The organism is Pseudomonas sp. Kh14 (assembly GCF_900291005.1).
Lineage (GTDB): Bacteria > Pseudomonadota > Gammaproteobacteria > Pseudomonadales > Pseudomonadaceae > Aquipseudomonas > Aquipseudomonas alloputida.
Genome location: NZ_OLKJ01000027.1, coordinates 1 through 52,363, shown reverse-complemented (window position 1 = coordinate 52,363; position 52,363 = coordinate 1). Strand labels below are relative to the sequence as shown.

54 protein-coding genes are annotated in these 52,363 nt (G+C 62.6%); 33 read left to right on the top strand and 21 right to left on the bottom strand.

Features of this window, described 5'->3' with window-relative positions; genetic code table 11:
• Positions 1 to 130 precede the first annotated feature (130 nt).
• Both cysS and FQ668_RS13670 read right to left on the bottom strand, forming a co-directional pair.
• Positions 131 to 1,513, bottom strand: coding sequence for a cysteine--tRNA ligase (gene cysS, locus FQ668_RS13675; RefSeq protein ID WP_014591235.1), 1,383 nt, complete (start codon positions 1,511 to 1,513; stop codon positions 131 to 133).
• Positions 1,514 to 1,522: 9 nt separating this feature from the next.
• Positions 1,523 to 3,226, bottom strand: coding sequence for a glutamine--tRNA ligase/YqeY domain fusion protein (locus FQ668_RS13670; RefSeq protein ID WP_003248073.1), 1,704 nt, complete (start codon positions 3,224 to 3,226; stop codon positions 1,523 to 1,525).
• 248 nt (positions 3,227 to 3,474) lie between these two features.
• Here FQ668_RS13670 and FQ668_RS13665 point away from each other — a divergent pair, with 248 nt between their 5' ends.
• Positions 3,475 to 3,975: a peptidylprolyl isomerase gene (locus tag FQ668_RS13665; RefSeq protein WP_010953805.1), complete on the top strand. Its 501-nt coding sequence runs from the start codon at positions 3,475 to 3,477 to the stop codon at positions 3,973 to 3,975.
• Positions 3,972 to 4,694, top strand: coding sequence for a UDP-2,3-diacylglucosamine diphosphatase (locus tag FQ668_RS13660; protein ID WP_014591237.1), 723 nt, complete (start codon positions 3,972 to 3,974; stop codon positions 4,692 to 4,694). The genes FQ668_RS13665 and FQ668_RS13660 overlap by 4 nt, the downstream gene beginning before the upstream one ends.
• An 81-nt stretch (positions 4,695 to 4,775) precedes the next feature.
• Here the strand turns inward: FQ668_RS13660 and FQ668_RS13655 are convergent, their stop codons facing one another.
• Complete coding sequence (locus tag FQ668_RS13655; protein WP_031307074.1) at positions 4,776 to 7,067, bottom strand: acylase; 2,292 nt, start codon at positions 7,065 to 7,067, stop codon at positions 4,776 to 4,778.
• Positions 7,068 to 7,284: 217 nt separating this feature from the next.
• Between FQ668_RS13655 and FQ668_RS13650 the strand changes: the two genes are divergently transcribed.
• The gene (locus tag FQ668_RS13650; RefSeq protein ID WP_019437140.1) at positions 7,285 to 7,659 is read left to right on the top strand and encodes a fe2+ zn2+ uptake regulation protein; all 375 of its coding nucleotides are present in this window, start codon (positions 7,285 to 7,287) and stop codon (positions 7,657 to 7,659) included.
• A 36-nt stretch (positions 7,660 to 7,695) separates the two neighbouring features.
• Here FQ668_RS13650 and FQ668_RS13645 read toward each other — a convergent pair whose 3' ends face one another.
• Complete coding sequence (locus FQ668_RS13645) at positions 7,696 to 7,884, bottom strand: hypothetical protein (protein WP_003248064.1); 189 nt, start codon at positions 7,882 to 7,884, stop codon at positions 7,696 to 7,698.
• A 151-nt stretch (positions 7,885 to 8,035) separates the two neighbouring features.
• Here FQ668_RS13645 and FQ668_RS13640 point away from each other — a divergent pair, with 151 nt between their 5' ends.
• The 4 genes from FQ668_RS13640 to FQ668_RS13625 all read left to right on the top strand — a co-directional run bounded on the left by FQ668_RS13640 (position 8,036) and on the right by FQ668_RS13625 (position 10,466).
• A complete protein-coding gene (locus tag FQ668_RS13640) occupies positions 8,036 to 8,494 on the top strand; it encodes a hypothetical protein (RefSeq protein WP_014591240.1) in 459 nt (152 codons plus the stop codon).
• Positions 8,495 to 8,745: 251 nt separating this feature from the next.
• Positions 8,746 to 9,126 (top strand): Mor transcription activator family protein, encoded by a 381-nt coding sequence (locus tag FQ668_RS13635; protein WP_003248057.1) that lies wholly within the window; start codon positions 8,746 to 8,748, stop codon positions 9,124 to 9,126.
• A gap of 66 nt (positions 9,127 to 9,192) precedes the next feature.
• Positions 9,193 to 9,852 carry a DUF2589 domain-containing protein gene (locus tag FQ668_RS13630; protein ID WP_019437141.1) on the top strand — a complete coding sequence of 220 codons (660 nt, stop codon included), beginning with the start codon at positions 9,193 to 9,195 and terminating at the stop codon, positions 9,850 to 9,852.
• A gap of 59 nt (positions 9,853 to 9,911) precedes the next feature.
• Entirely contained in the window at positions 9,912 to 10,466 is a 555-nt protein-coding gene (locus tag FQ668_RS13625) for a DUF2589 domain-containing protein (protein WP_019437142.1), read from the top strand.
• Positions 10,467 to 10,486: 20 nt separating this feature from the next.
• Here the strand turns inward: FQ668_RS13625 and FQ668_RS13620 are convergent, their stop codons facing one another.
• From FQ668_RS13620 to FQ668_RS13610, 3 genes are read right to left on the bottom strand one after another with little or no spacing between them, the layout of a single operon-like run.
• Positions 10,487 to 14,161 (bottom strand): translocation/assembly module TamB domain-containing protein, encoded by a 3,675-nt coding sequence (locus tag FQ668_RS13620; RefSeq protein WP_019437143.1) that lies wholly within the window; start codon positions 14,159 to 14,161, stop codon positions 10,487 to 10,489.
• A complete protein-coding gene (locus FQ668_RS13615) occupies positions 14,158 to 15,900 on the bottom strand; it encodes an autotransporter assembly complex family protein (protein ID WP_026031836.1) in 1,743 nt (580 codons plus the stop codon). Before FQ668_RS13615 ends, FQ668_RS13620 begins: the two co-directional genes overlap by 4 nt.
• 52 nt (positions 15,901 to 15,952) lie before the next feature.
• Positions 15,953 to 16,603, bottom strand: coding sequence for an N-acetyltransferase (locus FQ668_RS13610; protein ID WP_014591245.1), 651 nt, complete (start codon positions 16,601 to 16,603; stop codon positions 15,953 to 15,955).
• Positions 16,604 to 16,765: 162 nt separating this feature from the next.
• On the opposite strand from FQ668_RS13610, the gene xthA reads away from it, so the two are divergent.
• On the top strand, positions 16,766 to 17,578 hold the full coding sequence (gene xthA, locus FQ668_RS13605; RefSeq protein ID WP_014591246.1) for an exodeoxyribonuclease III: 813 nt from the start codon (positions 16,766 to 16,768) through the stop codon (positions 17,576 to 17,578).
• Positions 17,579 to 17,618: 40 nt separating this feature from the next.
• Here the strand turns inward: xthA and FQ668_RS13600 are convergent, their stop codons facing one another.
• On the bottom strand, positions 17,619 to 18,371 hold the full coding sequence (locus tag FQ668_RS13600; RefSeq protein ID WP_014591247.1) for an anti-sigma factor: 753 nt from the start codon (positions 18,369 to 18,371) through the stop codon (positions 17,619 to 17,621).
• Entirely contained in the window at positions 18,368 to 18,889 is a 522-nt protein-coding gene (locus FQ668_RS13595) for a sigma-70 family RNA polymerase sigma factor (RefSeq protein ID WP_019437145.1), read from the bottom strand. Before FQ668_RS13595 ends, FQ668_RS13600 begins: the two co-directional genes overlap by 4 nt.
• A 124-nt stretch (positions 18,890 to 19,013) precedes the next feature.
• On the opposite strand from FQ668_RS13595, the gene FQ668_RS13590 reads away from it, so the two are divergent.
• The 5 genes from FQ668_RS13590 to FQ668_RS13570 all read left to right on the top strand — a co-directional run bounded on the left by FQ668_RS13590 (position 19,014) and on the right by FQ668_RS13570 (position 22,812).
• On the top strand, positions 19,014 to 20,066 hold the full coding sequence (locus tag FQ668_RS13590) for a catalase family peroxidase (protein ID WP_019437146.1): 1,053 nt from the start codon (positions 19,014 to 19,016) through the stop codon (positions 20,064 to 20,066).
• A complete protein-coding gene (locus tag FQ668_RS13585; RefSeq protein ID WP_014591250.1) occupies positions 20,063 to 20,596 on the top strand; it encodes a cytochrome b in 534 nt (177 codons plus the stop codon). Before FQ668_RS13590 ends, FQ668_RS13585 begins: the two co-directional genes overlap by 4 nt.
• An 81-nt stretch (positions 20,597 to 20,677) precedes the next feature.
• On the top strand, positions 20,678 to 21,883 hold the full coding sequence (locus FQ668_RS13580; protein ID WP_019437147.1) for an MFS transporter: 1,206 nt from the start codon (positions 20,678 to 20,680) through the stop codon (positions 21,881 to 21,883).
• 81 nt (positions 21,884 to 21,964) lie between these two features.
• The gene (locus FQ668_RS13575; protein ID WP_003248033.1) at positions 21,965 to 22,510 is read left to right on the top strand and encodes a cupin domain-containing protein; all 546 of its coding nucleotides are present in this window, start codon (positions 21,965 to 21,967) and stop codon (positions 22,508 to 22,510) included.
• 2 nt (positions 22,511 to 22,512) lie between these two features.
• Entirely contained in the window at positions 22,513 to 22,812 is a 300-nt protein-coding gene (locus FQ668_RS13570) for a hypothetical protein (protein WP_023389254.1), read from the top strand.
• Here FQ668_RS13570 and FQ668_RS13565 read toward each other — a convergent pair.
• Entirely contained in the window at positions 22,785 to 23,399 is a 615-nt protein-coding gene (locus FQ668_RS13565; RefSeq protein WP_019437148.1) for a 2-hydroxychromene-2-carboxylate isomerase, read from the bottom strand. The genes FQ668_RS13570 and FQ668_RS13565 overlap by 28 nt on opposite strands.
• A 28-nt stretch (positions 23,400 to 23,427) precedes the next feature.
• Positions 23,428 to 24,159, bottom strand: a complete 732-nt coding sequence (locus FQ668_RS13560; RefSeq protein ID WP_014591254.1) for an SDR family oxidoreductase — start codon at positions 24,157 to 24,159, stop codon at positions 23,428 to 23,430.
• Between the two features lie 89 nt (positions 24,160 to 24,248).
• Between FQ668_RS13560 and FQ668_RS13555 the strand changes: the two genes are divergently transcribed.
• Positions 24,249 to 24,812, top strand: coding sequence for a TetR/AcrR family transcriptional regulator (locus tag FQ668_RS13555; RefSeq protein WP_014591255.1), 564 nt, complete (start codon positions 24,249 to 24,251; stop codon positions 24,810 to 24,812).
• The gene (locus FQ668_RS13550; RefSeq protein ID WP_019437149.1) at positions 24,799 to 25,392 is read left to right on the top strand and encodes a DUF4157 domain-containing protein; all 594 of its coding nucleotides are present in this window, start codon (positions 24,799 to 24,801) and stop codon (positions 25,390 to 25,392) included. The genes FQ668_RS13555 and FQ668_RS13550 overlap by 14 nt, the downstream gene beginning before the upstream one ends.
• A gap of 258 nt (positions 25,393 to 25,650) precedes the next feature.
• Here the strand turns inward: FQ668_RS13550 and FQ668_RS13540 are convergent, their stop codons facing one another.
• The gene (locus FQ668_RS13540; protein ID WP_019437150.1) at positions 25,651 to 26,652 is read right to left on the bottom strand and encodes a bile acid:sodium symporter family protein; all 1,002 of its coding nucleotides are present in this window, start codon (positions 26,650 to 26,652) and stop codon (positions 25,651 to 25,653) included.
• Positions 26,653 to 26,758: 106 nt separating this feature from the next.
• Here FQ668_RS13540 and ampC point away from each other — a divergent pair, with 106 nt between their 5' ends.
• Complete coding sequence (gene ampC, locus FQ668_RS13535; RefSeq protein ID WP_014591258.1) at positions 26,759 to 27,901, top strand: class C beta-lactamase; 1,143 nt, start codon at positions 26,759 to 26,761, stop codon at positions 27,899 to 27,901.
• A gap of 300 nt (positions 27,902 to 28,201) precedes the next feature.
• Entirely contained in the window at positions 28,202 to 28,534 is a 333-nt protein-coding gene (locus tag FQ668_RS13530) for a hypothetical protein (RefSeq protein WP_003253895.1), read from the top strand.
• 46 nt (positions 28,535 to 28,580) lie between these two features.
• On the opposite strand, the gene FQ668_RS13525 is transcribed toward FQ668_RS13530, so the two are convergent.
• The 6 genes from FQ668_RS13525 to FQ668_RS13500 all read right to left on the bottom strand — a co-directional run bounded on the left by FQ668_RS13525 (position 28,581) and on the right by FQ668_RS13500 (position 32,622).
• Positions 28,581 to 28,892 carry a hypothetical protein gene (locus FQ668_RS13525; protein WP_014591259.1) on the bottom strand — a complete coding sequence of 104 codons (312 nt, stop codon included), beginning with the start codon at positions 28,890 to 28,892 and terminating at the stop codon, positions 28,581 to 28,583.
• A 141-nt stretch (positions 28,893 to 29,033) separates the two neighbouring features.
• Positions 29,034 to 29,222 (bottom strand): hypothetical protein, encoded by a 189-nt coding sequence (locus tag FQ668_RS13520; RefSeq protein ID WP_014591260.1) that lies wholly within the window; start codon positions 29,220 to 29,222, stop codon positions 29,034 to 29,036.
• 138 nt (positions 29,223 to 29,360) lie between these two features.
• Positions 29,361 to 29,681, bottom strand: coding sequence for a YbjQ family protein (locus FQ668_RS13515; RefSeq protein ID WP_003258990.1), 321 nt, complete (start codon positions 29,679 to 29,681; stop codon positions 29,361 to 29,363).
• 71 nt (positions 29,682 to 29,752) lie between these two features.
• Positions 29,753 to 30,637: an EamA family transporter gene (locus tag FQ668_RS13510; RefSeq protein ID WP_003253899.1), complete on the bottom strand. Its 885-nt coding sequence runs from the start codon at positions 30,635 to 30,637 to the stop codon at positions 29,753 to 29,755.
• Between the two features lie 163 nt (positions 30,638 to 30,800).
• Positions 30,801 to 31,625, bottom strand: coding sequence for a class II aldolase/adducin family protein (locus FQ668_RS13505; protein WP_019437151.1), 825 nt, complete (start codon positions 31,623 to 31,625; stop codon positions 30,801 to 30,803).
• Positions 31,579 to 32,622, bottom strand: coding sequence for an ABC transporter substrate-binding protein (locus FQ668_RS13500; protein ID WP_019437152.1), 1,044 nt, complete (start codon positions 32,620 to 32,622; stop codon positions 31,579 to 31,581). The genes FQ668_RS13505 and FQ668_RS13500 overlap by 47 nt, the downstream gene beginning before the upstream one ends.
• Before the next feature lie 175 nt (positions 32,623 to 32,797).
• Between FQ668_RS13500 and FQ668_RS13495 the strand changes: the two genes are divergently transcribed.
• The 3 genes from FQ668_RS13495 (at position 32,798) to FQ668_RS13485 (ending at position 36,672) form a co-directional block, all read left to right on the top strand.
• The gene (locus tag FQ668_RS13495; protein WP_014591263.1) at positions 32,798 to 34,750 is read left to right on the top strand and encodes an FAD-dependent oxidoreductase; all 1,953 of its coding nucleotides are present in this window, start codon (positions 32,798 to 32,800) and stop codon (positions 34,748 to 34,750) included.
• 39 nt (positions 34,751 to 34,789) lie between these two features.
• Positions 34,790 to 35,389 (top strand): helix-turn-helix domain-containing protein, encoded by a 600-nt coding sequence (locus tag FQ668_RS13490; RefSeq protein ID WP_014591264.1) that lies wholly within the window; start codon positions 34,790 to 34,792, stop codon positions 35,387 to 35,389.
• A gap of 80 nt (positions 35,390 to 35,469) precedes the next feature.
• A complete protein-coding gene (locus FQ668_RS13485) occupies positions 35,470 to 36,672 on the top strand; it encodes an NAD(P)/FAD-dependent oxidoreductase (RefSeq protein WP_019437153.1) in 1,203 nt (400 codons plus the stop codon).
• Positions 36,673 to 36,740: 68 nt separating this feature from the next.
• Here FQ668_RS13485 and FQ668_RS13480 read toward each other — a convergent pair whose 3' ends face one another.
• Complete coding sequence (locus FQ668_RS13480; RefSeq protein ID WP_019437154.1) at positions 36,741 to 37,352, bottom strand: FMN-dependent NADH-azoreductase; 612 nt, start codon at positions 37,350 to 37,352, stop codon at positions 36,741 to 36,743.
• Between the two features lie 133 nt (positions 37,353 to 37,485).
• On the opposite strand from FQ668_RS13480, the gene FQ668_RS13475 reads away from it, so the two are divergent.
• Positions 37,486 to 38,388 carry a LysR substrate-binding domain-containing protein gene (locus FQ668_RS13475; protein WP_014591267.1) on the top strand — a complete coding sequence of 301 codons (903 nt, stop codon included), beginning with the start codon at positions 37,486 to 37,488 and terminating at the stop codon, positions 38,386 to 38,388.
• On the top strand, positions 38,381 to 38,740 hold the full coding sequence (locus FQ668_RS13470) for an MmcQ/YjbR family DNA-binding protein (protein ID WP_019437155.1): 360 nt from the start codon (positions 38,381 to 38,383) through the stop codon (positions 38,738 to 38,740). Before FQ668_RS13475 ends, FQ668_RS13470 begins: the two co-directional genes overlap by 8 nt.
• Before the next feature lie 58 nt (positions 38,741 to 38,798).
• On the opposite strand, the gene FQ668_RS13465 is transcribed toward FQ668_RS13470, so the two are convergent.
• Together FQ668_RS13465 and FQ668_RS13460 are read right to left on the bottom strand one after the other, a co-directional pair.
• Positions 38,799 to 39,212, bottom strand: a complete 414-nt coding sequence (locus FQ668_RS13465) for a DUF1294 domain-containing protein (protein ID WP_019437156.1) — start codon at positions 39,210 to 39,212, stop codon at positions 38,799 to 38,801.
• Positions 39,205 to 40,035 (bottom strand): undecaprenyl-diphosphate phosphatase, encoded by an 831-nt coding sequence (locus FQ668_RS13460; RefSeq protein WP_026031837.1) that lies wholly within the window; start codon positions 40,033 to 40,035, stop codon positions 39,205 to 39,207. Before FQ668_RS13460 ends, FQ668_RS13465 begins: the two co-directional genes overlap by 8 nt.
• A 299-nt stretch (positions 40,036 to 40,334) precedes the next feature.
• Between FQ668_RS13460 and mcpP the strand changes: the two genes are divergently transcribed.
• The 11 genes from mcpP to FQ668_RS13400 all read left to right on the top strand — a co-directional run bounded on the left by mcpP (position 40,335) and on the right by FQ668_RS13400 (position 52,125).
• The gene (mcpP, locus tag FQ668_RS13455; protein WP_019437158.1) at positions 40,335 to 41,969 is read left to right on the top strand and encodes a methyl-accepting chemotaxis protein McpP; all 1,635 of its coding nucleotides are present in this window, start codon (positions 40,335 to 40,337) and stop codon (positions 41,967 to 41,969) included.
• Positions 41,970 to 42,148: 179 nt separating this feature from the next.
• Positions 42,149 to 42,715 carry a nicotinamide riboside transporter PnuC gene (gene pnuC, locus FQ668_RS13445; protein WP_014591272.1) on the top strand — a complete coding sequence of 189 codons (567 nt, stop codon included), beginning with the start codon at positions 42,149 to 42,151 and terminating at the stop codon, positions 42,713 to 42,715.
• Positions 42,712 to 43,281, top strand: coding sequence for an AAA family ATPase (locus FQ668_RS13440; RefSeq protein ID WP_019437159.1), 570 nt, complete (start codon positions 42,712 to 42,714; stop codon positions 43,279 to 43,281). Before pnuC ends, FQ668_RS13440 begins: the two co-directional genes overlap by 4 nt.
• Before the next feature lie 298 nt (positions 43,282 to 43,579).
• Positions 43,580 to 44,017: a hypothetical protein gene (locus tag FQ668_RS13435; protein ID WP_014591274.1), complete on the top strand. Its 438-nt coding sequence runs from the start codon at positions 43,580 to 43,582 to the stop codon at positions 44,015 to 44,017.
• 1 nt (position 44,018) lies between these two features.
• Entirely contained in the window at positions 44,019 to 44,597 is a 579-nt protein-coding gene (locus FQ668_RS13430; protein WP_014591275.1) for a hypothetical protein, read from the top strand.
• Between the two features lie 49 nt (positions 44,598 to 44,646).
• Positions 44,647 to 46,098 (top strand): hypothetical protein, encoded by a 1,452-nt coding sequence (locus tag FQ668_RS13425; protein ID WP_019437160.1) that lies wholly within the window; start codon positions 44,647 to 44,649, stop codon positions 46,096 to 46,098.
• Positions 46,099 to 46,159: 61 nt separating this feature from the next.
• Entirely contained in the window at positions 46,160 to 46,840 is a 681-nt protein-coding gene (locus FQ668_RS13420; protein WP_019437161.1) for a C39 family peptidase, read from the top strand.
• A 45-nt stretch (positions 46,841 to 46,885) separates the two neighbouring features.
• A complete protein-coding gene (locus tag FQ668_RS13415; RefSeq protein WP_014591278.1) occupies positions 46,886 to 47,638 on the top strand; it encodes a hypothetical protein in 753 nt (250 codons plus the stop codon).
• A 46-nt stretch (positions 47,639 to 47,684) separates the two neighbouring features.
• Positions 47,685 to 48,965, top strand: a complete 1,281-nt coding sequence (locus tag FQ668_RS13410) for a hypothetical protein (protein ID WP_019437162.1) — start codon at positions 47,685 to 47,687, stop codon at positions 48,963 to 48,965.
• Positions 48,966 to 49,100: 135 nt separating this feature from the next.
• Positions 49,101 to 51,302, top strand: a complete 2,202-nt coding sequence (locus FQ668_RS13405) for an LTA synthase family protein (protein ID WP_019437163.1) — start codon at positions 49,101 to 49,103, stop codon at positions 51,300 to 51,302.
• Positions 51,303 to 51,396: 94 nt separating this feature from the next.
• Positions 51,397 to 52,125, top strand: coding sequence for a thioredoxin family protein (locus FQ668_RS13400; protein ID WP_019437164.1), 729 nt, complete (start codon positions 51,397 to 51,399; stop codon positions 52,123 to 52,125).
• Positions 52,126 to 52,363: the final 238 nt, after the last annotated feature.

Genomic DNA, 52,363 nt, shown 5'->3' with positions numbered 1-52,363 from the left:
ACTCAATGGCCTGAGCCCTGTGGAATACAGGGCTCAGGCTGCAGCTTAAAACTGTCCAACTTTTGGGGGGCAGTCCATCCCTGTGGGAGCGGGCGTGCCCGCGAAGGGCTGCACCGCAGCCCCAGTTACTTCAGTCAGCCAGACGCCAGGTAGTCGTGCCCTTGCTGTCTTCCAGCACCACCCCCATGGCAGTCAGCTGGTCGCGAATGCGGTCGGACTCGGCCCAGTTCTTGTCCGCACGCGCCTGCAGGCGTGCCTGGATCAAGCCCTCGACTTCAGCCGCATCGACCTTGCCTTCGGCACCGGCACGCAGGAAGTCATCGGCCTCCAGTTGCAGCACTCCCAGCACATCACCCAGCTCGCGCAGTCGACCGGCCAGGCCAGCAGCAGCCTCCACGTCGCTGTCGCGCAGGCGGTTGATCTCGCGCACCAGATCGAACAGAACGGCACAGGCTTCGGGGGTGCCGAAGTCGTCGTTCATCGCCACGCTGAAGCGCTCGACAAACGCTTCGCCACCCTTGGCCGCCACCCGTGGCAGGCCGCGCAGCGCGTGGTAGAAGCGCTCCAGCGCGCCCTTGGCGTCACGCAGGCTGTCTTCCGAGTAGTTGATCGCGCTGCGGTAGTGGCTGGCCACCAGCAGGTAGCGCACCACCTCCGGGTGGTACTTCTCGAGCACGTCGCGGATGGTGAAGAAGTTGTTCAACGACTTGGACATCTTCTCGCCGTTGATACGGATCATGCCGCAATGCATCCAGGCGTTGGCGTACTGCTTGCCAGTGGCCGCCTCGCTCTGGGCAATCTCGTTCTCGTGGTGCGGGAACTCCAGGTCGCTGCCGCCACCGTGAATGTCGAAGCTCTCGCCCAGGCAGCAGGTGGACATCACCGAGCACTCGATGTGCCAGCCCGGGCGACCCGGGCCCCATGGCGATTCCCAGCTCGGCTCGCCCGGCTTGACGCCCTTCCACAGTACGAAGTCGAGCGGGTCCTGCTTGGCTTCGTCGACCTCGATGCGTGCACCGATACGCAGGTCTTCAATCTTCTTGCGCGACAGCTTGCCGTAGCCGACGAACTTGCCGACCCGGTAGTACACGTCGCCATTGCCTGGCGCGTAGGCGTACCCTTTGTCGATCAGGGTCTGGATCATCGCGTGCATGCCAGCGATATGGTCGGTGGCACGCGGCTCCTGGTCCGGCGGCAGAATGTTCAGGCGGCGCTCGTCTTCGTGCATCGCGTCGATCATGCGGGCGGTCAGGGCGTCGAAACTTTCGCCGTTCTCGTTGGCCCGGTTGATGATCTTGTCATCGATGTCGGTGATGTTGCGCACGTAGGTCAGCTCATAGCCGCTCTTGCGCAGCCAGCGGGTGACCAGGTCGAAGGCCACCATGCTGCGGCCATGGCCCAGGTGGCAGTAGTCGTACACGGTCATGCCGCACACGTACATGCGCACCTTGTTGCCATCCAGCGGCTTGAAGACTTCCTTGGTTTTGCTCAGCGTGTTGTAGATGGTAAGCACGGCGGTTCCTCAGCTGCCCCAGGAGTCACGCAGGGTGACAGTGCGGTTGAACACCGGGCGGCCCGGCTGGCTGTCTTTCAGGTCAGCGCAGAAGTAGCCTTCGCGCTCGAACTGGAAGCGGTCTTCGGGCTGCGCCTGGGCCAGCGACGGCTCGGCACGGCAACCGCTGAGCACTTGCAGCGAAGCAGGGTTGATGTTGTCCAGGAAGCTGCCGCCCTCCTCGGTCTTTTCCGGGTTCGGCGAGCGGAACAGGCGGTCGTACAGGCGCACTTCGCACTCGACGCTGCCCTCGGCCGGCACCCAGTGGATCACGCCCTTGACCTTGCGGCCTTCAGGGTTCTTGCCCAGGGTGTCCGGGTCGTACGAGCAACGCAGTTCGACGATATTGCCATCGGCGTCCTTGATCGCTTCGTCAGCACGAATCACGTAGCTGCCGCGCAGGCGCACTTCACCGGCCGGTTCCAGGCGCTTGTAGCCCTTCGGCGGCTCTTCCATGAAGTCGTCGCGGTCGATGTACAGCTCGCGGGAGAACGGCAGCACACGCACGCCCATGTCTTCCTTCGGGTGACGTGGCAGCTCAAGCTGCTCGACCTGGCCTTCAGGGTAGTTGGTGATGACCACTTTCAGCGGGCGCAGCACGCACATCGCGCGTGGCGCGGTGCGGTCCAGGTCGTCACGGATGCTGAACTCGAGCATCGACATGTCGACCACACCGTCGGAACGGTTGGTGCCGATCATTTCGCAGAAGTTGCGGATCGAAGCCGGCGTGTAGCCACGGCGACGGAAGCCGGACAGGGTCGACATGCGTGGGTCGTCCCAGGCGTCGACGTGCTTCTCGTCCACAAGCTGCTTGAGCTTGCGCTTGGAGGTAATGGTGTAGTTCAGGTTCAGGCGGCTGAACTCGTACTGGCGCGGGTGTGCCGGCACCGGCAGGTTGTCGAGGAACCAGTCGTACAGCGGACGATGCCCTTCGAACTCCAGGGTGCAGATCGAGTGGGTAATGCCCTCGATGGCGTCCGACTGGCCGTGGGTGAAGTCGTAGTTGGGGTAGATGCACCACTTGTCGCCGGTCTGGTGGTGGTGGGCATGGCGAATGCGGTACAGGATAGGGTCGCGCAGGTTCATGTTTGGCGAGGCCATGTCGATCTTGGCCCGCAGCACACGCTCGCCGTCCTGGAATTCGCCAGCCTTCATGCGGGCGAACAGGTCGAGGTTTTCTTCCACGCTACGCTCGCGGAACGGGCTGTTCTTGCCCGGCTCCTTGAGGTTGCCGCGGTATTCCTTGGCTTGCTCAGGGGTGAGGTCGCAGACGTAGGCCTTGCCGCGCTTGATCAGCTCGACCGCCCAATCGTGCAACTGGTCGAAATAGTCGGAGGCATAGCGCACGTCGCCGGCCCAGTCGAAGCCCAGCCACTTCACATCGCTCTGGATGGCGTCGATGTACTCCTGGTCTTCCTTGGCCGGGTTGGTATCGTCGAAACGCAGGTGGCAGACGCCGCCGAATTCCTTGGCCAGGCCGAAGTTGACGCAGATCGACTTGGCGTGGCCGATGTGCAGATAACCATTGGGCTCCGGCGGGAAACGGGTGACGATGCTGCTGTGCTTGCCCGAGTCCAGGTCGGCCTGGATGATCGGCCGCAGGAAGTTCGCAGGGACAGCGGGGGCGCCTTTGGCAGCGGCGTTGGGCGCGTTGTCGGCAGTGGGCTTGCTCATAGGATCCTTGAATGCGTGTGTCCAGCCTGGGTAGGCCGATTGAATCAAAGGGCCTATCATAGCCGAAGCAGTCAAGCTGCTGACAGCCGCGCCCGGACAAACTGATGTGATTTATCACGGCTTTTTGCCGCAGCCTGGCAAAATGGCCAGTGCGCGCCATGTGTCGCGATCGCCTGATCCTGCGTCTGGTGATAACCCGCGCCCTGCGCACCCTAATTTCTGATTGCCTTGAAAGAGCGAGTTTCAGCATGTCCAAAGTCAAACTGAGCACCAACCACGGCGACATCGTCCTGCAACTGGACGCCGAGAAAGCGCCACTGACTACCGAAAACTTCGTTCAGTACGTCAAGGACGGCCACTACAATGGCACCGTGTTCCACCGTGTGATCAAAGGCTTCATGATCCAGGGCGGCGGCTTCGAGGCCGGCATGAGCCAGAAGAAAACCCGCGCAAGCATCCAGAACGAAGCCGACAACGGCCTGAAGAACAAGAAGTACAGCATTGCCATGGCCCGTACCATGGAGCCGCACTCCGCCTCGGCGCAGTTCTTCATCAACGCCTCCGACAACGACTTCCTCAACCACAGCGGCAAGAACGTGCAAGGCTGGGGTTATGCCGTATTCGGTGAAGTGATCGAAGGCCGTGAAGTGGTCGACGCCATCGAAAAAGTGGCTACCGGTTCCAAAGCTGGCCACCAGGACGTACCGAAGGACGACGTGATCATCGAGAAAGCCGAGATCATTGAGTGATTCTGCTGATCTCTGATCTGCACCTGCAAGAAGAACGCCCGGATATATCCCGGGCGTTTCTTGATCTGCTCGATGGCCGCGCCCGCCACGCCAAGGCCCTGTACATCCTTGGTGACTTCTTCGAAGCGTGGATTGGCGACGATGCCATGACGCCCTTCCAGCAGTCGATCTGCCAGGCCATGCGCCGGCTGAGCGACAGTGGCACGGCCATCTACCTGATGCATGGCAACCGTGACTTCCTGATTGGCCAGGCCTTCTGCGATGCCGCTGGCTGCACCTTGTTGAGCGACCCCAGCGTGATCGAGCTGGGCGGTGAACAGGTGCTGCTGATGCACGGCGACACCCTGTGCACCCGAGACCTGGGCTACATGAAGATGCGCCGCCTGCTGCGCAATCCGCTGAGCTTGTGGATCCTGCGCCACCTGCCGCTGTCGGCCCGCTACAAGCTGGCACGCAAGCTGCGCAGCGAAAGCCGCACGCAAGTGCGGATGAAGTCCACCGAAATCGTCGACGTCACGCCGGAAGAAGTCCCCAAGGTGATGGCGGCGCATGGCGTGCGCACCTTGGTGCATGGCCATACCCATCGGCCAGCGATTCACAAGCTGATGGTCGGTGGCCAGCCGGCACGGCGTATCGTGCTGGGCGACTGGGACCGCCGCGGTTGGGCCTTGCAGGTTGACGAACAGGGCTTTCAGTTGGCGCCGTTCGAGTTTTCCTGACATTACAGGGTCTCGCGGGCAAGCCCGCAGACCCCTGTAGGAGCGGGTTTACCCGCGAATGGGCCGGCGCAGGCTGACGCCTCAGGGCTGGCTGACTACCGCCCCCTTGTCCCGCTCACTGATCACCACTTCCCGATACTCCGGGTCTGCCTTGATCTGGGCCTCGGTAAACGGAATCACCGCCAATTGCTTGGCCGCAAATGCCTTGGTCTGGTCACTGGCATGCGCCGAAGCCTTCTCACTCGACTGGGAAAACGCAAGCAGGCCACGGGCTTCTGGGCCCTTGTCGGTAAAGCTGACCAGTTGCAGGTAGCTGGTGCCACTCACCACCAGCCGTTTGCCCTGCCCGTGCGGCACGCTGTAGATCGCGTTGTACACCCCTAGCGCCTGCGGGCCGCCTGGTACCGGCGTACCATCAAGGGCCTGTTGCACCTGCCCCCAGCGCGCTTGCCCGGCAACGCCACTTTCACTGACCTGCTTGAGCGACGCCAGTGCTGCCTGATGTACCAGCCTGCTCACCGCCGCCTGCTCGACAGCCAGGCCGCGCGGGGTGTGCTGCGGGTCGGCCGGGTTGAATGCCACTCGCCAGCTTTCCGGGTGCTCGGCCAGCGCATTGAACAGGTTCTGGAAGTGCACCAGGCCCATACCACTGTCGAGGTCGGCCTTGCCGTTCCAGGCGGCCAGGCTGCTGCACACGGCCTGCACATCTGCGCTGGCGCCCTTGCACCATTGCAGCAGGTCTGGCAACACCAGGCTGGCCAGGTACACCTCGTCATCGGTGACCATGCGCTGCAGTTCATCTGCACCTAACCGGGCTTTGCCCTGCAGGCGTTGCAAGGCGAAGCGACCACGCATGCCCAGTGGCTGGTCATTGCGGCTGACCAGTGGAGAGTAGCCGGTCAGCGGCTGCGCCGGGTTGGCCATCCAGGCCGGGTCGTTGGAGTTCTGAACGAAGTCTTCACGCTCCAGGCTTGGCAACAGCCGCGCCGGAAAGATACCCGGTTGTGCCGCCTGCGCGTCAACCTTCCACTGGCATGTGCTACGCGAGCCATCCAGCACCACCAGGCGCCCTTGCGCCTGCGGGTTGCTGCAGGTATCCAACAGTTGCTGGTCAACATAGGGCACTACCGACTGGTTAAGGTACAAGGCCCGCCCTCCCTGATCCACGGCCAGCGTGTTGACCCAAGGGATACCTTGCAACTGCTCGACCGATCCCTTCAATGCCGCCAGGCTGTCGGCTCGGTTGATCTGGTACCACTGCTGCAAAACCCGTGAGTTCTCGAGGTTGGCGTCTCGCACGCTGTAGGCCGCCTGCGCATCCCAGTCCAGGCGGCCTGGCCATTGCACCACCGGGCCAAACTGCGAACTGTAGACCGGCCGCTCAATCTGGCTCAGGCTGCCATCCGTGCCCTTGACCGCAACACGGATGGTTTGCCGGGCCATCGGCAGCGACTTGCCATCGAGCACATAGCGGGTCGGGTCTTTGGGGTCGAGTTGCAGGCGGTAGAGCGTGAAGTGCTTGGAGGTGTCGACGGTGTGCGTCCACGCCAGGTGCTGGTTGAAACCAATGTTGACCACCGGCAGGCCTGGTAACGCCGCGCCCATCACATCGAGCTGACCGGGAATGGTCAGTTGCATCTGGTAGAAGCGCATGCCACCCATCCACGGGAAGTGCGGGTTGGCCAGCAACAGGCCGCGGCCATTGGCTGAGCGCTGCGCGCCTACTGCCACCGCATTGCTGCCGCGCTCCGCGGCGAACCGCTCCTGCCGGGCCAACGCGGTGGCAAAGCCCGCTGACGATTGCTGACGGGTCAGCGTTGGCGGTTGCGCCCCTGCCAACGCCTCGACGAACTGCCCGACACCGCCCTCGGCCAGTAAACGGCGGGTCAGTTTGACCAGATCCTGGCTGCTGATGGGCCGCACCCACTCACCATCGCCACACTCGGCGGGCAGCCCTTGACGACGGCGTTCGACCAACGCCCGGTTGTAGCCGCTGGCATAACCCGCCAGCAAAGCCTGCACCGGCGCGGGTTGCGCCTGCAGGAAGGCATCGACCGCCGCTGGGCTATTGAGCCAGGTGAAGAACAGGTCGCTGGCCAGGTTGTCACGCTGCTCCAGGGTCTTGCCCTTGGCGCCGAAATAGCGCGAGCGCTCACCGCTCACGGTCAGCACTTCATTGGCGAGCAGGCATAGGTTGTCCTGGGCGTAGGCATAGCCGACGCCATAGCCCAGGCCACGCTCATCCTTGGCCACGATATGCGGTACGCCGTAACGGGTATAGCGGATCTGGGCACTGGCGTCGGCTGGCGCGGGGTGCGCCTGCACACCGACACTGAAGGCCACCAGGGCAGCGGCCAGGCCGGCGCAGGTCATGGGGCGGCAAAATGGAAACACGGGCACTCCTCGGGTTCGGGGGTCATCCCGATCAGACGAATGGCCAGATGAATATTTTACGTATTACAAGGCGATGAAACGTCTTGATGAGAAACAGGGCTTTTTTTCACGAATGGGTTGCAGTTTTTGCGTGCTCATTCGTCCTAGTAAGTGAGCCACCCACATTTCGGGTTCGTCCACGAAAAGGAGCATTCGCATGTACAACCCGCAAACCTCGATCCAGGCAGGGCGCGTCCCAGGCAAAACGTCCAAGGAACAGGACGTGTTTGCTGAAGAACGAATCGGCAACGAACAGATCCGCGAGCTGTTGCGCACCTTCGGCCTGCGCACCAGCCTGATCCGCCTCAAGGTTATCGACGCCTTGCACGCCGCCGACCGCAATGGCCGCAGTATTGGCGTGCGCGGGGTGCACGCACAACTGGAACAACTGGATATCCCGCTGTCGTTCCTAAGTGTGCGTGAAGTGCTCAAGCGCCTGTGCACCGAAGGCGTCATACAACTGGGTAGCGACAAGTGCTACAGGCTCAACCCCCAGGCGCGCGCCGTACTGGAGCAAACACCCTCGCGTTGAGCGCATGGCCGGCCATACCTGGCCGGCCCGCGTAGATCAGGGCTTGACCTTGCGCCGCAGAATGCCGTTGATCACCACGACCACCACGGCAATGGCGATGGCCAGCATCTGGAAGGTCTGCTCACTGATCGTGCCCTGCTTCTGCAGGTGGGACAGGCCCAGCATCAGGCCCAGTACCACCAGGATGATCAGAAGTGAATATTTGAGGCGCTGCACGTGTGTCATCGAATGTTCCTTGCAACATCAGGGGCAAATGGCTCGCAACGAGCCGCGGCAATGATACAACGGTCACCGCCCCCGGCGCTGGATTTCCTGCTGGGTGGGGTGACGTCAGCCTGAAAGCATGGGGCTTCCTAGCACCCACGCCGGAGGCACCATGTACAAACCCCTGCTGTTCGCATCGCTGTTGCTGACCCCGCTCTCCCTTCATGCACTGGACACCCAGCAGACGCCGGCAGAACACCTGCTCGAACTGGGCCGCGAGCTGGCCACCCATGCCGGTGCCAGCCAATGGCAACAACTGTGGCAACGCGTACGCCAGGCCGGCTACCTGCAGACCGAAACTGCACCGGTACATTTCAGCGTGCCCACAGCCCGCTTGCCCGACCTGGCCCGACAAACGCTGGCGCAGGCCGACCAGGCACAGCCAATGCGTCAGACCCAGGTACTGTACCGCCGCCACTTTGCCGACCAGGTCATCGGCCAGCGCAACGGCCGGCCGTTGCACGCGCTGTGCCTGCTGGTCGATTGGCGCACGTTGCCGCAGGGCATGCGCGCCACTCCTCAAGCCTATCTGGGTAGCGCCAGCTTGCTGAGCAGCTACCCGTGCGATTGAGGGGTGCCGCACCCGCTCCGCATCATCGCGAGCGACCCGACAGGAAACCAGGAGGCACAGCCAGATGTCGACGCCATTTCCTACAGCGCCAGATATCGCTGCCTGCAAATCCTGTTCACCGAAGCTACAACCCCCAACCCATATGCCGCCTAGCGACGTGCCTCGGCTGTCGCACAGAATTTGCTCACACCTTCGACATAACGCCGCGGGTGATCGGGTCGCACATCCCATCTACCCCGAAGGAGCGCCATATGCAAATGCCAGATTTGAGCCAGATTGATATCAGCCAACTGCCCCACTCGCTGCAGGCCCTGATCGACTGTATCGGCATCGAAAACGCCTACCAACTGACCTGCGCCTACGGCGGCAGGCCCAAGTACATCCCCAAGCACCGCGAGCGCACCAAGCTCGCTGACGTGCTGCCGGCCGAAGCGCTCGACGCACTGATCAAGCGCTTTGCCGGGGTCGCCCTGGAGATCCCCAAGGCTGACCACTTTCTGCGTCAGCTGCGCAACCAGCAGATCCAGAAGGAGAGCGCCAACGGTTTGTCCCGCAGCCTGCTGGCCAACAAGTACGGCCTGAGCCTGCGGCAGATCGGCAACATCCGGCGCCAGGAGCTATGCACGCGCTGACGCCCGGACAACTTGGCTGCTATTCGCGGCGGCCTTACCCCCACTAAATAGAGCGAGCTTCCCGATATGTCGATAGATAACAGCCTTATAGGCTCCGTGATCAATGCCCTGCCGATGGACCGTATGATCGCCGGCCCCTTGCAGGCCATGGTCCAGGCGCAGGTAACCGCCAGCAAATCGTACGCCGACTTCCTGATGCAGGTATGCGTCCAGGATGGCAAGGCAGTAGCCATCCAGTTCGACTACGACGAAACCATCGTCGACGAACAGGGCGAATACAAAGGCGTAGTCAGCAAGACCATGAAAGTGCCGCTGATGGCGGCCATTACCCATCCGAACATTTCCATCGAAGAGGGCAATGTAGAGTTCGAGCTGGTTATCAACCAGATGTCGGAAGATATTTCCAACAAGGACATGAATGCAGAAGTTACCGGCTCACTGGGATGGGGGCCGTTCAGGCTGAACGTGAAAGGCAGCGTGAGCCACAAATCCACGCAAACCCGCAAATCAGATACCCGTGCCCGCTATGCCTTCAACACGACCCTGAAGCGTCAGGAACCGCCCGAAGCGATGATGAGGGTAATCGAGTTCCTCACTGACGCCGCAACCAAGCCAACCGTTGTCCGAACCGCCGCACTGGAAAGCCCGGACGAAATATCCCAGGCGGACACCTTGAAACAGCCCGAGCCTGCAAACCTGCCGACCCCGCAAAACGCTAGCGCTTGACCCATTGCCCCTCCTGCCAGTAGCGGGAGGGGCACACCCTGGCCTGAGGAGTCGAATCATTGCAAAAGCCCCCCGCCCCCATGACCTCCATTGACCTACGTGAAATTACCCGTGGCCTGCAAGAAGCCGCCAGTGCCACCAACAGCCTGATTGCCCAGCAGTACATCAACCTGTTCGACCAGTTTTTCGAGTGCGACACCGAGGCGCTAGGCGCCCCCATGAAAGCCAAGATGGTCGAGGTGGCCATGGATGGGCAACACATCATGCGCGTCCCCCTGTTTGCGCTAGTGTCACCGAAAGGCCTGGCCCTTGAGCGCATGCAGGTCGACCTGTCGGTAAGGGTCAAAGGCACCGAGGCGCAGCAGGCACTGCTGACCGCAAGCGAGAGCAAGGCCGCGAGCTTCAAGGTCACCATTGGCGGCCAAGGCCGTCAGGGCGAAAACCGAGACCCGGATGAAGTGCAGATCCGCATGCAGTTCCAGGCAAGCGAACCGCCAGAGGCCCTGAACCGGTTGATCGAGGAATACACCAACCTGATCGTCCCGGTACGCGCCACCCCCCCACCGCCCTCACCCGACACCAACGAGTTCATTGAGGCGGCCACCGTCCGTTGATGGCCGCCACGCTGTCGGGCCTAGAAGTCGCGCTTGTAGAAGATGTCCAGAGAGCTTGCCAGCCCACTGGCGGCCTCGAGGTAAACCTTCTTGCTCAGCTTGTAACGCAACGCGATCGTGTTGGCCGGTTCGAACACGCCCACCCCGTAACGAAGGCTGAGCTTCTCGGTAAGGTTACCGCTGGCGACCACGCTGGTGCTGTTGCCAGAACCTTCGGTATCCAGCTGAAAGTCGTCGATCCCCAGGCTCGACGCCAGGCTGCCGGTAATGCCGGCGCTCCCGGCAAGGCCCAGGCCCAGCGCCGCCTCGGCGAGCATGTTGTTATCTTCGCCGGTATTGCCCAATGGCCGGCCCAAGACCAGGTACGAAAGCGCCTGCTCCTGGCTCATGGCCGGCTCCGAGAACACTTTGGTCGTCGGCTGCTCGGCGCTGCCGCTCAGGCGGATGCCGGCTATTACATCGTCAACCTTGCGGATCGCCTCGATGTCCAGGTATGGCTGGTCGATCGGGCCGGCGAACAGCAGACGCGCCCGGCGTATGGTGAGGCGCTGGCCGTAGGCGCGGTAGCGGCCGTCTGCCAGGCTCAGTTCGCCACGGGTATCGAGGTTATCGCCGATGTGCACATGACCCAGCAGATTGGCAGTCAGCCCGAAGCCGCTGAACGACAGCTTGTCGCGGCCGACTTCGACATCGATGTCCATGGCCATTGCCATGGGTGGTTTGCCTTCCTCGGTCTGGTGACCGACGATTACCGTGTCATCCGACACCTTGACCGTGGACGGCGGCAGCTCACGTACAGTGATCTTGCCCTTGGGCACCTGCACCTTGCCGGTCACCGCCAGCTTGTCATCGATCAGGCGCAAGGTCAGGTCCGGGGCAACTTCCAGTGTGGCGTAGGGCTCGACCGCGACCGGCAGTTGCTGGCCTTGCAGACGCACGTCCATGCCCAGTGCCTGCCCCCAGGTGAGGCTGCCGCTCAACTGGCCACGTCCCGCCTCGCCACTGCGCCAGTTACCGTTGAGCTGCACTTGCTCGCCGGCAATCAGCGCCTGCAATGACAGGTCCTGAAGGCTGGCCGGTAGCTCGGCGCCACTGACTTCGCCACCGCTGAGCATCAGGTTGCCGTTGACCTGAGGTGCCAGCAAGGTGCCTGAAAGCCGACCACTGCCATTGAGCTGCCCGGCCAGGCGTTCGACCATGGGCACGAACGGGCGGGCCACCGACAGGTCCAGCCCGGCCAGGCGGAAATCACCCGACAACGGTTTGTTCTTGCCGAGCGGATCGAGCCGGGCGTTGACGTTCAGCTCACCCAGGCGCTCACCGCGAAACGCCAGGCGCGTATCGATGCGCCGCGGTGCCAACGTGCTGTCCAGGCGCAGGGCCTGATAAGGGAAATCGATCCAGCGGCCTTTGTCGCGCACGCGCAGGGTGCCGCCACTGGCATCGACAACGATAGTGCCCTTGGGGCCGCTGGCCGGGATGTCCAGGTTGATGTCGGCATTGAGCAGGCCTTGCCAGGCAAAGTCCTTCGGCAGCCACTGGGCCAGGCTGCCCAGCGGGAACTGCTTGAGGTGGTAGCGCAGGCGCGGTTCGGGGGCCAGCCGCTGGTCGTCGCCACACAGGCTTGCCTGGCCGGAGCGCCAGCAGTGGGCCCCGAAGTCAAGCTGGCCGCTGGCCAGCCGCTGCAGTCGTGCCGGCGCCTGCAACTGCCAGTCCTGGCCACCGGCCTGGATTCGGCCAGTGGCCAGGCGGCCGCGCCAGTCACCTTTGTTCAACTGGCCATCCAGGCCAAGGTCTAGCTTGAGCTGCGGGCCATCCAGCGCCAGGGTCAAGGCCTGTTGGCGAATGTCGCCTTTGCCGTTGACCTGCAACGTGCCCAAGGCGGTATCACCCAGGTGGATACCGGTTGCCTTGAGCCCGACTACACCGCGTTGGGCGTTGTCCAGGCGGGCATCCAGGTCCAACTGCTGCAGGCGGTTTTCGGCCTGGGCCAAGCGCTGGCCCTGCAGGGTGAGCGTACCTTGCGGGGCCTGCAAGGTACCGGCGACATCCAGCCGGCCCTTGACCCCGCCTTGCAGCCTTGGCCACAACTGGCCCAGGCGCGGCAAGTCAAGATCGATTTGCCCCGCCAGGCGCTGTTGCAAGCTGCCACTGCCGTTGATGCGGTTGTCACCCAGCTGGATGGCCAGTGTGCCCAGGGTCCAGTTTTGCCCTGCCCCCTGGGCCTCGGCCTTGAGCATGGCCGGCTGGCCACGCAGGCGGCCCTTGAGGTCAAGCTGGGCATCCAGGGTAAGCGCATCGCCTTTCAGTTCGCCTTTGCTGCGCAGTGGCCCCGCCAGGGTACCCGGCAGTTCGGCTAGCCAATAGGCCGGATCGAGCGCGGAGAGCTGCAGGTCGACATCCCAGGCCAGGGTGTCGGCAAAACGTACGGCGACACTGCCGGCTGCCTTGCCTTGGCCGGCGGTCAGCGCCAACTGCGGCAGTTTCACCTGGGTGAGGTCACCTTCGAACGGACTGGCGATGCTGAACGCTCCCGCCGGGCCATCCAGGTCCCCGGTGAAAGTCCCCTGGTAATTGCCATCGCGATAATGCACCTGGGTATTGAAGCGCTTGAGGGTGACTTCGGGCGGGGTCTCGAGTGGGTACAGGCGTAACCACGGGAAGTCCTGCCAGTCCAGTTGCGCATCAGCGCTCAGGCCTTGCTGCCAGTCAGCCGTGGCTTGCAGCTTGACCCGTTGGCTTTCGCTGGCGGTCAGGTCCAGGGCATCGAGCCTGGCGCCCTTAGTGTCGACCAGACCGGACAGGAGCAAGGCGATCGGTGACTGCTCGGCCGGCAGGCTGGCCCTGCCGGACAGTTGATAGCCATTGAGCAGATCACCCTTGGCATCGAGCTCGAGCGCGTTCAATTGCAAGGTGTCAGGCAACGCTCCAGCCGGCTTGAACGCCTCGGAGCGGATGTGCAAGGTCGCCGGCAGGTGCTCGGCCAGTGCCTGCAACTGCCCGCTCAATGTGGCATCGAGGTAACCACTGCTGGTGCCGGCGAGTTCCAACGTCTTCTGCAATTGGCCATTGGCCGTCAGTGCCAGTTGCCAGGGTTTTTCGTCTACCGCAGGCAACTGTAATTGCGCCTGTAGTGTTACCGGCCAGTCGCCTTCGGGTTGCAGGTCGCCCTGTAGGCTCAATTGCAGGTCGTCGCGCAGCAGCCGCAGGCTGTCGATGCGTATCCCGCTGTTGGTCCAGTGCGCAGCCAGTTGCAAATCGCCAAGCAGATCGCTGCCATCCAGGCGCAGCTGCCCGACCTTGACCTCGCCCAGTTCGATGGCCAGCGGCAAACGCAGGGTCGGCAATTGCAGCGGGGCGCTCTCGGCCGGTTCGGCGCTTGGCGCAAAGGCCATGTCAATGCGGTCTGCCTGCAACCGATCAATGCACAAGGTTGCGCGCAGCAAGCAGGCAGGCGACCAGGCCAGCAACGGCGCCTGCATCTCTACCGTGCTGCCGCCGTCGGCCCAACTCAGCCGGCTGGCCTGCCAACTGCCCGCCAGGCGCCCCTGGAAGTCGGCCACTTCAAGCCCGGGCACCTGGCCCAGTACCCAGCGGCTGCCGGCCTGGGTACCCAGCAGCAAGCCGAGCACCAGGCCCACGCTCGCGACGCCCCCCAGCAGGCCCAGTGAAGTAAATTTGACTACGCGTTTCACAGCTCGGGCCCCATGGAAAAGTGCAGGCGAATGCCCCCTTCGTCATCCAGCGCCTTGGCCAGGTCCAGGCGCAGCGGCCCGACTGGCGATACCCAGCGCACACCAAAGCCGACACCGGTCTTGAGGCTGGGCAGCTCCAGGTCGTTGAACGAATTGCCTTGGTCGACGAACGTCGCGACCCGCCATTTTTCGGTCAGCGAATACTGGTACTCGACACTGCCTGCCACCAGGTAGCGCCCGCCGATACGGTCACCGTCGCTGTTCTTCGGCGACAGGGTCTGGTAGTCGTAACCGCGCACACTCTGGTCGCCACCCGCGAAGAAACGCAGCGACGGCGGAATATTGTTCTTGAAGCCATTGGTTGCACTGCCACCAAACTGCACGCGTCCGAGAAAGCGGTGGTTGTGGCCGAGTGTGGTCAGGCCTTTGAGCAATATGTTGCCGTGCAGCAGGTTGGTGTCGGAAACCAGCCCTTCCTTGGCCCCTTGAACATCGAACTGCAGGCGATAGCCGTTGTGCGGATCGATACGGTTGTCGCTGCGCAGGAAGGAATAGCTGACGCCCGGCATCAGCAGGTTGCTCAACCCGGAGTCGTCGCCCAGACGATATTCTTCGCGTTGGTACTTGAGCGAAATCACCCGCTGCCAGCCACTGGGCAGCTTGCTGTGCCACTCGGGGCCGACCGTCAACAGCTTGCTGAGCGTGTCGGTGCCGGCAAGCTCCTCGTTCTGGTAGCCACCGGCAAAGCGCAGCTTGTCGGTCAGCGGCGGGTCGAGGGGAATGTCATACCACAGGCCGACGTTCTGGCGCGGTGCCGACAGTTCGGTTTCCCAGCCATAGCTGTGGCCTTGCGGGTTGACCCAGTGGCGGGTCCAGTTGGCCTTGCCGCGCGGCCCGACGTCGGTCGAGAAGCCCAGGCCAAGGCCCATGGTGCGTGGTTTACGGGTTTCCAGGTGAACATCCACCGGGACCTCTTCGCCCACAGCAGCAGTGGGCGCCGCATCCACGCGCACGCCTTCGAAATAGCCGCTCGATTGCAGGTCATTGTTCAGCTCTGCGATCAGTTCCGAGTCGTAGGGGGTACCCGGCTTGAACGAAACCATGCGCTGCAGCAGGTCCTCGTCCAACGGCGTGTCGCCACCAAAAGTGACGGCGCCCAGGCGATAACGTGGGCCGCTCTGGTAGACCAGGTCGATATCGGCCACACCGGCTTGCGGATCGACGGCCAGGCGCTGGCTACTGAAGCGCCCACTGAAGAAGCCATAGCGCGACGCCTGGTTCTGGATCAGCCGCTTGGCATCCTCGTAATGGCCGTGATTGAGTTGTTCACCCGTCCGCAGCGCCTTGCTGTCAGGCACGCGGAAGGCCTTCATCTCGCTGGCTGGACCCTCGATGCGCACGGTCACGTTGCGCAGGCGAATCGGTTCGCCCGGGTTGATGCTGATGATCAGTTGTGGGGGATGGTCGGCGTCGCTGGCGGGCTTGACCTCGGTATCGATCTGCGCCTGATAGTAGCCGAGTGCCTGCGCCGCTTTGCGCGCCTGCTCCTCTGCCCCGCGACTGAAGCGCAAAAGTGCTTCTTCGTCGCGGTCACCCAATGTGCCTATATAGCCTTCGACATTGGCCTTGAGCGCCTTGTTGGCCGGCTTCACCTTCACCAACAACTCGCTCTGGCCCCATGCTGCGAAACTGGCAACCCAGAAAACCAGGCCCCAGGTCAATCTTCCTGAATACGTCATGCGGCGCATGCTACCAGAGCCAGGCGCTCAAGGGAGCCGCCCGGCGGCCTGTTCAGGCAAAAGCGGGTTTTGAAGAGACTGGATTAGGATGAAAGAACACCCTCTCCCGGATTGGTCCTACAGCTACTTCGCCAATTTCCTCATAACCCTGACGCTGGTAAAAAGCCAGGTAGTGCTCGTTACCGGTGTCCAGCACCACCCCTTGGGTGCCTGGGTCTTCCGCGCACCAATCGTGCACAGCTTGTAACAATTGTTCGCCGTAGTGCTTGCCCTGAAATTGCGGATGCACCCCCAGCAAAGGCAACACATGCACCTGGTCGGTGGGCAGACAGGTGGCCAACGCAGCCTGGTAGTCCATGTAGCGACGGGTACAGCGCAGGCCGGTACCCAGCATCATGCGCAGGCGCCAGGCCCAGCTGTCGGCCACGCCCAGCCTGCGCAGCGGCGGCACGATCAGGGCCAGGGCAATCAGACGGTCATCGACCAGCAGGCCGATGGCGGGCAGTTGCAGGTAGAAGTGCTGGCGCACCCATTCGCGCACCATCACCCGCAGGCGCCGCTCATATCCCGGGCGCTGGGCTTCGAAGATATAGGCGAAGGTGGGCTCGTGACGGTAGGCGTTGTACAGCAGCGAACGTGCCTCGCGGCTGTAACCATCGTCGAGCAGGCAGACACGGGCCGGGGCGGCTGTAGTTTCGGGCATTGCGGGCAGACCTCCTGGAATGGGCGTTCAGTGCCTTGGAGGTGCCCCAGCGCGCTTCGTTCACCCCCAACAGCACGTTAGCAGCAGGCTCGCCTGGCCGCCATGCTGGTGATGCAGGTCGATGTCGGCTAGCATCGCGCCTTTTACCGGGATTGTCTTTCCATGAAGATCGTCTGTTTCAACATCAACGGCCTGCGGGCCCGCCCGCATCAGCTGGCGGCGCTGATCGAAAAGCACCAGCCGGACGTGATCGGCCTGCAGGAAACCAAGGTCAGCGACGATCAATTCCCGCTGGCCGACGTGCAAGCACTGGGTTACCACGTGCACTACCATGGCCAGAAAGGCCACTACGGCGTGGCCCTGCTGTCGCGCCAGGCGCCGCTGAGCCTGCACAAGGGCTTTGCCACCGACGAAGAAGATGCCCAGCGCCGCTTCATCTGGGGTACCTTCGCCGATGCCGACGGCAGCCCGATCACCATCATGAACGGCTATTTCCCCCAGGGCGAAAGCCGCGACCACCCCACCAAGTTCCCGGCCAAGCAGCGCTTCTACAGCGACCTGCAGGCACTGCTGGAAAGCCAGTTCCGCAACGACCAGCCAGTGCTGGTGATGGGCGACATGAACATCTCGCCGCAAGACTGTGATATCGGCATTGGCCCGGACAACGCCAAACGCTGGCTGAAGACCGGCAAGTGCAGCTTCCTGCCGGAGGAGCGTGAGTGGATGGAACGTTTGAAAGGCTGGGGGTTGGTAGACAGCTTCCGCCACCTGTATCCGGAGGTGACAGACCGTTTCAGCTGGTTCGACTACCGAAGCCGCGGCTTCGAGGACGAGCCCAAGCGCGGCCTGCGCATCGACCTGATCATGGCCTCGCAGCAGCTGGTGCCGCGCATCAAGGCAGCGGGCGTGGACTATGAGCTGCGCGGGATGGAAAAGCCGTCGGACCATGCGCCGATCTGGCTGGAGTTGAGCTGATTTAGGTGAGGGGCCCAAGGTGCACGCCTTGGGCCCACACTCACAACCCCAACCTCAACGCCTCCCCCACTCCCGCCCCACGCACATCGTCCGCCGCGCTGACCAAGGCAAAGTTATAAGCCCCATGCGACCAGTACCGCGCCTCCAGCTGGCCATCGACCCGCTGCCCGTCCGGCATGCGCCGATAATGGTCGCCCGGAGAGCGCAGGAACAGGCTGATGCGCTGGCCCTTGCCATCTTCAAACACCAGTAATGCAGCCGGCCCCTGCTCGTTGCTGAGCAAGCGCGCGCCCACTGGTTTGAAGCCATAGCCCGCCAGGTCCGGTAACTGGCCCACCCGACTGAAATGGCGGCCCAGCCAGTCGCGCAACTGCCCAGGATCACTGGCCTGGATATCCAGTGCTTCACTGCCGGCGAACAGACGGTGCGCCTGTACAGCATCAGCCATGGGCAGGTCGACCCGCGCCAGGGTTGCATCGCGCACTTGCCAGCCGCCCAAGCCCCCCACGCCCAACGCCAGCATCACTACCGCCGCCGCAGCCCAGCGCCGCTGCCGACGCTGGCGCAATTGCCGACGCAACTGGCCAAGGTCCAGCTGCGCCGCACCGGGCAGCTCGCCCAACCCGGCCAGCGCTGTGCGCAGCCTTCGGGCATCGGCGCGCCAGCCTTCCACCCGTGCCGCAGCTTGCGGGTTGGCCGCCAGCCAGGCCTGCACTTCGGCCCGGCGCACAGGTTCCAGGCGCTCATCGACGTAAGCGTGCAATTCGTCATCGCTGGGGATCAGGCGCGTCATTTCAGTCTCCGCAAGGCCGGGGGTTGGGGGTTGCCCTCGGTCAGTTCGCGCAAGGCATTGCGCGCGCGCGACAGGCGCGACATCACAGTGCCGATGGGGATGCCCAAAGCCTGGGCGGCCTCCTTGTAACTCAAGCCTTCGATGCTGACCAGCAACAACAAGGCACGCTGCTCCGCTGTCAGCCGGGCAAACGCCTGCAGGTCAGCCTGTGCCAGGACGATGGTTTCGAGGTTGTCACCGGCCGGCTCATCGTCGTGCTCGTTACGGCCGAACCAGGACAACCAGCGCGCATGCAATCGCTCGCGGCGCTTACCGTCGAGGAACTGTCGATACAGGATGGTGAACAGCCAGGCACGCAGGGCATCAGCGTCCCGTTGCTGGTCGCGACGGCTCAGGGCCCGCTCGACCGTAGCCTGCACCAGGTCGTCGGCGCTGCCCGGCTCGCGGGTCAGCCACACGGCAAAGCGGCGCAGGCGGGCCAGCAGCTCGCGCCACTGGTGGTCGTCCAAATCATGCATGGCTAGGTCCCGGCCTCTGGGGTTGTCAGTGTAAAGGGCAGACGCCTGTGAACAAATTCTATTCCCGATGAGGGAATAACTTTTTCTCTGACACGTCGTACTGGCACCTTCACTGAACCGGACGATGACCATGAACACACCCTTGCACGGCCCGGCCAAAGCCTTGCGCCTGGCCGCCATTGGCGGCGTGCTGCTGGCCGCAGGTGCCGGCTTTGCCTATGCCGCTGGCTGGCTCGGCGCCCCCCGACTGACGCCACAACGCATCATCGACACCTTCGAAGCCCAGGCCGGGCATTACCCAGGCTATCGCAAGAACCACGCCAAGGGGTTGTGCGTGAGCGGCTACTTCCAGGCCAGCGGGCAGGCCGCCAACCTGTCCACGGCGCGCGCCTTCAGCCAGCAACGGGTGCCGGTGGTTGGCCGTTTTGCCATCGGCGGTGCCAACCCGTTCGCCCCGGATACGGGTATACCCGTACGCAGCCTGGCGATTGAGCTAAGCACCGACGACGGCCAGGTCTGGCGGACGGGCATGAACAACCCGCCGGTGCTGGCAGTCAGCACGCCGCAAGCGTTCTACCAGCAAGTACTGGCGAGTGCACCAGACCCGGCGACCGGCAAACCGGACCCTGGCAAGCTGCAGGCGTTCTTCGCTGCCCACCCGGAAAGCGCGGCGTTTCGGCAATGGGCGGCGGGCTACAAACCCAGCGACAGCTTCGCCAACACGCAATACCACAGTATCAATGCCTTCCGCCTGATCGACGCAGCTGGCGCGGCCCACCCGGTGCGTTGGCAGCTCGAGCCACAAACTGCATTTGCGGCATTACCCGCGCAGGTGGATGACAAACAATTCCTGCAACACGACTTGCAGCAACGCCTCGCCCAAGGCCCGTTGCGTTGGAAGCTGCGCCTGGTACTGGCCGAACCAGGCGATGCCGTGGACGACCCTGCCCGGCCGTGGCCCGCCGAACGGCGCAGCGTGGACGCCGGCACACTGGTGCTGGAACAGGTAGACGCCCCCGAGCAAGGGGCCTGCCGCGACCTCAACTTCGACCCGCTGATCCTGCCGCGCGGTATAGAGGCGTCGGCCGACCCGATCCTCGCCGCCCGCTCGGCCGCCTATTCGGAATCGTTCAACCGCCGTAGCCGCGAATCGCTCAGCACCGGAGCCAAGCCATGAAACCTCAAGCCTTCCACCCTTTCGCCCGCTTGTTGCACTGGCTGATGGCCGTGCTGATTCTGGCCATGCTGTTCATCGGCGTGAGCATGGTCGCCGACCTGTCGCTACGCCACCCGTTGCTGATCAGCCTGCACAAGGCCACCGGGCTGGCCCTGCTGGTGCTGGTGGTACTGCGCATCGCTGTGCGCCTGACCCTACCCCATCCCCCCCTGCCAAACGACCTGCCAAAACTGCAGCGCTGGGCCGCCGGAGCCTCGCATCTGCTGCTCTATGGCCTGATGCTGGCCATGCCGCTGCTGGGCTGGGCCATGCTGTCGGCCGGCGATTACCCGCGCCCGCTCGGCTTGCCCGCCATCGCCCCCCACAACCTGCAGCTATATGCCGTGTTGCGCCAGGCCCATGGCTGGGCGGGCTACCTGCTATTCGCCACGGTGCTGGTCCATGTGGGGGCAGCCTTGATGCATGCGTGGGTGCGTCGCGACGGTGTGTTGCGTAGCATGTGGCCTGGCCCCTTGCACCGCAGCGAATGAACGGTAGCAGCACGGGGTTCGACAATCGATAATGATTCCTAATAATATCGATTTTGTTTGCCACTCTGCCCTGGACTGCCTATGAACGTCGCAAAGGATTCTGCAACCCTTCTGCCTGCCAGTACCCTGAACTTGCGCCCGCTGCTGCTGGCCAACATGGCCTGCACCATGTCGATGATGGCCTTCGTCGCCCTGATCGGCCCGATAGCCCGCCAGCTTGGCATGGCCACCTGGCAAGCCGGCGCCGCCGTGACCGTGGCGGGCGTGGTCTGGGTGCTGCTGGCCCGGCCCTGGGGTCGAGCGGCAGACCGCCTGGGCCGCCGGCGCATCCTGCTGCTGGGCAGCGCCGGCTTCACCCTGGCCTACTGGCTGCTGTGCCTGTTCGTCGAAGGCGCACTGCGCTGGCTGCCGGGGGCGACCTTGGCGTTCATCGGCCTGATGATCGCGCGTGGTTGCATCGGCGCCTTTTATGCTGCCATCCCGGTAGGCTGCAATGCGCTGATCGCCGACCATGTCGAGCCGCAACGCCGGGCGCGGGCCATGGCCTCACTGGGGGCGGCCAACGCCGTCGGTCTGGTGGTCGGGCCGGCGCTGGCCGCACTGCTGGCGCGGCACAGCCTGAGCCTGCCGTTCCATATCATGTCGCTGTTGCCGGCCACTGCCTTCCTGGTACTGTTTTTTACCCTCAAACCACAGGCGCTGCCTCACAGCCACGCCCCAAGCCCGGTGCGGCTGAACGACCCGCGCCTGCGCCGGCCGCTGCTGGTGGCATTCAGCGCCATGCTCAGCGTGACCGTGTCGCAGATCATCGTCGGTTTCTTTGCCCTTGACCGCTTGCATCTGGGCCCTGCCGAAGCCGCTCAGGCAGCTGGCATCGCCCTGACCACCGTGGGTGTGGCACTGATGCTGGCCCAGGTGATACTGCGCCAACTGGAGTGGCCACCGCTGAAGATGATCCGGGTAGGTGCCACGGTATCGGCACTGGGCTTTGCCTGTGGCTCGCTGGCCACCACGGCCCCCTGGCTGTGGGCTTGCTATTTTGTTGCGGCGGCCGGCATGGGCTTCGTGTTCCCGGCGTTTTCGGCACTGGCGGCCAATGCCATGGAGGCCTCCGAACAAGGCGCCACGGCCGGCTCCATTGGCGCCGCCCAAGGCATGGGCGCGGTGATCGGGCCGCTCGCCGGTACCTTGGTGTATGCCCTTGATCCGCGCTTGCCATTCTTGGTCGTGGCCGTGCTGTTGCTGCTGGTCGGGCTGTGGCCAATGCCGCGTGAGCAGCGGGTTTGAGAAGCACAGCGCGCAAGGACGCAGAGTGTGTTTTAATGCGCATCGCTCATTATTATTGACACCTCTGATTACAAGGCGGCTATGGACACGGGGACGCGACTCAAACTGGTGCGTGAACGCAACAACCTCTCCCAACGGGAACTGGCCCGCCGCAGCGGGCTGACCAATTCGACGATCTCGCAGATCGAGCAGAATCGCGTCAGCCCTTCGGTCAGCTCCCTGAAAAAACTGCTCGAAGGCATTCCCATGAGCCTGGCGGAGTTTTTCAGCTTCGACGAGCCGGTGCGTGAGGAACGCTACGTATTCCGTGGTGGCGAACAACCCGACCTGGGCCGCAATGGCCTGCGCATGCTGCTGGTCGGCGCCAGCGTCGAAGGCCGCCAAATGCGCATGCTGCGTGAGCTGTACGCACCCGGCGCCGACTCTGGCGAGCCGATCGTGCACGCTGAAGGCGAAGAATGCGGGTTGGTCACCCGGGGTACCGTCGAACTGTGGGTCGACGGCCAGGTCAGTGTGCTCAACTCTGGCGACGGCTACTACATCCCCACTACCCTGCCGCACAGTTTCAAGAACATCGGCCCGGATGAGGCCGAGATCATCAGCGCCAACACGCCGGCGAATTTCTGATCTTGACCCACAGACGTTCACTGAGCGCCCGGGATGTCTATCAGTGCCTGCGCAATGTGGCCCTTGGCGTGCATCAACTTGAGGTGGCTGCACGCCGCGAGGGCGGCTTGGTCGATGTCGGTATCCAGGGCTGGCAACTGACGTTGGCCCTGGATACCGAAGGCCTGGCGCATTGCGTTCATTGCCAAGCCCCCGGCGGCGAACAGGCCGGGCTCGAGCACTGGCAGCGCTATGGCACCAACCCCACCGACCTGCTCAGCCTGTGGGAGCGCACTCAGCTGGAGAGGCTGCTGGCCCCCTGACGCAGCGCCTCCTCGACAAAGTCCAGGCGGTCCTGGCCGAAGAACATGCCATCACCGACAAAACAGGTGGGCGCGCCAAACACCCCGCGCGCCACAGCGGCCTCGGTGGCCTGCTTTAGCGCTGCTTTTACTTCGCTGTCAGCGGCCAGGGCATGAAAACCCTGCGGGTCGAAACCTGCCTGCACGAGTGTTTCATTCAGCACAGCGCTGTCGCTCAGGTTGCGGCGCTGTACCCACAGCCCAGTGAACAGCACCGATAGCAATGCCTCGAACCGATCCGGTGAATGCAACTGGGTACCTGTCACGCCGCGCATCAACGTCAGGGTATTGACCGGGAAACCCGGCGGCATCCCGAACGGCACACCGTAGCGTTCGGCAAAGCGGGTCAAGTCGGTGAACATATAGCGCCCTTTGGCCGGGATCATGGCCGGAGAAGCATTGCCGGTAGCCTGGAAAACCCCGCCAAGCAGCATTGGCCGATAGCACAGCGTAGCGCCGTGGCGGGCACACAGGCTCGGCAGTTGGGTCCAGGCCAGGTAGCTGGCCGGGCTGCCCAGGTCAAAAAAGAAATCGACAGACGTGTGCATGGTGACGGTCCTTGCGTGTTAACGGGGTTTACCAGCGTTCCATCCAGGGGCGCAGGTCAAGCTCGAAGGTCCAGGCGTCGCGGGGCTGAGCGTGCAAGAACCAGTAACTGTCGGCAATGTGCGCCGGGTCAAGGATGCCATCCTGGTCCTTGAGGGCATAGCGCTCGGGGAAGCTGTCGCGGATGAAGGCCGTGTCGATGGCACCGTCCACCACTACATGGGCGACATGGATGTTGCGTGGCCCCAACTCGCGCGCCATGCTCTGTGCCAGGGCACGCAAGCCATGCTTGGCCCCGGCGAAGGCGGCAAAACCGGCTGCGCCGCGGGTACCGGCTGTAGCGCCGGTGAACAGGAGGGTGCCGCGCTCACGCTGAACCATGCGCCGGGCCACCGCCTGCGCGGTGAGGAAACCGGCAAAGCAGGCCATTTCCCAGATCTTGAAGTACTTGCGTGGGGTTTCCTCGAGAATGCTGCATGGCACATTCGCACCGATATTGAAGACAAATGCCTCAATCGGACCTATATCACGCTCGATAGTCTCCACCAGCGCGGCGACCTCCTCTTCCTTGCGCGCATCAGAGCCAAAACCGTAGGCCTGGCCGCCAGCGGCGTGTATTTCCTCCAGCAGCGGCTGCAGTTTGTCGGCCTGGCGCCGGGTTACGCAGGCAATGTAGCCCTCACGCGCAAAGCGCTTGGCGATCTCGCCCCCAGTGGCGTCGCCCGCCCCGATCACCAGCACGACTTTCTGTTGTTCTGACATGCCCGGCTCCATTAGTGAATGATCGTTTAGTAAACGAACGCTATGTTATGATCGCGGTCACCGTCAAGCCTGTCTGCCGAGGCATGTGAATGCGATACTCCAACGAACACAAACAGCAAACCCGCGAACGGTTGCTGGCCAGCAGCGGCGCGCTGGCCAAGCGCGGGGGTTTTGCCAGTACCGGCGTGGCCGGGTTGATGAAAGCGATCGGCCTGACCGGCGGTGCCTTCTACAACCACTTCCCGTCCAAGGACGACCTGTTTACCGAGGTGGTACGCCAGGAGCTGAGCAACAGCCCCCTGGCACGCCTGGCCAGCCAGGGAGCCAACCGAGAACGCCTGGGCCGCTGCCTGCAGCAGTACCTGAGCCTGGCCCACCTGCGCAATGCCGAAGGTGGATGCCCGTTGCCGCCGCTGGGTGTGGAAATCGCCCGGGCCGACACGCCGGTGCGTGAAGTGGCTGAGCACTGGCTGGTAGAACTGCACCGGGCCTGGAGCACAACCCTGGAGGATGAGCACCTGGCCTGGGTGCTGATCAGCCAGTGCGTAGGGGCATTGCTGGTCGGGCGCATGCTGGCCAGTGAAAGCGTGCAAGCGCAGGTATTGGGCGCCAGCCGCCAGTTTGTCGAACAGGCCCTGCATGAGGCGGATTAGTGCCCTGCTGGGCTTGCTATTGGCCCTGCCAGCGCTTGCCGAACAGGCCTGCCCGCCTGGGCAGTATCAAGTGTGCCTGATGGGCTGCTTTTGCGCCCCGATCGACCCAGGCCAGGCCGGGCAGATCCTCAAGGATGTGGAGGTCATGGCCTCGTCCAGCCTGGCATACGCCTTGCGCCAGGCCCGCGACGAAGCCATGGCCAGCGGTGTGCAGCCGATTCCGTTGCATATTCGGGCGCAGCTGGAACCCTGGTATGACTTTGCCGTGCTTGACGCGGCGCGCTTCCGGGTGGGGGATGAGCAACAGATCAGCGCAGCCAATGCACTATTGCAGAACCCCGATGTGAACGCCGTTACACTGATCGACACGATCATCTTCCGCCGGCCCGCCGATGCGGAGGACAACGTAGCCTTGTGGGCGCACGAGCTCAAGCATGTGCAGCAGTATCAGGAGCTGGGCGTGGAGGAGTTTGCCCGACGCTATACGCGCAACTTCGACGACCTGGAGGGGCCGGCCTACAAAATCGAGGCCGAAGTCGACAAGGCGCTGCGCGAGCGTCGTTCAGGCCTGGCCCGCTGATCGCTGCCATCGCGTTCCACATCTACAGCGCCTGTCTTGCCCAGCGCAAAATTCAGCCGTTAGCGCGAACCGTGGTAGGAGCGGGTTTACCCGCGAATACGGCGGCGGCTGCGACGGTGAACAGCGGGTAGAAATTGGCCAGCAGGCCCGGCCTGCTTCGCGGGTATCAACCCCTTGATACGACCAAGCTTTTCAGCTCTGAGCACCGTAGAAAAGCTTGACCGCCAACACAGTATCTTCATGGGAACGCAAAGGCGCTCAAGACACCGCCGAAGCCTCCACCCCCTGCTCACGGCTGGCATAACGCTGCGCCAGCACAGCACACACCATCAGCTGTATCTGGTGGAACAGCATCAGCGGCAAGATCATCGCGCCAATGCCACTGCCCACAAACAACACCTGGGCCATGGGCACACCCGTAGCCAGGCTTTTCTTGGAGCCGGCAAACAGGATGGTGATGCGATCCTCAAGGTCAAAGCCCAGCGCCTTGCCAAGCAAGCGGGTGCCAAACAGCACCACTGCCAGCAGAATTGCGCACACCACGAACAACCCCGCCAAGTGCTGCGGCGATACGGTGTGCCACAAACCGGTAACCACGGCCTCACTGAAGGCGGTGTACACCACCAGCAGGATCGAACCCTGGTCCACCACCTTGAGCCAGCGCGCATTGCGCTTGACCCAGGCGCCGATCCAGCGCCGCGCGACCTGCCCGGCAACGAACGGCACCAGCAGCTGCAAAGTGATCTTCAACACCGCGTCCAGGCCGGAACCTGTATCACCACCGGCGCCCAGCAGCAGCATCACCAGCAACGGGGTGAGGAAGATACCCAACAGGCTGGAGGCCGCTGCGCTGCAGATGGCCGCCGGCACGTTACCGCGGGCCAGCGAGGTAAAGGCAATGGCCGACTGCACGGTTGCAGGCAAGGCACACAGGTACAGGATGCCAAGGTAAAGCTCGTTACCCACCAGCGGTACGAACAGAGGTTTGAACGCCAGGCCCAGCAGCGGGAACAATACGAAAGTACAGGAGAACACCAGTAGGTGCAGGCGCCAGTGCCCGGCACCGGCAATGATGGCTTCACGGGACAGTTTGGCGCCATGCAAGAAGAACAACAGGCCAATGGCCAGGTTGGTCAGCCAGCCGAAATACACCGCGCCATCGCCCGAGCAAGGCAGCAAGGTGGCGATGAGTACCACACCGAGCAAGGCCAGGGTGAAATTGTCAAATAACATGCGCAAATACTTCATCACTGTATCCATCTTGTCATGGTGGGTGGGCAGACGATAAGGTCTTTGGCTCCCCGTCGCTAACGCCGGAACCCCGAGCGGTATCGCTCAACGGACACGCTTCACAAAAGGACTCACCATGCTCCGCCCACGTCTGGCTGCACTTGCAGCCGCCATTACCCTTGCCTTAGGCCATGCCAGCGCCCAGGCCGACGACCAGTTACAGGCCAAGGTCGACCAGATCATCCGCCCGCTCATGCAGGAACAAGGCATCACCGGCATGGCTGTGGCCATCTATGCACGCGACCACGCGCATTACTTCAGCTACGGTGTGGCCAGCAAGGCCGACAACGTACCGGTCAGCCGCGATACGCTGTTCGAGATCGGTTCGCTGAGCAAGACCTACACGGCCACCCTGGCCGCGCTTGCCAGCGCCGAGGGCAAGCTTGACCTCGAGGCCCCGGCCAAGCGCTATCACCCGGCACTGGCCGGCGTCCCCATCGGCGACGCGACGGTGCTGGAACTGGGCGCCTACAGCGCCGACTGCCTGCCACTGCAGTTCCCCGACACCGTACAAACACCGCAACAGGTAGTCGATTTCTTCCGCCACTGGCAACCTCGTGCCAAACCTGGCACCCAGCGCTGCTACTCCAACCCCAGTCTGGGTTTGTTCGGTGACCTGGCCGCCCGTGCGCAGCACCAACCGTTTTCCACGCTGATGAGTGAGGGCCTGCTGACGAAGATGGGCCTGAAAAACACCTACCTACAGGTTCCGGCCAGCGCCCAGGGGCTTTATGCCCAAGGGTATGACGCCGACGACAAGCCGGTGCGTGTAGGGCCCGGCCCTTACGCCGATGAGGCCTACGGCATCAAAACCAGCGCCAGCGACCTGCTGCGCTATGTGCGGTTGCACATGCAGCCGCAGGGCCTGCCACCGGCCCTGGCGAAAGCCACCGCCATTACCCAGCAGGGCTACTTCCAGGTTGGCGCCATGACGCAAGGCCTGGGCTGGGAACGCTACCCCTACCCGGTCACGCTGAGCACACTGATCGATGGCAACAGCCCACAGCTGATCCGCGAACCGCAGGCCACCACTCGCTTGCAGCCGGCCCTGCCCGCGCTACCGGCAGCCTGGTACAACAAGACCGGCGCCACCAACGGCTTCGGCGCGTACGCCGCGTTCGTGCCGGCAGAACAGCTGGCAGTCGTGCTGCTGGCCAATCGGAATTACCCCAACCAAGCGCGGGTACAAGCCGCCTTCGACATCCTTTCCGGCTTATAACGCAAGCTTTGATTGTCGGACAAAACGACAGAATGTAGTGAGCAAAAAAATTCACTACAAAATGGTTGACGCCATTCATCACGCTTGGGCATGATGAAGCCGTCTCCCCGATCGGGAGCGGTGGCAAGGGTGTTCCAGACGGCCTGCGCGGTAACGCAGGCCGTCCGTGGAGAGGGAAACTGTCCAAAAGGCAGCGTGAGAAAGCCCCTGTTGCGATGCTGCTGTAGCAGCCTTGGTAGTGCGCTACACCGTGATAGCGCCAACTGTGAAAATCACCTAAGAATGGGTAATGGGGGCTTTATGATGAACTTGAACAACAATCCGACTATCGACCAATTGGCCCAGCTGTTCGCCGTGCGCAAGGACAGCCTTGACGACCATTTGCTGTGGGTTAGCCAAACCGGTGAAGTGCGCCTCGACCGCCTGCCACCGAACACCGTCGAAGATGAATTTGAAGAGCACCTGCCCAGCATGCGTGCCCGCTTCAAGGTCTACCGCCGTGGCCAAGGCTACGTCGGCAAGAAAGCCGCCGCCGACACTGAATTCGTTGGCCGCGTGCTGCAGACCCTGCAACAAGAATGGCCCGCTGCCCGTGAGCAGCAGGCAGTCAAGGTGATCGAACCGCTGAATTGAGGGTTCGCACCCTTACCAGAGCCCGGCCCGCATAGGCCGGGCTTTTTCATGCCTGGCGCCGCTGCAGACGGGTTTCCGGCAGAGGCAAGGCGCCTGTTGCCATCGCCCGGGCGCGGTCGACACCCCACACCAGCGCACGGGTCATGGTCTCGCCCGGCAGCGCGGGGTAATACTCTTCCAGCAACGCCCGCCCGTCCCCGGCGTACAGCCCCAGAAACAGCTGCGTCGCCCCCAGGCGCGACAAGCGCACCTGCACGTCCAGTGTGGTGCCGTCGCTGAGTGCTTCGTCGTGGCAGCGGCTGTGCAAATGTGCGTCGGCCCACTGCCAATAGGTTTCTTCCCTGACTCGCATGAGCATTCAATCCTCCGTTGCTGGAATGCCGCGTCAGAAAACCACAGGCCGGGCCATCCGGCGAGCGCTACCGGGCAATACCATGAGGCGGATCAACGAATGGCAATAAAAACCCCGCCGTTGGGCGGGGTGTGTGCAGACGCGGGATCACTTCTTGAGCGGTACCCGCGGCATGAAGCGGCCTTTTTTGCTGCGCTGCAAATGTGCAGGCTGGAGCTGTTCGGAATCATCCAGCGTCATGTGGGCGAAACCCAGGCGAAATGCCGTCTGGCCGCAACGCACCTGGCTGTTGATCGGGAACGCATCGTTCAGGTCTTCGAAAAAGGATTCGCTCATGCCCAGTCTCCCTCCAGTGGCGGTCGCGTCGGCAACCAGACAAGTTGCCCAGGGAACGCGGCCTGTGAAAGTGAGACTAGCTGGTCATTTGCGGACCGACCGGACAAGAACCTTGCAGCCGACCAATGGCAAAAGGCTTTACTTCAGGCGTACTGCCGTACCGGTGGCAAATACCACGACCATGCCGCCCTGTACCGACGGCATGCTGATCTCAAAATCCACCCCCACTACCGCATCGGCTTGCAACTGTCGTGCCCGGGCCTTGAGTTCTTCAGTGGCCTGCTCCCGGGCCTCGCGCAGCGCGCTTTCCAAGGTTTGCGAACGGCCACCGAAGAAGTCGCGAAACCGTGCAAAGAAATCGCGCACGAAGTTGATGCCCTGCACCGATTCGGAACTGACCACGCCCAGGTATTCGGCAATCGGGCGGCCTTCGAGCTGGCTGGTGGTGGAAATGATCATGGATGCGCTCCGTTGGCCTGGCAAAAAAGAGGCCGATTCTAACAGAGCGCAGGTCGGCAGATTTAAGCGCTTTACGCGTTGGCAGCCCGCAAACGCTGACCGATGCGCGCACCGAAGACATTCACCAGCAGGCCGGCCATCACCAACAATGCGCCCCAGCCCTGCGTAGCGGTCAGGCGCTCTCCCAGCAGTAACGCCGACGAACTCAGGCCAATCACCGGTACCAGCAGCGAGAACGGCGCCACTTTGCCTGCCGGGTGACGCGACAGTAACTTGCTCCACAGGCTGTAGCCGAGCATGGTGGCGACAAAGGCCAAATACGCCAGGGCCAGCACCGAACTCCAACTGATATTGGCCAAGGCATGGCCAATGCGCTCGGGGCCTTCCAGCCACCAGGACAGTGCCAGGAATGGCAGTGGCGGGATCAGCCCACCCCAGATCACCAGTGCGACCAGGTCGACCGAGCCGAACCGCCGGGTAATGATGTTGCCCAGGCCCCACATCGCACCGCCACACAGGGTCAGCACCAACGCCAGCATGGGCACATGGCCGCCGTCTTCGCTGCCGATCAGTGCCAGGCCGCCGGCCGCTACCAGCAGCCCCAGCACGCTGGCCAGGCGCAGCCGCTCACCGAGAAACAACGCAGCAAAACCGAGGGTGAAGAAGGCTTGCGACTGCAGGATCAACGAAGCCAACCCTGGCGGCATGCCGCTGTACATGGCCTGAAACAGGAACGCGAACTGGCCCAGTGAAATGGTCGCACCGTAAGCGATCAGCCAGCGCCACGGCAGTTTGGGCCGCCTGACCAGCAAGATCGCCGGGAACGCCACCAGCAAGAAACGCAATGCCCCCAGCAACATCGGTGGCAACCCGTCGAGGCCAACCTTGATGACCACAAAGTTGACGCCCCAGGCGACAATCACCACCAGGGCGATAAGCAGGTCCTTAAGTGGCATTGCGACTTCCTTCTGCAGGCTTTTTAGACATATTTCGTTACAGCATAACGGTATTCCTTGAAAAGGGACCAGCACAGTTGAACCCAATGGTTGCACTACAGTGACTGTTCCATCCGCCCGCTGTCCGCTGGGCGACTACGTTGCCAAATCAGCAAGCACAGGTTTAATCCTGATAACCAGGCGCCACCTTTTCCAACATTCGCAACAACGCCGCCCAAGCCAGTTGCAGCGCATCCGGGTCAGCCAGCTCCCCCTGCTTCAACCCTCTCCCCGGCGCGTTGAACTGCCGTTCGGTACGCACGCAAACTTCGGTCGACGGCAATATCAGTTGCCCAGCACTTTGCGCCGCCAACTGGATCTCGCAAGCCTTCTCCAGGTAGTACATGCGCAAGAAGGCTTCAGCCACACTGCGTCCCGTGGTCAACAGCCCATGGTTGCGCAGTATCATCACCGGCTTGTTGCCCAAGTCGGCCACCAGCCGTTGCTGTTCATCCATGTCCAGCGCGACGCCCTCGTAGGCGTGGTAAGCCACGTTGCCGTAAAACTCCATGGACATCTGGTTGACCGGCAACAGGCCACATTCCAGTGCGGCCACCGCGCAGCCTGCGCGGGTGTGGGTGTGCAGCACGCACCGGGCATCCTCGCGGGCAGCGTGAATGGCACTGTGAATGACGAACCCGGCCGGATTGACCGGGTGACGGGCAGCCCCCACCGGCCGCCCCTGCAGGTCGATCTTCACCAGGCTGGACGCTGTGATCTCCTCGAAGAGCAAGCCATACGGGTTGATCAGGAAATGGTGCTCCGGCCCAGGCAGGCGCAGGGAGATATGCGTGAAGATGAGATCGCTCATGCGAAAGTGCGCGATCAGCCGGTAGCAGGCAGCCAGCTCCCGACGCAGGCTTAGTTCCGTTGCAGTCATCTTGTTGCCCCTTTTCTGAACGCTATTTGCTGGCCCAGGCGTTGAAACGTTGCTCCAGTTCTTCGCCATGATCGACCCAGAATTCCACGTTCATGGCCAGCGCCCCCTGCAGGTTCTGAGGTGAAGTGGGTACCCAGTCGGCCAGCGCCGGGTCAAGCCTGGCCGCGGCTTGGGTATTGGTGGGCCCATAGGGGATCTGTTGTACATACCGCACCTGGGTATCCGGCTGATTGGCATAGGCAATCAGCCGCTTGGCCTGGTCGACATGCCGCGAGCCTTTGATGATCGCCCAATAGTCCATACCGTACAGGCTGCCAGGCCATACCACGGCCAACGGGCTGCCCTGCTGCGCCGCCACCGCAATTCGTCCGCTGTAGGTGGAGGTCATCACCACGTCACCGGCTGCCAGCCATTGCGCGGGTTGAGCGCCGGCGTCCCACCACTGGATATGGGGTTTGAGTTCGCTGAGTTTGGCGAAGGCCCGCTCGACACCTGCCGGCGTGGACAATACCCGGTATACGTCCTCGACCTTGACCCCGTCAGCCAACAGTGCGAATTCCAGGTTGTACACCGCACGCTTGCGCAGGCCGCGCTTGCCAGGGTACTTGTCGACGTCCCAGAAGTCCGCCCACGATGCCGGCGCCTGGGCCAGCTTGCTGCGGTCGTAGGCAATAGCCACGCTCCAGACCAGCGCGGCCGACCCACAATCCTGTGCGGCTGCCGGGATCAGTTCGGCTGCATGGCCCAGGCGCTGCCAGTCCAGGTGCTCGTAGATCCCCTCGTCGCAGCCGCGCATCAAGTCAGGGCCTTCGATCTGCACCACATCCCAATCGACGTTGCCGGTGTCGGCCATGACCTGGATCCGTGCCATTTCGCCGTTGTATTCACTCTGGATCAGCTGGCTGCCGTCCCGGGCAATGAAGGGCTTGAAGATCGCCTCATCCTGGGCCTTCTGGCCCGCGCCGCCATAACCGACCACAACCATCTGCTGCGCAGCTTGCGCAGTGCCCAGGCCAAGGGCCAGCAAGGCTGCACAAAGGCCGGTCACACGTGGATATAGCTGCATCGTAGTTTCCTCCTGGCGGTGCCCGACGGGCCCGTTTTCTTGTTGTTCTGAGGTCACACCCTCGCCATGCGAGTGAGGAAAACCTAGACAGACACAAGTAAAAAAACAAGTTGATTTTTTACTATCGCTACACTTTTATAAGAAAAAATAAAAACACCGCACCGGAGCCGCCTGTATGCAGACCGCCTTCCCACACCTGTTCGAGCCCTTGCAGATCCGCGGCAAACGTTTGAAAAACCGCATCATGTCCACCGGGCACGACACCTGCCTGCCCACCGACAACCTGGTCAACGACAAGCTGATCGCCTACCAGCGCGACCGCGCTGCCGGCGGCGTCGGCCTGATCGTGCTGCAGGTCGCCGGGGTGCACGACAGTGCCCGCTACACCTCGCATGTGCTAATGGCCACTGACGATGCCTGCATCGATGGCTACCGGCAGCTTGCCGAGGCCTGCCATGCGCACGGCACCGTGGTGCTGTCGCAACTCTTTCACCCCGGGCGTGAGATCATGGAGTCGGCAGACGGCCTGTTGGCGGTAGCCTACTCGGCATCTGCGGTGCCCAATGAGCGCTTCCGGGTGATGCCCCGCGCGCTGGACCAGGCAATGATCGACGAAATCGTCCAGGGCTACGCCTGCGCCGCCCGCCGCCTGCACCAGGCCGGGCTGGATGGCGTCGAGGTGGTGGCCAGCCATGGCTATCTGCCCGCGCAGTTTCTCAACCCGCGGGTGAACGTACGCAGTGATGGCTACAACGGTGACCTGGATCAGCGCCTGAGGTTCTTGCGCGAAGTGCTGGCCGCAGTGCGCGCCGCCACCGATGAGCAGTTCATCATCGGCCTGCGCATCAGCGCTGACGAGCGCGACAGCCAGGGCCTGAGTGAAGACGAGTCACTGGCTGCTGCCGTGGCCTTGCAGGGCCAGCTCGACTACCTGCATGTCGTCGCCGGTACCTCGGCCTCGCTGGGTGGCGCGGTCCATATCGTGCCACCGATGGCCATCGAACCGGCGTACCTGGCCCGCGAGGCTGGCACCTTCAAGCAACAGTTGGCTATCCCCCTGTTCGTCACCGGGCGCATCAACCAGCCCCAGGAAGCCGAGCTGATCCTGGCCCGCGGCCAGGCTGATGTGTGCGGCATGACCCGGGCGCTGATCTGCGATCCGTCGATGCCAGAAAAGACCGAACGCGGCCAGGTCGAAGACGTGCGCGCCTGCATCGCCTGCAACCAGGCATGCATCGGCCATTTCCATCGTGGCTTGCCCATTTCCTGCATCCAGCGCCCGGAAACCGGGCGTGAGTTGCAGTACGGGCACCTCACGCCCACTTCCTCGCCCAAACGCATAATGATCGCCGGCGGCGGGCCTGCCGGCATGAAGGCCGCCGCCGTGGCCGCCGCGCGCGGGCACCAGGTCACGCTGTACGAGGCGGGCCCGCAGCTCGGTGGGCAGGTGCTGCTGGCCCAGCTGCTGCCACGGCGTAGCGAGTTCGGGGGTGCCAGCACCAATCTGCAACGGGAAATGGCCCTGGCAGGTGTAGAAGTGGTGCGCAACACCCGGGTCGACCGCGCACTGGTCGAACGTGAGCGCCCTGATCTGGTCATTGCCGCTACCGGCGCCACCCCCTACTGGCCGGCGTTCGAGCGTACCGGCGAGCTTCAGGTAGTGGACGCCTGGCAAGTGCTGCGCAATGAGGTGAAACCGGGGCGTTCGGTGCTGGTGATCGACTGGCGCTGTGACTGGATCGGCCCCGGTATCGCCGAACGCCTGGTGCGCGAAGGCCATCAGGTCCAGTTGGCGGTCAACGGCACTCATTGCGGCGAGAGCCTGCCGCTTTACGTACGTGACCAACTGGCCGGCGAGCTGCATCGCCTGGGTATCCCTGTCACCCCATACGCACGCCTGTACGGCAGCGACGACAACACGGTGTACCTGCAGCACACCGCCAGCGGCGATCCGATGATCTTCGAAGGCATCGACACCTTGGTGCTGTGCATGGGGCATCAACCGCAAGACCGCCTGGCCACTGAACTGGCAGGTGTGGTGGACGTACGTCGGATTGGCGACTGCCTGGCGCCGCGCACGGCCGAAGAAGCGATTCACGATGGCCTGACGGTTGCCTGGGCGCTCTGAGGCTGTTCATACTGCGGCTTTTGCGATGGACCGACGCGCATGAGCCAACCCCCCCAGCCCCCCGCCAGCGAACCGGGGGGCGCCGCGCCGCAGTTCCTCGGCACCCGCATCCGCGGCCTGCGCAAGCGCCGCGGCATGACCCTGGCGGAGCTGGCCGCACACAGTGAACTGACTGCAGGCTACATCAGCCAGCTGGAGCGCAACCTCTCCTACCCGTCGATCCCGGCGCTGTTCAACATCGCCCGCAGCCTGGGCGTGACCATCCAGTGGTTCTTCGCCAGCGAGGCCACCACCGCGCCCGAAGACCAAGGCTATGTGGTGCGGCGCAACAGCCGCCTGAGCGTGCATTACGAAGATGGCATCGTCGATCAACTGCTCACCCCCCAGCCCAACCGTCAGCTGGAGATGCTGCACTCACGTTTCCCGCCAGGTACCTACAGCCAGCAAAGCTACAGCCACGACGGCGAAGAAGCCGGTTACCTGCTCAGCGGCACGTTTGAGCTGTGGGTAGGCGAGCGGCATTTCCAGCTGAGTGAAGGCGACAGCTTCAGCTTCTCGAGCCAGGAACCTCACCGCTACGGCAACCCCGGTGAAGTGGATGCCGTGGTGATCTGGGTGATCACGCCGCCAACATTCTGAAGCACTCCAGCAAGCACTGGTAACACCGTTGACCGGCAATACGGTCTACCTTGTCCACCGAACTTCAAAGGAGCACAACCATGAAGCAGATCCTGATCATTGGTGCGGGCTTTGCCGGCCTGTGGAGCGCACTCAGCGCCATCCGACAGCTTGACCTCAACGGCAGCAAGGGCGTCGAGGTCACCTTGCTCGCGCCCCAGGCTGAACTGCATGTGCGTCCGCGCTTCTACGAGGCAGACGTGCATACCATGGCCGCACCACTGCAGGCGCTGTTCGACGCTGCCAATGTCCGTTTCGTGCAGGGCACGGCATACCACATCGATGAAACGGCCCGCCGCGTGGGCTATCGCACTCGCAGCGGCACTCGCTGCACCCTGCCCTACGACCGACTGATCATGGCCTGCGGCAGTGAGCTCGTGCGCCCTGACATGGACGGCATCGAGCATGCCTTCGACGTCGACAAGCTCGACAGCGCCGCACGCCTGGAAACCCACCTGAAGTCACTGGCCAGCCTGCCGAACACGCCGGCACGCAATACCGTGGTGGTAGCCGGGGGCGGTTTTACCGGTATCGAGACGGCCACCGAATTGCCGGCCCGCTTGCGCGCGATACTGGGTGAAGACGCCGCGTTGCGCGTAGTGGTAATCGACCGCGGCGCCAGGATCGGCGCAGCCCTGGGTGACGGCATCCGCCCAGCCATCGAGCAGGCATGCGAGGCCCTGGGCGTGGAGTGGGTTTGCGGTGCCACTGTAGTTTCTGTAGACCCTGCCGGTGTCAAGCTGGACAACGGCCAGCGTATCGACGCCAGCACGGTGGTCTGGACGGTTGGCTTCAAGGCCAACCCGCTCACCGAACAGATCAGCGGCGAGCGCGACAACCGCGGCCGCTTGCATGTCGATGGCAACCTGAAGGTCAAGGGCAATGATGCCGTGTATGCAGCGGGAGACGTGGCTTACGCCCCCTGTGACGAGCTTGGCAATCATGCCCTGATGTCGTGCCAGCATGCGATTGCGCTGGGGCGCCATGCGGGCAACAATGCCGCTGCCGAGTTGCTTGGCGTAACACCAATGGCTTACAGCCAGCCCAAGTACGTGACGTGCCTGGACCTGGGGGCCTGGGGCGCGGTGTACACCGAAGGATGGGACCGTGAGGTTTCGCCACCGGAGGACAAGGCCGAAGCCAAGGCGCTGAAGCGCCAGATCAATTCAGTGTGGATTTATCCGCCAGCGGCTGACCGGGCATCGGCCCTGGCGGCAGCTGATCCGCTTATCCCGGTGGCCTGAGAGCTTCTACAGGTTGGAGTGGCCTTGTGCTTCGACAGGGCCACGCTTGCAACCAACCGCTCCTTTGATCAGGCAGCAGCAAACAGCTCGTTGGCAATCTGCGCCTGTGCAGCATCGATCGCCTGGCTGCGCTGCTCCGGGCCATAGGCCAGGCCGTGGGCCCGGACGATTTCCAGGTCGGTAATACCGATGAAGCCCAGGAACACTTTCAGGAAGTCTTCATGCCCGGCGCCACTCGGCTGGCCAGCGTGCAGGCCACCAGCGGTGGAAACCAGCACCACTTTCTTGTTGCCGCACAGGCCTTGCGGGCCGGCTTCGGTGTAGCGGAAGGTCTTGCCGGCGACGGCCACGCGGTCAATCCAGGCTTTGAGCTGAGTCGGCACGGTGAAGTTGTACATTGGCGCACCAATCACCACGGCATCGGCAGCCAGGAACTCTTCGAGCGTCTCTGCGCTCAGCTTGGCTTCGAAAGCCTGGGCCGCGTCACGTACGTCTTCAGGGGTGCCTGCAGCGACCAGGGTGGCAGCGGAGAAGTGGGCAATGGCATCGGCAGCCAGGTCGCGGTAAACCACCTCAACGCTTGGGTCTGCAGCCTTCCAGGCTTCGACCACTTCACGGCTCAACTGACGCGAGGCGGAATTGTCGCCCAGGATGCTCGAATCGATGTGCAACAGTTTCATGGGACTCTCCTGTGAGTGAAGACCGCATCTGTGGGCGATCACGATGGGGAGAATCCTACCGAGATGATCAATAGCTGATAAGTAAGCAAAAATGCGTTAGTTTGTCCCACAGATGGAACAGTGAGACATTCCCATGCAAGACCTCAACGACCTCTTCTACTTCGCGCGCGTCGTCGAAGCCGGCGGATTCGCCGCCGCCGGGCGCCAGCTGGGCATACCCAAGTCGCGCCTGTCGCGGCGTATCGCCGAGCTTGAAGAGCGCCTGGGCACACGCCTGTTGCAGCGCACCACACGGCAACTCAAGCTCACCGCAGTAGGTGAACGTTACTTGCATCATTGCCAGGCCATGTTGCTGGAGGCCGAAGCAGCCGACGAAACCGTGGCCAGCATGAGCAGTGAGCCGCGCGGGCGTTTACGGGTATCGTGCCCGGTGGCACTGGCACACGCCTTCCTGCCGGATGTGATCAGCCGCTTTCTCGAGCAGTATCCGCTGGTGCAACTGGACATGGTATTGCTCAACCGCCGGGTCGACCTGATTTCGGAAGGCATTGATGTGGCGTTGCGCGTACGCGACCTGGGCGACGAAGACCCGGCCCTGGTGACCCGCCGCCTGCGCCAGGCGCAAATGCAACTGGTGGCCGCACCCGGTTTTGCCGACCACATTCGCGAACCGGACGAGTTGGCATCATTGCCCGTGCTGGGCGCAGCCGAAGCAGACCGGCTGGTACACTTCCGCCTGCTCGGCCCCCATGGCAAGCAGCAGGAAATATCGCTGGAGCCACGCTTGGCGATCGACGATTTCGTAGTACGTAACGCTGCTGTACGTGCCGGCCTGGGGTTCACTGCGCTGCCCAGCATGTTCTGTGAAGAGGAACTGGAACGCGGCGAACTGGTGCGCCTGCTGCCAGACTGGTCGCTGCCGGGTGGCTACCTGCAGGCGGTTTACCCACACCGGCGTGGCCTGCTGCCTGCGGTCCGGGTGTGGATCGATCACTTGGCGGCGTCATTCGAGGCATGTGGAGAGCGGTATGTCTGAACGGAAGATGAGCGAAGGCCAGGTAGCGGCATTTTGCCTGAGCCTGCCGGGGGCGCGGGAAGACTATAAATGGGGCGGCATCCGAGTGTTTTCGGTGGCAGAAAACAAGATGTTCGCGGTGCTCGACCTGGCGGGTGCCGGGTTGTCGTTCAAGGTAGCCGACGAGCTGTTTCTGGGTTATTGCGATCGACCCGGGATACGGCCGGCGCCGTACCTGGCGCGGGCGCGATGGGTCAGCATGGCACCGCCCTACCCCATGGGGCGTGATGAACTGTGTGACCTGTTGCAGCGTTCGCACCAGCTGGTAGTGCGTCGGTTGCCCAAGCGGTTGCAGGTGGGGTTGGTCATGTGATCGACCTGTGCCGGCCCTTTCGCGGCATCACCCGCGAAGAGGCCGGTACAACTGCCCATCAACCAAGGGGCAGATAACGTCCGTCAAGAAATAGCCAGTCTGCCCAGAACACTTGGTGCAGCAGCACAATCCCCCAGCACACCAACTGGAACGAAACCTTGCGGGTCTTGTGCCGAAACAACTGCTGCGCCAACAGCGCCCCCGGCCAACCACCGAGCAACTCGCTGACATGCAGCACTTTCTCGGGTGTACGCCAGGCCTGGTTACGTGCCTGCTGCTTGTCCTGCCAATACAGCAACAGGGTGATAAGGCTCATGGCCGGGTACAACGCCAACGGCCACCAGGTCTGATCGTTCCAGGCCATGCGCGCCGCCCCCAGGCCGGGCAATAGGCAAAGCACGCCCAACAGCAGCAGCTTCAGGCGCACATTGCGCACGCGTTCAGCCCGTTGCCCACGCAGCGCCTCAGCCATGTGCCGTGGACCAGTCGACCCAACCGAACTGCCAGGTCGCCAGAATGAACAGGCCGAACACTATGCGATACCAGGCAAATGCCGCGTAGCTATGGTTGGCAATGAACTTGAGCAACGCCCGTACGGCAATCATGGCGAAGATGAACGAGGTCACGAAGCCTAGCGCGAACACCGGCAGATCGCCGGGCTGGAACAAGTCACGGTATTTGTAGCCCGAATACACCGCCGCACCGACCATGGTCGGCATTGCCAGGAAGAACGAGAACTCGGTCGCTGCCTTGCGCGACAAGCCGAACAGCAAGCCACCGATAATGGTCGAACCGGAGCGCGACGTGCCCGGGATCATCGCCAGACACTGGATGAAGCCGATTTTCAGCGCATGGCTCCAGCGCATGTCGTCCACATGGTCCACCTGTACGCGGTGCTCACGGCGCTCGGCCCAGAGCATGATGACGCCACCCACCACCAGTGCTGCTGCCACGGTGACGGGGTTGAACAGGTATTCGTGAATAAGGTCGGCAAACAGGACACCCAGTACCACCGCCGGCATGAACGCCAACAGCAGGTTGCCCGTGAAGCGGCGCGCCTTGGGCTGGTGGGTCAGGCCGAAGACCACTTCGAAAATCTTGCTGCGAAACTCCCACACCACCGCCAGGATCGCCGCCAGCTGAATGATGATGTTGAAAGCCATGGCCCGTTCGCCGCCAAAACCGATCAGGTCGGCGACGATAATCTGGTGACCGGTACTGGAAATCGGCAGAAACTCCGTCAGCCCTTCGACCACGCCTAAGATGATTGCCTGGAAGGCAGTCCAAAAATCCATCATTCCCCCGGATGGAGCGCTGCTTGTCGCAGGCCCCTTGTTCTTGATTTGCTTGAAATTGCCTTACACGGCCCGGCTGTTTTACAGCGACTGTTGGGCGCAACGCCAGTAGAAAAGTTCACGCCTGTTAAAGGTTTCATCTTGCGCGGCCGAAATCCTGACAGAGCCCCTTGGCAATCGCTTTACACGACCTGTGCAGACTATCACCAACATAGCACTTAGCCATTAGTCGAGTGGGGGCTCACTGCAAAGCATGCTTCGATGCACATCAATAAAAAGAACAATGCGGGAGCTGATGGATGAACACTCTGAGATCGATGTCAATCAGTCGGCGCCTGTGGCTGATCCTTGTAGTGGCGGTGGCCATGCTAGTGGTACTGGGCCTGCTGATGCTGCGGCAGATCCATGGTGACCTGTACCAGGCCAAGGCGGAGAAAACCCGCCATGTGGTGCAGACCGCCGCAGGTGTGTTGGCCTATTACCAAGGCCTGGAAGCTGCCGGCACGCTAAGCCGCGAAGCCGCCCAGCAACAGGCGCTGCAGGTAGTGCGCGCGCTGCGCTACGACCATGACGACTATTTCTGGATCAACGACCTGGGGCCGAAGATGATCATGCATCCGGCCAACCCCAAGCTCGACGGCCAGGACCTTTCCGCCATCCGCGACCCCGATGGTTTCGCCGTGTTCAACGAAATGGTCGCCCTTGCCCGCCAGCAGAACGCCGGCCCGGTCAACTATCGCTGGCCCAAGCCCGGCGCCAGTGAGCCGGTAGCCAAGACCTCGTATATTCAGCTGTTCAAGCCGTGGGGCTGGATCATCGGTTCGGGCGTGTACGTCGATGACGTGCAGGCCGAATTCGCTCGCCAGTTGCGCGACGCTTCGCTGATTGGCGTGGGCATTGCCCTGCTGATGGCGCTGGTGGTCATGCTGATTGCCCGCAGCATCGCCCGCCCGCTGCAGGAGGCGGTGCAGGCAATGGGCAACATCGCCAGCGGTGAAAGCGACCTTACCCGGCGCCTGGACACCCATGGCAGCGACGAGATCACCCACCTTGGCGAGCACTTCAACCGCTTCAACGGCAAACTGCAAGGTGTAGTCGGCCAACTGCAAGGCGCGGCCCACGCATTGGCCCAGTCCGCCGGGCACGTCGGTGACAATGCAGGTGCCGCACAACAGCGCAGTGCCCAACAATCGCTACAGATGGACCAGGTGGCCACTGCAGTCAATGAGGTGACCTACGCCGTGCAGGACGTGGCCAAGACCGCGGAACAGGCCGCCGGAGAAATGCGTACGGCACAACAACAGGTGACGCACGGCCAGCAGGCCATCCACGGCAGCCTGGCGCAGATCGACCGCCTGTCGCTGACCATCGATGAGGCCGTACAGGTAATCCGCGACCTGGCCGGCCACAGCACGCGCATCGGCGGCGTGCTGGACGTGATTCGTTCCATTGCCGAACAGACCAACCTGCTGGCGCTGAATGCCGCCATCGAGGCGGCACGGGCTGGCGAGCAAGGCCGAGGCTTTGCCGTGGTCGCCGACGAGGTGCGCCTGTTGGCCCAGCGTACAGCACAATCGACGGCCGAGATTCATACCATGATCGAGCACCTGCAGAGTCAGTCGGACGCTGCGGTCAAGGCCATAGACACCAGCAGCGAGGCATCGCGCCAGACTGTCGAACAAGCCCGCGAGGCCGGCGCCAGCCTGGACGCCATCAACCAGGTGCTGAACAACCTCACCGCATTGAATGCCTCCATTGCCAGCGCTACCTTGCAGCAGTCGCATGTGGTCGAAGAGATCAACCGCAATGTGCTGGATACTGCCGGGTTGTCGCAGCAGACCGCCGATGCGGCGCGGCAGTCCAGCGATGCCGGGGTGGCGCTGGGGCGGTTGAGCGAAGAGCTGGAGCAGTTGTTGCGGCAGTTCCGGGTCTGAGAACAAGCCCTTTTGCGGGCATGCCTGCGAAGGAAGCAACGCGGTGGGTGGCACCGGCGCTGCCGGTGTTCGCGGGTAAACCCGCTCCTACAACCGGGTATCCCGCCGCTGCGCCCTACACCTTCCCCGGCCGACCCGCTACAATCTCGCCCCTTCCCCGTAGCCTCCAAGGATCGCCGATGTCCGGCCTTGAACTCATTGCCGCCCTCCTCGGCGTAACCGCTGTCTGGCTCACGGTCAAGCAGAACGCCTGGTGCTGGCCGATCGGCCTGGTCATGGTACTGATCTATGGCTGGCTGTTCTACGAGGTAAAGCTGTACTCGGGCATGTTGCTGCAAGTGGCCTACGCCATCCTGCAACTGTACGGCTGGTGGCAATGGAAGCGCCCCGACCACGCTGAAGAGGCCCGTCAGGTCTCCCGCCTGCCACGCCCGGCACTGCTCACCGGCCTGGCCGCCGGGGTGCTGCTGAGCGCCGCCCTAGGCGCGGCCATGGCCAACTGGACCGATGCCGCCCTGCCCTGGCTGGATGCCACCCTGACCGGATTCAGCCTGGTAGCGCAACTGTGGATGGCGCAGAAACGCCTGCAGTGCTGGCCTCTGTGGGTCGTGGTCGACATCATCTATGTGGGCCAATACCTGCATCAGCAGTTGTATTTCACCGCCGGCTTCTTCGCCGTGCTCACCCTGATTGCCGTACGCGGCTGGCTGGAATGGCGCCGCGACCCGGCGCTGGTACAGCCATGAGTGCGTCGCAAGCAATGAAAGTGCTGGTACTGTGCGGCCCAGAATCCAGTGGCAAAAGCTGGCTTAGCGGGGTGATCCAGGCACATTTTGGTGGCCTGGTCGTGGGCGAATACGTGCGCCATTTCATCGACCAGCAATGCCGTGACACCTGCTACGCCGATATTCCCGCTATCGCCCGCGGGCAACTGGCATGGGAGGACCGTGCGCGTGAGCAGGCGCCCCCGCTGCTGATTCTGGACACCCACCTGCTAAGCAACATGCTCTGGAGCCACGCACTGTTCGACGACTGCCCAACCTGGCTGGAAGAGGCACTGCTGGCACGGCGTTACGACCTGCACCTGTTGCTCAGCCCGCAAGGGGTGGACTGGATTGCCGATGGTCAGCGTTGCCAACCCGACCTCAGCGATCGTCAGCGCTTTTTCGATGACAGCCAGGCGTGGCTGAGGCGGCACAACCAGCCGCACCAAATACTTGATGGCAATTGGCCGCAACGCCAATTGCTGGCCTTGCAATCGGTCGCTATGCTGCTTGGTAGCGATGCGCCATCATGCCCAACCGAGTGTTAAACCACTGACACACTCCGGTGGGGCAAAGCCCCCGAAATTGCGGGGCTTCCCCCTGCCCTGGTGGCAGTGTCAAGCCCGTGAAACACACTTGCAAAAACCCTTCCAATCAAGGCCACAGCCGACTTTGCCGGCAACGTGCAGGGCACGCTGTTTCAAGCCTGAGACAACATGCGCCGCATTTTGTCAGCCTCTTGCCCTAACTATCTGACCTGAAACGTATTCTAAAAAGCGGCACACCTTCTGCTCTATCGTTCGCATCGCTGAACTAGGGCCAGCGCTCTAAGAAGGAGTTGCCGTCGTGAGGAAACGTGACAAACGCCTCTATCACCTATTACTGGTGGGTTGTGTACTGGGGTCACTAAGCCTGACAGCTCAGGCGGACAAGGGGATCATCATCATCAAGCGCGATGTGCAGGTGCGCAACGCGACCATCCCACCCCTGATCCCAGACCCGAGCCCTACCACCGTCAATGCCAACCCTTCTGCCCACGTGCTCAAGCAAACCAACGAGCTGAGCGATGGCGACTTCGCCAGCATCAGCAGCGGTGCAGGCATCAGCAACCTGGTCACCCAGCAGACCAACAACCTGGGTGGCAACCTCGGCAACCAGAACCAGCTTCCCAACTTGGCGGGCGGACGCGGCACGGGGTCGGGTAACGGTATCTCGAACATGGTCAACTCAAGCGTGCAGCGAGGCCTCGCGCCACTGCAGATTCTGACCGGCGGGGGCAAGTGAGATGAAGCGCACACTGCTGATGCTGGCCGTCCTTTGCACTGCACCGGCCTTTGCGCAATCCCTGGTTCCCGTCATCAACAACGCCGATATCGACAGCTCCGGCAGCCGCTATCAGGGCAACCTCTCTGTCAACCAGGCCGCTGGTGACAAACAGCAGCAGGTCAATGCGCGCGCCATCGCCGTCGGCCCCGAAGCCAATGCAAGCACCCAGATCCGACAACGGCTCGACACGCCCGCCGACCCCGCGATGGACGCCCGCTCGACCATCCAGGGCAACGCTTTCAGCAACGGCAGCGGCGCCCTGGGGGTCAACCAGAGCGCAGGTGCCAACACCCAGCAAGCCAATGCACTGAGCATCAGCATTGGTGCACAACCGCAAAGCATCGACGACAGCGTCCTCATGCAACAGAACGTGGCGCTGATCAACAACTCGGGAGCAACTGACATTCCAGCAGGCTATCGCCAGGTCACTACCAGTGACCAGGCCTTCACCGGTAGCCGAGGGGTGATCCAGTTGAACCAGAGTGCCGGGGTGGGAAACCGAATGGCCAACACCTTGAGCATCCGGGTCGCGGATTGACCCTGCAGTTAAGAACGACACTTAACCTAATAGCGTACGGAGAATCACCATGAAACCCTCGATGGCAATCAAGCCTCTGGTTTTCGCAATTGCTGCGGTCATGGCTGTTGCTGTACAAGCTGGGCAAAATGATCGGCGTAATGACCACCATAACGGCCACCATAACAATGGTCATCACAAGCCTCCACCCACCAAGATCCCTGTGTATGCAACGGCCAATGCCTGGGATACCCAAACCAGCACTCGCAACCGCATCTCCAATGAAGGCACCATCAACGAAGCCGAGATGAGTGACTCTGGCACCGGCTCCAGCGGCAACGTTGGCATAAACGTGGCGGCCGGTAACGGCAACCAGCAAGACAACGCCGCTGCCATTGCCAACGCAGGCTCCGACTCGAGCCTGGACAACAGCTTCGTGTTCGGCATGGCCAGTGCCACGGCTGACGTCGTGCAAACCAGCAGAAACAACCGGGTCGACAACTATTCGACCCAGTCTTCGGCTGTGATGAGCGGCTCAGCCAGCGGGGCTGAGGGCAACATCGGCATCAACATTGCCGGTGGCGACCTCAACCAGCAGAAAAACACCATGGCCATCGCCAACACCGGTGCTCCGCTGGGTAACGCCACTGCCACGGCTTCGGCCAATCAGGACGGCCCAGGCCTGATTGTAAACAACAGCGCCGACCGCACCTATCGGGTGGATACGATTACCATCACCAAGTCGGCCAGCGGTTCAAGCTCGAAGGAAGGCAGCTTCAACTCGACCGACGACCGCAGCTCGTCTTCGAGCTTCAGCGTCGCCGGTGCGCAAAGCGCCAGTTCCAGCGGCTCCAGTGGCTGGAACGCCAGCGGCTCGCAATCCAGCAATGCCAGCGGCTCCCACAACTCGAGCGCAAGTGGCTCGTTCGGCTGGGGTGCCAGTGGCTCTGCCAGCGGCAGCCACAGCGCGTCGAGCAGCGCCAGCCTGGCAGCTTCGCTGGACGCTGACGTTAGCGCCTCGCGTACCCATACCACCGACTATGGCCGTTACGAGCGCTCCCACACCAAGTCCTTCGATGGCTCGCTGAATGCGTCGCTGGATGTGTCGGTCGACAAGTCGCACGAAAGTGCATACGACTCGTCGTTCGAGAAAGCTTTCGACTCCAACTACGACAAGTCGCATCAGTCGTCGTACGACAAGTCCAAAGAGTCTTCGTACACCAAGTCTCACGACTCTTCGTACGAGAATGCTTCGGCGTCTGAGTTCTCGAAGTCTGGCGAGCATTCGAAAGAATCCTCGAACGACATTTCGAAGAGCTACAGCGAAAGCAGCGCTTACGACTTGAGCAATACTGTGTCCTTCCAAGTGCTGACCCCGACCGGCTGGGCCAACCCAGTCACCAACACTGCAACCCTTAGCGGTTCGGTGAACGGTGGCAGCGGTAACCTGGGCGTGAACGTAGCAGCCGGTGTGGGCAACCAGCAAAGCAACTCGCTGGCCATCTCCAACACCTCGTTCTGACCGCTGTGCTTGAGGCCCCCTTCGGGGGGCCTTTCTTCAACACACCGTAAGGCACCCGATCATGCGTATTTTCGCCTTGGCGTTTTTGCTGTGCCTGGCCAGCGTGAGCGAAGCTGCACAAATGCCGCTGTCCGTCCTGCCGGGCGGCGCCGTTGTTTTCAAACCGATCCAGAGCTTGCGCGAACGCAAGTTCGCCGACCTGGTGCAACAAAAGACCGACTTCAGCTGCGGCGCGGCCGCGCTGGCGACCATCCTGCGCCAGGCCTACTGGCTGGATGTGGACGAACATCAGATCATCGAAGGCATGCTGGCCCACGCCGATCAGGACCTTGTGCGCACGCAAGGCTTCTCGATGCTCGACATGAAGCGCTACGTCGAAAGCCTCGGGATGCGTGCCCGCGGTTACCGGGTGGCGCCCGAAACCCTGCACAGCGTGCGCATTCCTGTCGTGGTGCTGATGGATGTGCGCGGCTACAAGCACTTCGTGGTCATGCAGAAAGTCGACAAAGGTTGGGTGTACATCGGTGATCCGGTGCTGGGTCACAAACGATACAAGCTCGACGATTTCCTCAAGGGCTGGAACGGCATCATCTTCGCGGTGATCGGCCAGGGTTACGACAAGAACAACATCCTGCTCGACCCGCCCCTGCCACTGACCGCCAAGGGCCGGGTGAACAACTTCACCCCCGTGCAGGACTCAGAGCTGCTGGACTTCGGCTTCATCAGAAGCGACTTCTTCTAACGACTGTTCTAATGACAAGGAGCATGATGCTCCAGGGAGCATTTCATGAAGACTTCATTGTGGTTGGCCATCGCCTGCCTGGCAGCCAGCTTGCCCAGTCACGCAGAGGCCTTGAAACCCATCGAACTGAAGGACCAGGAGCTGGCCAACCTGAGGGGCCGCTATGTGATGCCCGGACGAATCGTGAGCTTCGGCATTGTCATGTCCAGCACCTGGCAAAATGCAAAAGGGGATGTGATCGGGGCAACGTCCACGCTGCAGGTTCAGCAATCGACCATCAAGCCTCAGTTCTATGTATCGATGATCGATAGAAAAGGCGCAGGTACGGCACCGAGCAGCGCGTCCGCTGCCGGGACTGGCGTGGTAACGGGCGGCAACGGCCTGACCACCACCGAAGGTGTGACCCAGGTGGTGCGTGCAGCCGGTGACAACAACGCCGCTTACAACAACGTCGATATCAACGTGACCAAAGCCAACCAGGCCCCTGCCGTACAACAGCAAGGCCAGGTACTGGCCGCCGGCCAGACCCTGGTCGGGGAAAATGGCGCCGGCGCGCTCAGTGTGTCTTCCAGCGGTGTGGGTGTGCAGCTCAACATCAATGCCAGCAACAACCAGGGCAGCAGCGTGCAACGCCTGGCCCAGGGTGGCCTGCTGCAGAACTCGACGCTGCTCGGCAACGGTAACCTGGTCAACAACGTCACGAGCCTGAACGTTGTCATGCGCGAGAGCGTGCCGACAGCGGCTTCCCTCAACGGTAGCCTCGACCAGCTCAAAGGTCTTCGCACCTTCGGATACTGATCTACGCTCAGTCTCATCGAAAGTAGTTGGAAGGGACGGCAACTCCATGTACCGATCTTTTACGCTCAGAGCTTTTGTGTGCTTGACTACCTTGGCCCCCGCCACCGCACTTTACGCAGCCGCCGACCCACAAGTCGAAGCGCTGAAACAGGAACTGATTGAACTCAAACGCCGCTATGAGGCACAGCAACAGGCGCTGATGGTGCTGGAGCAACGTGTGCGCCAGGTCGAGGAGGCCCCTGCTGCCGCGCAACCCAGACGCTTGGTCAAGTCTCCGGCAGAGGGGGTGAAAGGTGCGCAGACCGTCGCCTCTGGCGCGCCGGGCACTACTGGGAGCTCCTACGGCCAGGCGCTGACAGCCGATTCCGAGCCGGCACAAAGCGTTTCCAACCTGTATGACGAAGCCAGCGGATTCTTTGGCGGGGGCAAGTTCAGCTTCGAAACCGGTGTCACCTATACCCATTACGATACCCGTGCACTGACACTCAATGGCTTTCTGGCACTGGACTCGATTTTCCTCGGCAGCATCAACCTCGACCGAATCAAGGCTGACAACTGGACCCTGGACATGACCGCGCGCTATAACATGGCGCAGCGCTGGCAGTTCGATATCAACGTCCCCGTGGTTTACCGCGAGTCCACCTACTCGTCCGGGGGGGCGGGTGGGGCCGGGGCAACCACTTCCGATGCCAGCGTGACCCGCGACCCGGAAATCGGCGATATCAACGTCGGGGTGGCCTACAAGTTCCTCGACGAGGACGAAACCTGGCCTGACGCAGTGGCCACCCTGCGCATCAAGGCACCAACCGGCAAAGACCCCTATGGCATCAAACTGCGCGAGGTGGACGGCAACAACAACCTCGCGGTACCGGAAAGCCTACCGACCGGCAACGGTGTATGGTCGATCACACCGGGCATCTCGCTGGTCAAGACCTTCGACCCGGCCGTGCTGTTCGGCAGCCTGTCCTACACCTACAACATGCAAGACTCGTTCAGCGACATCAGTCCGCAGGTGAACAGCAAGGTGCCGGGTGACGTCAAGCTTGGCGACTCGTGGCAGATCGGCGGGGGCATCGCCTTTGCCCTTAACGAAAAGATGAGCATGTCGTTCTCGGTATCCGACCAGTTCGCCCGCAAGAGCAAGATCAAACCTGATGGCGGCGACTGGCAATCGATCTCCAACAGTGACTACAACGCCGCCAACTTCAATATTGGCCTGACCTTCGCCGCCACCGACAACCTGACCATCGTGCCCAACCTGTCCATTGGTCTGACCGATGACGCACCTGACTTTTCTTTCAGCCTGAAATTCCCTTATTACTTCTGATAGTTGCCATCGGCCGGGCCCGTGCGAACGGGCCCGGCTTTGGTTACAAGCCTTGTAACCGGCCGCCTTCCCTGCCCTGGCCTGATATCATCAAGCACAGATGCATGACGATTTAATGGCAAAAGGGAAGTTTTTGTGAAGAACCTGTCCGACCACCCAAGCACCCGGCTTGCCACTTTGGCCGCCCTGGTACTGGTGATCCCACTGGGTACACGCGCCATGCTGGGTTGGTCCAACCCGTTCGGTTACCTGTCCGATCTCGCCCTCGGCAGCCTGTTGATAGTGCTGCTACACCGCAGGCCGTGGTGGCTGGCGCTGCCGGTGCTGCTGGCCTGGGCGGCGCTTTGGGTGGCCTCGGCCGAACTGGTGAGCGCAGTGGGTCGACTGCCCACCAGCGCCGACCTTAACTACCTGACCGACCCGCAGTTCATGGAGAATTCGACCGGTGGCGGCCTGGCCCATGCCTGGCTGCCCTGGGCCCTGGGTGGCGGCCTGCTGGCCTGGCTGGCCTGTGCGTGGCGCAGCCGTGCACGGCGTAGCCAGCCACTGCCGCGCAAAGCCTGGGCCATACCCGTAATGCTGTTCGGCGCGCATTGGGGCAGCCAGCAGTTGCTCCCCTCCGATGCCGACCAGTGGCGGCAATACAACCTCCCCCACCAGTTGATGTCTGCCGGGGTCGGTAACCTGCAACGCCAGGTCGAAGGCTGGATGGGCCGCACGCAAACCTTCACCCCGCTGGCCAGCAGCGGCCTGACTCAATCCGACCTGCATGGGCAAAGGCTGCTTGCCGGCCCGGGAAGCGCCCGCAACTTGCTGGTGATTACCCTGGAAGGCATCCCGGGCGCCTACCTGCGGCCTAACCGCCAGGCGCTGAACAGCCGTTTCAACGAAGACTTGATGCCCAAGCTCAGCAAATGGGCCGAGCGCGGCATGAACACCCCAGACTACGTGCTGCACACCCACCAAACCATCCGTGGCCTGTATGCGATGCTGTGCGGCGATTACGACAAACTGGCCAACGGCACGCCCAAGGGCGTGGAACTGCTGACCCAGAACCAACGCAACCAGGCCTGTCTGCCGGCACAATTGCGCCAGGCCGGTTTCACCACCCACTACCTGCAAGGCGCGGGCCTGCGCTTCATGGCCAAGGACCGCATCATGCCGCACATCGGTTTCGATGCGGTGCATGGCCAGGAGTGGTTCGGCAACAAGAACTACCTGCACTTCCCATGGGGCAAGGATGACCGCGCCTTCTTCGAAGGTGCCCTGGGCTATGTGGGCCAGTTGCAGAAGCAGGACAAGCCGTGGATGCTGACGCTGCTCACCGTGGGCACCCACCAGCCCTATTCGGCGCCGGCCGAGTACCTCGAGCGCTACGCCACACCGAAACAGGCAGCGGTCGCCTACCTGGATGACGCAGTCGGGGCATTTCTTGACAATCTCGAGCGCCAGGGGGTCCTCAAGGACACACTGGTGGTGGTGACTTCCGACGAGTCTCACGGCATCGATGGCGTGCGCCTGGCCTCGTCCTGGGGCTTCAACCTTACATTGGCGCCGGAGCAGGCCCAACTGCCAACCATCAAGCGCGGCACTTACGGCCACATCGACCTGGCCACCTCGCTGCTCGACTACTTCGCACTGCCCATTCCTGTAGCGCTTGGCGGTCGCTCGTTGTACCGCGACTACGACAGCGGCCGCGAAATGATCTCCTACACCAACGGCATGCTGCGCTACCACAATGGCCAGGGCCTGTTCACCGAATGTGACTTCCAACAGCGCTGCCGGCGTTATGCCAGTGAGGGCTTTATCGCCGACCAGGCCCGCTACCTCGGGCCGGCCGACAGCTTGCTGGGCCAACAGATCGGCGCCTTGGCCGTGGTACTCGACCAATCCTTGCTGCAAACCCCGCTCAACCTGCGCTACCAGTTCGGCGGCCCTTCGCCGATCAAGTTGCGCAAGCGCATTGACGATGACTGGGCCGACAACCTCATTGGCGCCCAGTATCTGGAAATGCCCGGAGGCTCGCATACCCGCGTGCGGGTCAAGGTCCGTTCGCTGGACCCCAAACGTGCGGCCTATATCCGGCTCAAGGCCAAGCAGTTGGAACAGGACGTGCCGCTGGGCCTGCCAGAAGAGGTAAAGGTCACCGCCGACGCGCCACTGGAGATGGAGTTCAGCTTCGACAACCCGACCGAGCGCAAGGCGTTTTCCTTCCACTTGCTGGGCTATGGCGGCGGCAAGGTAGAAGTCAGCGACTTCAGCGTGATCACCGCCCTGCCGGGTGAGGATGACGGCGCCGATGAACTGGCCGAGGGGCATATCGCCCAATCCGGCTAAGCAGGTACCGCTCATCGCCCGGCCACCGGTGCTTGTCGAATCGACCTGGTCGTACTCGACCAAGGTGTGAATCCCCCAGCGAGGAGACAGCACCATGAGCACCAGCGAAAGCAGGCACCCGGTCGTTTCCCGCAGCCAGTGGCTGGCGGCTCGCCAGCAACTGTGGCTGCACGAAAAAGCATTTACCCACCACCGCGACGCGCTAGCTGCAGCCCGTCGCGCCCTGCCTTGGGTAAAGGTCGAGCAGGATTACCGCTTCTTCGGGCCAAACGGCGCGTTGAGCCTGGCCGACCTGTTCGCAGGCCGCAGCCAGTTGCTGCTTTACCACTTCATGTTCGCCGAAGGCTGGAGCGAGGGCTGCCCCGGCTGCTCTTTTCTGGCCGACCACTTTGACGGCGCCAACCTGCACCTGGCCCACCACGATGTATCGCTGGTGGCGGTGTCACGGGCGCCGTATGCCGAATTCCAGGCATTTCGCCAGCGCATGGGCTGGCAGTTCCCGTGGTGTTCGTCGCATGGCAGCGACTTCAACGAGGACTTTGGCGTCAGTGTCGGCAGTGAAGGCCAGCGGCAGTACAACTATGAGCCGTATGAGGGCAATGAAAGCGAGCTGCCCGGCTTGAGTGCGTTTTTCCGCGAAGCCGACGGCAGTGTGTACCACACCTACTCAACCTACGCCCGCGGGCTGGACATTCTGGTCAACACCTACAACTTCCTCGACATTGCGCCACTGGGGCGCAACGAAGGTGGGACCATGGATTGGGTGCGGCACCATGACCGCTATGAAGGGCAACCGGACAAGCCTCACTGCTGTCACAAATGATGCAGGCAACACCCACACCTGTGGGGGCAACTGTCCTGCTCATCATTCGACCGCCTGCGCGGTCGCCCGTAGGAGCGGGTTCACCCGCGAAAGGGCCGGCCCTGCTGGCCAATCTCGACCTGCCGTTCACTGTTGCGGCCGCAACCGGATTCGCGGGTAAACCCGCTCTCATCAAACAAAATGCAACCCATTGTTTTTTTAAGCCTCACGCAGCCACTACCTGATACCCCAGTTTCCG

Excerpts from the sequence above, each read along its gene's own strand:
- FQ668_RS13670 (WP_003248073.1), bottom strand. The coding sequence starts at position 3,226 with ATGAGCAAGCCCACTGCCGACAACGCGCCCAACGCCGCTGCCAAAGGC.
- FQ668_RS13665 (WP_010953805.1), top strand. The coding sequence starts at position 3,475 with ATGTCCAAAGTCAAACTGAGCACCAACCACGGCGACATCGTCCTGCAA.
- FQ668_RS13655 (WP_031307074.1), bottom strand. The coding sequence starts at position 7,067 with ATGACCTGCGCCGGCCTGGCCGCTGCCCTGGTGGCCTTCAGTGTCGGT.
- FQ668_RS13650 (WP_019437140.1), top strand. The coding sequence starts at position 7,285 with ATGTACAACCCGCAAACCTCGATCCAGGCAGGGCGCGTCCCAGGCAAA.
- FQ668_RS13645 (WP_003248064.1), bottom strand. The coding sequence starts at position 7,884 with ATGACACACGTGCAGCGCCTCAAATATTCACTTCTGATCATCCTGGTG.
- FQ668_RS13640 (WP_014591240.1), top strand. The coding sequence starts at position 8,036 with ATGTACAAACCCCTGCTGTTCGCATCGCTGTTGCTGACCCCGCTCTCC.
- FQ668_RS13635 (WP_003248057.1), top strand. The coding sequence starts at position 8,746 with ATGCAAATGCCAGATTTGAGCCAGATTGATATCAGCCAACTGCCCCAC.
- FQ668_RS13630 (WP_019437141.1), top strand. The coding sequence starts at position 9,193 with ATGTCGATAGATAACAGCCTTATAGGCTCCGTGATCAATGCCCTGCCG.
- FQ668_RS13615 (WP_026031836.1), bottom strand. The coding sequence starts at position 15,900 with ATGACGTATTCAGGAAGATTGACCTGGGGCCTGGTTTTCTGGGTTGCC.
- FQ668_RS13610 (WP_014591245.1), bottom strand. The coding sequence starts at position 16,603 with ATGCCCGAAACTACAGCCGCCCCGGCCCGTGTCTGCCTGCTCGACGAT.
- xthA (WP_014591246.1), top strand. The coding sequence starts at position 16,766 with ATGAAGATCGTCTGTTTCAACATCAACGGCCTGCGGGCCCGCCCGCAT.
- FQ668_RS13600 (WP_014591247.1), bottom strand. The coding sequence starts at position 18,371 with ATGACGCGCCTGATCCCCAGCGATGACGAATTGCACGCTTACGTCGAT.
- FQ668_RS13595 (WP_019437145.1), bottom strand. The coding sequence starts at position 18,889 with ATGCATGATTTGGACGACCACCAGTGGCGCGAGCTGCTGGCCCGCCTG.
- FQ668_RS13590 (WP_019437146.1), top strand. The coding sequence starts at position 19,014 with ATGACCATGAACACACCCTTGCACGGCCCGGCCAAAGCCTTGCGCCTG.
- FQ668_RS13585 (WP_014591250.1), top strand. The coding sequence starts at position 20,063 with ATGAAACCTCAAGCCTTCCACCCTTTCGCCCGCTTGTTGCACTGGCTG.
- FQ668_RS13580 (WP_019437147.1), top strand. The coding sequence starts at position 20,678 with ATGAACGTCGCAAAGGATTCTGCAACCCTTCTGCCTGCCAGTACCCTG.
- FQ668_RS13575 (WP_003248033.1), top strand. The coding sequence starts at position 21,965 with ATGGACACGGGGACGCGACTCAAACTGGTGCGTGAACGCAACAACCTC.
- FQ668_RS13565 (WP_019437148.1), bottom strand. The coding sequence starts at position 23,399 with ATGCACACGTCTGTCGATTTCTTTTTTGACCTGGGCAGCCCGGCCAGC.
- FQ668_RS13560 (WP_014591254.1), bottom strand. The coding sequence starts at position 24,159 with ATGTCAGAACAACAGAAAGTCGTGCTGGTGATCGGGGCGGGCGACGCC.
- FQ668_RS13555 (WP_014591255.1), top strand. The coding sequence starts at position 24,249 with ATGCGATACTCCAACGAACACAAACAGCAAACCCGCGAACGGTTGCTG.
- FQ668_RS13550 (WP_019437149.1), top strand. The coding sequence starts at position 24,799 with ATGAGGCGGATTAGTGCCCTGCTGGGCTTGCTATTGGCCCTGCCAGCG.
- FQ668_RS13540 (WP_019437150.1), bottom strand. The coding sequence starts at position 26,652 with ATGGATACAGTGATGAAGTATTTGCGCATGTTATTTGACAATTTCACC.
- ampC (WP_014591258.1), top strand. The coding sequence starts at position 26,759 with ATGCTCCGCCCACGTCTGGCTGCACTTGCAGCCGCCATTACCCTTGCC.
- FQ668_RS13530 (WP_003253895.1), top strand. The coding sequence starts at position 28,202 with ATGATGAACTTGAACAACAATCCGACTATCGACCAATTGGCCCAGCTG.
- FQ668_RS13525 (WP_014591259.1), bottom strand. The coding sequence starts at position 28,892 with ATGCTCATGCGAGTCAGGGAAGAAACCTATTGGCAGTGGGCCGACGCA.
- FQ668_RS13520 (WP_014591260.1), bottom strand. The coding sequence starts at position 29,222 with ATGAGCGAATCCTTTTTCGAAGACCTGAACGATGCGTTCCCGATCAAC.
- FQ668_RS13515 (WP_003258990.1), bottom strand. The coding sequence starts at position 29,681 with ATGATCATTTCCACCACCAGCCAGCTCGAAGGCCGCCCGATTGCCGAA.
- FQ668_RS13510 (WP_003253899.1), bottom strand. The coding sequence starts at position 30,637 with ATGCCACTTAAGGACCTGCTTATCGCCCTGGTGGTGATTGTCGCCTGG.
- FQ668_RS13505 (WP_019437151.1), bottom strand. The coding sequence starts at position 31,625 with ATGGCGAAGAACTGGAGCAACGTTTCAACGCCTGGGCCAGCAAATAGC.
- FQ668_RS13500 (WP_019437152.1), bottom strand. The coding sequence starts at position 32,622 with ATGCAGCTATATCCACGTGTGACCGGCCTTTGTGCAGCCTTGCTGGCC.
- FQ668_RS13495 (WP_014591263.1), top strand. The coding sequence starts at position 32,798 with ATGCAGACCGCCTTCCCACACCTGTTCGAGCCCTTGCAGATCCGCGGC.
- FQ668_RS13490 (WP_014591264.1), top strand. The coding sequence starts at position 34,790 with ATGAGCCAACCCCCCCAGCCCCCCGCCAGCGAACCGGGGGGCGCCGCG.
- FQ668_RS13485 (WP_019437153.1), top strand. The coding sequence starts at position 35,470 with ATGAAGCAGATCCTGATCATTGGTGCGGGCTTTGCCGGCCTGTGGAGC.
- FQ668_RS13480 (WP_019437154.1), bottom strand. The coding sequence starts at position 37,352 with ATGAAACTGTTGCACATCGATTCGAGCATCCTGGGCGACAATTCCGCC.
- FQ668_RS13475 (WP_014591267.1), top strand. The coding sequence starts at position 37,486 with ATGCAAGACCTCAACGACCTCTTCTACTTCGCGCGCGTCGTCGAAGCC.
- FQ668_RS13470 (WP_019437155.1), top strand. The coding sequence starts at position 38,381 with ATGTCTGAACGGAAGATGAGCGAAGGCCAGGTAGCGGCATTTTGCCTG.
- FQ668_RS13465 (WP_019437156.1), bottom strand. The coding sequence starts at position 39,212 with ATGGCTGAGGCGCTGCGTGGGCAACGGGCTGAACGCGTGCGCAATGTG.
- FQ668_RS13460 (WP_026031837.1), bottom strand. The coding sequence starts at position 40,035 with ATGGATTTTTGGACTGCCTTCCAGGCAATCATCTTAGGCGTGGTCGAA.
- mcpP (WP_019437158.1), top strand. The coding sequence starts at position 40,335 with ATGAACACTCTGAGATCGATGTCAATCAGTCGGCGCCTGTGGCTGATC.
- pnuC (WP_014591272.1), top strand. The coding sequence starts at position 42,149 with ATGTCCGGCCTTGAACTCATTGCCGCCCTCCTCGGCGTAACCGCTGTC.
- FQ668_RS13440 (WP_019437159.1), top strand. The coding sequence starts at position 42,712 with ATGAGTGCGTCGCAAGCAATGAAAGTGCTGGTACTGTGCGGCCCAGAA.
- FQ668_RS13430 (WP_014591275.1), top strand. The coding sequence starts at position 44,019 with ATGAAGCGCACACTGCTGATGCTGGCCGTCCTTTGCACTGCACCGGCC.
- FQ668_RS13425 (WP_019437160.1), top strand. The coding sequence starts at position 44,647 with ATGAAACCCTCGATGGCAATCAAGCCTCTGGTTTTCGCAATTGCTGCG.
- FQ668_RS13420 (WP_019437161.1), top strand. The coding sequence starts at position 46,160 with ATGCGTATTTTCGCCTTGGCGTTTTTGCTGTGCCTGGCCAGCGTGAGC.
- FQ668_RS13415 (WP_014591278.1), top strand. The coding sequence starts at position 46,886 with ATGAAGACTTCATTGTGGTTGGCCATCGCCTGCCTGGCAGCCAGCTTG.
- FQ668_RS13410 (WP_019437162.1), top strand. The coding sequence starts at position 47,685 with ATGTACCGATCTTTTACGCTCAGAGCTTTTGTGTGCTTGACTACCTTG.
- FQ668_RS13400 (WP_019437164.1), top strand. The coding sequence starts at position 51,397 with ATGAGCACCAGCGAAAGCAGGCACCCGGTCGTTTCCCGCAGCCAGTGG.